We start from the raw sequence: 57,671 nt of genomic DNA, 5'->3' as shown, positions 1-57,671 counted from the left end.
CGAATTATGTAAAATTTGAAAAAAGAGGATTTAAGGTTGTGGGAATTTTTGACATCAATCCGGTGTTGAAAGGAATTTCCATTCGGGGAAATGAAATTCGTATGATGGATGAGCTTCCGGAGTTTTTAAGAGAGAATGATGTTCAAATTGCAACGCTTACTCTGCCGAAAGCTTATGCGGAAGAGACTGCAAACCTTCTTGTGGAGAATGGAATTAAGGCAATTTGGAATTTCGCACATTTGGATTTGGCAGTTCCGGAAGATGTCATTGTGGAAAATGTGCATCTGTCCGAAAGTCTGATGCGTCTGTCTTATAATCTGAATCGGTATAATACAGAACATAAAAAAGAATGATAGAAGAACTGCTGCGAAAAAATATTTCGTAGCAGTTTTTTGATATTTTTAAAACAAAAATTGGGGGTGACTTTATGAGAGAATTCGTATCCGGAACACAGATGAAGCAATTAGATAGATATACGATACAGGAAATAGGAATTCCATCACTGGTGTTAATGGAGCGTGCCGCAAGAAGTGTGTATGATACAATGATAAAAGAAAGACTTCCGCTTAAAAAAGTACTTGTTTTATGCGGAAGTGGCAACAATGGAGCAGACGGTGTGGCGCTTGCAAGAATGCTGCATCTTTCAAATATTTCGGTTGATGTGGAAATTTTAGGAGACCCATCGCATTTTACGACGGAGATGAAACAGCAAATTGAGATTGCAAAAAAATATCAGGTTGCGTTTGTCAAGAATAAAAGCCTGTCTGAATATACTACTATAGTAGATGCCATCTTTGGGGTTGGATTAGACCGAGAAGTAGGTGGAGGTTACAAAGAAAAAATAAAAGAAATTAATCAGGCAGATGCCAAAGTAGTGGCAGTGGACATTCCATCAGGGATTGATTCGGCGACAGGAAAGGTACTTGGATGTGCCGTTTGTGCAGACTGGACGGTCAGTTTTGCTTATGAAAAGCTGGGAACTGTTTTTTATGAAGGAGCAGAGTATGCAGGAAATGTAAGAGTGGCAGATATTGGAATTGTAAAAATGCCTGAAATTTGTTTTCCGATTTCAACTTATACGTTTGAAGAAAAAGATTTGAAAGAAAAATTATTTCGCAGAGAAAGCGGAAATAAAGGAACGTTTGGAAAAGTATTACTAATAGCCGGAAATGAGATGACCAGTGGAGCTGCTCTTTTAAGTGCCTCTTCGGCTCTGCATACGGGAGTTGGAATGGTAAAAGTGCATACTCGAAAAGAGAACAGGGCAATTCTTCCGGTACAGCTTCCGGAAGCTATGTATTGCTTTTATGGCAAAAAAGAGATAAAATCAGAAGCGTTGGCAGAAAGTCTGGAATGGGCAGATGTAGTAGGGATTGGTCCGGGTCTTGGAACAAACAAACAGGCAGAAGAACTGTTAGAATTTGTTTTAAAACGTTCTAAACGACCATTGGTGATTGATGCAGATGGATTAAATTTATTAAAAAGTAAACTTGATTTGCTTGAAAAATACGAGTATCCTGTAATTATGACTCCGCATCTGGGAGAATTTTCACGCTTAAGTGGACTTTCGATTAAAGAATGGAAACAACAGCCGATAGAACTTACAAATAAACTGGCACATTTTTATAACGTAACTTTGGTTTGCAAAGATGCACGTACCGTAATTGCAGATGGCGGTCAAAATGTCTATGTGAATACAACAGGAAATAGTGGGATGGCAACTGCAGGAAGTGGCGATGTGCTGACGGGAATTTTACTCGGATTGCTGGCTCAAGGCTATGCTCCTTTGGATGCAGCTGTGATGGGAGTATGTGTTCATGGTCTGGCTGGCGATGAAGCTGCAAAAGAAAAAGGGAAATATGCAATGGTGGCAGGAGACCTGATTACTTATACAGGAGATGTGCTTAAGAAAAGAGGATAAGAGATTATGAATAGACCAAGTAGAATTTATGCAACAATCGATTTAGATGCCGTTACATGGAATTTGGAAAATATGAAAAAAAATATAAGTAAAGATACAAAGATTATTGCAGTGTTAAAAGCGGATGCCTATGGTCATGGAGCTGTTCCTATCGCACAGCATATTGAATCTTTGTCTTATATTTGGGGAATCGCAGTTGCCTGTGTGGAAGAAGGGATGGAACTTCGTGAGGCAGGAATTAAAAAACCAATTCTTATTTTGGGTTACACTTTTGCAGAGGATTATCCGACGATTATTGAGCATGATATGAGACCGGCGGTTTTTACGTTTGAGATGGCACAGCATTTATCTGATGCTGCGGTAAAAATGAATCAAACTGCAAAAATACATATAAAAGTTGATACAGGAATGGGTCGAATTGGCTATCGGGATATCAACGAGGCAGTTCCTGAAATTTTAAAAATTTCAAAACTTCCGCATATTGAAATCGAGGGAATTTTTACCCATTTTGCAAGAGCGGACGAAGCAGAAACAACACCGGCTTATGTGCAATTAGAAAAGTTTCAGCAGTTTATTTCAAGACTGGAAGAAGAAGGACTTTCAATTCCGATGAAGCATTGCTCTAATAGTGCTGGAATTATCCGTATGAAAGAGGCAAATATGGATGCCGTCCGTGCTGGAATTATTTTATATGGCTTATATCCATCTGACGAAGTGGAAAAAGAACCGGTTGCTTTAAGACCGGTTATGGAGTTGAAAACACATATTTCTTATGTGAAAACAGTTGAAAAAGGAACCGCAATCAGTTATGGGGGAACATTTATAACAGAAAAAGAAACAAAAGTGGCAACCATTCCGGTTGGTTATGCAGATGGATACTGTCGTGGATTATCCAATAAAGGATATGTACTGATACATGGAAAGAGGGCGCCGATTCTTGGAAGAGTCTGTATGGACCAGTTTATGGTAGACGTAACAGAGATTCAGGATGCAAAAATTTTAGATGAAGTCACTCTGCTTGGAAGAGATGGAAAAGAGAAAATTACATTAGAGGAATTAGGTGACTTAAGTGGAAGATTTAATTATGAGTTTGCTTGCTGTATCAGTAAAAGAGTTCCAAGAGTCTATCTGGTAAGCCGTTAGAATCTTCTTTGAGATTTATGGCAAAAAGCCAGTATTTCCATAGAAAATATAAAAACCATAGAATACACACGAAAGAATTGGGAAAAATGATAAAAAGGTGTTTGAATGCAGATAAGCATTCCCCCGCTTTAAGTGCGCGCAGTACTAAGCGGCGGCTGAGGGGGGATGCTTATGTCAGTGGGAGTTGAAAACTCTCACTGACAGATTGCGAAGCGACTGCGTTCATGAGCAAGTAGCGAAGCGGATTGCGAATGTCCGCTTTACTAGAAGCAGGAGTCTTATTGACTGAGATAGAAAACACAGAAAAAAATCGGAGAGTGAAAACGTGTGGTAATTAAACGTGGTGATATTTTTTATGCAGATTTAAGGCCCGTGGTGGGAAGTGAACAGGGTGGTGTCCGCCCTGTATTGATTATACAAAACGATGTGGGAAATAAGCATAGTCCGACTGTGATTTGTGCTGCTATTACATCAAAAATGAATAAGGCAAAACTGCCGACGCATATTGAGATTGATGCTTCTTCCTATGCGATAGTAAAAGATTCGGTAATTTTGCTGGAGCAGCTTCGTACAATCGATAAAAGAAGATTAAAAGACAAGGTTTGTCATTTGGATGCAGAGATTTTACAGAAAGTCAACCATGCCCTGTGTGTGAGTCTGGAGCTGCCTACATAGTGAAAAAATCTTGACGTGAGAAAAGGAAAATGGTATCTTATTGTAGAATAGCTCTGTGAAAAAAGGGCAATCTGAGACAAGAAAGAGGGAATAGAGAAATTTTATGGACGACGGGAGTAGTCCTTTATGGACAGGAATCGTTTTGATTTTATTTGTTATCATAAACGGAATTTTGTATGGATTTGGTTCCGCCATACAGAAGGTAAGTGAAAGTGAAATTGAAAAAAAGGCACAGGAAGGTGATGAAAAATCACAGTGGCTTTTAAGTGTGATTGATTCACCGGCACGAGTGATTAATACAACCTTAATATCGAGTGTTTTTTTTGCTGTATTATCCGGTTATGTTGGAATTCACAAAATTGTGCCGGCACTTGAAGATGTGCTGAGAAATATTGATTTTTTTGCTTCTATGTCAAAGAAGGTACAGGCTGTTTTGTGTGCGGCTTTCGTATTATTTGTTATGGTGGGGATACTAGTGGCAATTGGAATGATTTCTTTTAAGAAAGTTTCCGTAAAAGAGCCTATGAAGTGGGTTTATCGAACAGAGAAAACAGTTAAACTGCTTATTACATTATTTACACCACTTACGTTTTTTACGATTAAACTGTCAAATGGGTGCGTCCGATTATTTGGAATTGACCCACATAAATCAGAAGAAGATGTGACAGAAGAAGAAATTATTTCGATTGTGGATGATGCGCATGAACAGGGTGTGATTGAAGAAAGTGAAGCAGAAATGATTCAAAATATCATAGAGTTTTCTGATAAAGAGGCGCAGGATATTATGACACATCGAAAGAACATTAATGCGATTGATGAAAAAACGCCGTTAAAAGAGGCATTGACGCTTATGTTAAACGGCAGTAATTCAAGATATCCGGTTTATCGGGATGATATTGATGATATTATTGGAATTTTGCATTTGAAAGATGCAATGAAAGAGATGATGTTTGAGAATCATGCCGAAGAAACAGTTGGAAGAATTCCGAACCTGATTCGGGATGCTTCTTACATTCCGGAAACTCGAAGTATTAATGATTTATTTAAGCGCATGCAGGCAAAGAAACTTCACATGGCAATCGTTGTAGATGAATATGGCCAAACATCCGGTATTGTAACAATGGAAGATATCTTAGAAGAAATTGTAGGAAATATTTTAGATGAATATGATGAAGATGACCATTTTATTATTGAGCAGTTAGATAATACATATCTTATGAAAGGTTTAACTCCACTTGAAGATGTAGAAGAAACACTTTCGATTGATTTACAGGAAGAAGAGTATGAAACATTAAATGGTTATCTGACCTCTCTTTTGGGACACATTCCGAATATCGATGAAGATAAAGAAATTCGGGCAAACGGTTATCTGTTCACCATTCTTGCGGTGGAAAATAATACAATTCAAAGAGTAAGGGTAGAAAAACTACCTGAAGAAAAAGGAGAAGAGAAATGTCAGGACATTCAAAATTCGCAAACATAAAGCATAAGAAAGAAAAAAATGATGCCAAAAAAGGTAAAATTTTTACTGTAATTGGTCGTGAAATTGTAATCGCTGTAAAAGAGGGTGGTCCAGACCCGAATAACAACAGTAAACTTCGTGATGTAATTGCAAAGGCAAAAGCAAATAACATGCCGAATGATACAATCGACAGAGGAATTAAAAAAGCAGCAGGCGACAGTAACGCAGATAATTACGAAAGAATTACTTACGAAGGATATGGTCCAAGCGGAGTTGCAATTATCGTAGAAACTTTAACAGATAATAAAAACCGTACAGCGGGTAATGTAAGAAGTCATTTCACAAAAGGAAGCGGAAGTATTGGAACACCGGGATGTGTTTCTTTCATGTTCGATAGAAAAGGTCAGATTATCATTGATAAAGAAGAATGTGAAATGGATGCAGATGATTTAATGATGATTGCACTGGATGCCGGAGCTGAAGATTTCTCAGAAGAAGAGGACAGCTTTGAAGTATTGACAGACCCAGATGAATTCAGTGCAGTGCGTGAAGCATTAGAAAAAGAAGGAATCCCGATGATGGAAGCAGAAGTTGCCATGATTCCTCAGACTTATGTAGAGCTGACTGATGAGCAGGATATCAAAAACTTACAGAGAACATTAGATTTATTGGATGATGATGATGATGTTCAGTATGTATGGCACAACTGGGATGAATAATTTTATCTAAAAAAATTACATGATACTAAAATAAAATGCGCATAATACCTCCAGAAATTTAATTTTTGGAGGTATTTTTTTATGTCGGAAACAGAAAAAAAACAAATATCAGAAAAAGAAGAAAATCAAAATGAACAGATAAGAGAGATGGGGCAGATACTGCTTGAAGAAAACAAACAGAATTATCGGATTCATCTGCTAAGTATCATTGGAGAAGTAGAGGGGCATGAGGTATTGTCTGCAAACAGTAAAACGACAAAGTATGAACATGTACTTCCAAAACTTGCTGAAATAGAGAATAGCAGCGAGGTAGATGGAGTTTTAATTCTACTTAATACCGTAGGAGGTGACGTGGAGGCGGGTCTGGCAATTGCCGAGATGGTTGCCTCTATGAGCAAACCAAGTGTTTCTCTGGTTTTAGGAGGTGGTCATTCAATTGGAGTTCCGATGGCAGTTTCAGCAGATTATTCATATATTGTTCCTTCTGCTACTATGATGATTCATCCGGTCAGAAGTAATGGAATGTTTATCGGAGTAATGCAGTCTTATAAAAATATTGAGAAAATTCAGGAACGCATTACGGAATTTGTGGCATCCCATTCTAATATGGGAAAAAATCGAATGGAAGAACTGATGCTGGATACCACACAGCTGGTAAAAGATGTCGGAACAATGCTGGATGGGAAAGAGGCAGTAAAAGAGGGATTGATTGATGAAGTTGGAGGGATTTCGCAGGCATTTTACAAGTTATATGAGCTGATTGAAAAATCGTTGGAGATAAAGTAAGAAAAATAAAAATTATAGAGAGTTTTACATTGTGCGAAAGTAGATTTTATGATAAAATAAATGTTCGATAAAAGAATGTTCCCATTTGTTCAAAAAGAACAGAATGGGAAAATACATAAGATATGAGGTTGTTTTTATGTCATATATACAGGCATTTTTATTGGGAATTGTACAGGGAATTACTGAATTTTTTCCAGTGAGCAGTTCCGGACATTTAGTGATTTTAGAAAATCTTTTTGGAATGAAAATACAGCCATCGGTGTTTTTTCATGTAATTTTACACGTCGGAACGCTGGTGGCGGTTATGTTGGCATTTAATTCTGATATAAAAAGACTGATTCTGGAACTCCTTCGATTGGTCTATGATATTTACTATAACATCAGAACAGGAATTCATAATGGATGGAAACAGAGTGGAAAACGCTATCGAAAGTTAGTTCCCAATAATTACAGGAAGTTTATGCTTTTATTGATTGTGTCTAGTGTTCCGACTTTTATTATTGGAATGCTGTTAGAAGAGTCAGTAAGAGTAGCGTCAGCAAATTTGCTTGCACCGGGAATCGGACTCTTGATTACGGGAGTTTTGTTGTTTATTGCGGATTTCTTTCCAACAGGAAATAAAGTGCCAAAAGAAGTCACTTATCTGGTTGCAGTTATTATAGGTGTTTTTCAGGGGTTCGCAGTGTTACCTGGAATTTCACGTGCAGGGGTGACGATTGTGGCTTGTCTGTTATGTGGCTTGAATCGAAAATTTGCAATCCGTTATTCGTTTTTACTGTCTATACCGGCTGTGATTGGCGCATTGGTGCTTGAAATTGTAAAGCTCAATCCAGGTGAATTCTCAGCAGGAATGGTAGGAATGGGTGTACTGGGCTTCATTGCAGCGGCTGTGACAGGGTGCTTTTGTATTAAAATGATGTTAAAAATTGTAAAAAGAAAGCCATTTCGCCGTTTTAGTGTATATTGTTTCTTTATGGCAGTTCTGACAATTATCTGCAGCTTTGCTTTATAAGAAAAGGCAGTGTAAAAAGGGAGTAATGTAGATGGCAGCATCAAAAAAAGCAAATTTAGGTAAAACAAATTTAGAAAAAACGAATCGAAATAAAACAAGTAAAGCCAATACCGGTACAAATTCAGGCAGAACCAATACACATAAAGGGAATACAGATAAAAGTAGTTTAACAAATAAGAATAAAACGAGGGCAAATAAAACAAGTACGAATAAAGTTCAAAGCGAAAAAAACGGAACAGGCGAGACAAAAAGAGCAGAAAAAAAAGGCATGCCGGTCAGAAAAAACAGAAAAAGTTCTGCAGTTTCCGAGAAAAAAACAGAAACAAAAACGGAATCTCAACTTTATACAGAGATTTTTCTTTGGATTTTAGTTGCAGTTTCTATTTTGTTAATGTTAAGTAATTTTGGAGCTGGAGGCATAATTGGAAGTTACATCAGTAATTTATTTTTTGGATTATTTGGAATTGTAACTTATGTTTTTCCGGTGTTCTTATTCTTTGTGACTGCTTTTATGATTTCAAACAGCAAAAATCCAAGAGCATATCGAAAGATGGTTGGATTTTTGTTGATGTTTGTAGCGGTTTGCGCTTTTATGCAGCTATTGACAGATGGATATTATGAGGGAACGACATTAGAAGAATATTATCGGATATCCGCCTTGTCACAAAGTGGTGGCGGAGTATTGGGCGGAGCGATCTGCAATGTAACGGCGAAAGCATTTGGAGTAGCCGGTACTTATGTGATTTTAGTTGCCTCTGGAATCATTTCTGTGGTACTTGTAACGCAGCAATCTATGTTTGAACTGATGAAAAAAAGCGGAACAAAAATGTACGCAAAGGTAAAATTGGAGCAGGAAAGATGGGAAAAACAAAAGGCAGCTCAGGAGACAGAAAATTCAGATGAACTCCAGCTTCAGCAGCACAAACAGGGAGCGAAGCACTCAAAAATTGCCGATGGAATTACAAAGATGGCAGCACTTTCAAAATCAGCTTTAAAGAAAAAAGAAGAGGAAGAAAAAGAGCCAATAAATTTTGACGATTTACATGAAACAGAAGAAACTGAGTACATTAAAAATATAGAACAAGAAGAAAAAGAGGGATTTACTCCTCAAAATGCATTTCCAATCCACAGAGCCGAGGAAGTGGCATTGTGGGATTTAGAAGAATTGACGATACCAAAGAAAACAGAAAAGAAACAACAGAAAGATAAGGAAAAAGAACCTGAAAAGAAAAAGCTTTCATCTGTAAAAGAAAATCAGCAGATAAAAGTACAACAAAAAGAAGCACCGCCGGCCGTATATGAATTTCCGCCGATTACGTTATTGAAAAAAGGAGTGGGAAATGGTGGTGACTCAGATGACCATTTACGAAATACCGCAAAAAAATTGCAGGAAACTCTGCACACATTTGGTGTAAATGTAACCATTACCAATATCAGCTGTGGACCTACAGTTACGCGTTACGAGGTACAGCCGGAGCTGGGGGTAAAAGTAAGTAAGATTGTAAGCCTTGCAGATGATATCAAGTTAAATCTTGCTGCTACCGATATCCGAATTGAAGCACCGATTCCAGGAAAAGCCGCAATTGGGATTGAAGTACCGAATAAACAAAACAGTGTAGTGATGCTTAGAGACTTAATTCAGTCAGAGGCGTTTGTAAAATCAAAATCCAAGCTGGCATTTGCGGCTGGAAAAGATATTGCAGGAAAACCGGTGATTGCAGATATTGCAAAGATGCCGCATCTTTTGATTGCCGGTGCAACTGGTTCAGGTAAGTCCGTCTGTATTAATACATTAATTATGAGTCTTTTGTATAAAGCTTCTCCGGAAGAAGTAAAACTCATTATGATAGACCCGAAAGTGGTAGAGTTAAGCGTCTATAACGGAATTCCACATCTTTTGATTCCGGTAGTAACAGAGCCGAAGAAAGCAGCAGGTGCGTTAAATTGGGCTGTCGCTCAGATGACGGAACGTTATAATCAATTTGCAGAATACAATGTACGTGACATTAAAGGATATAATGAAAAAATAGAAGTATTAAATGCAAAGAAAATAAATCAGGAGACGGAAAAACTCTTGAAAAAGATGCCGCAAATTGTGGTAATTGTAGACGAGCTGGCTGACCTTATGATGGTTGCCCCGGGAGAGGTGGAAGATGCAATATGCCGTCTGGCACAACTTGCACGTGCAGCAGGGATTCATTTGATTATTGCGACGCAAAGACCATCGGTTAATGTAATTACTGGTTTGATTAAAGCTAACATGCCATCTCGAATTGCATTTTCGGTTTCTTCAGGCGTAGATTCCCGAACGATCATCGACATGAATGGGGCAGAAAAACTGCTTGGTAAGGGTGATATGTTGTTTTACCCTCAGGGATATCAGAAACCGGCACGTGTACAGGGCGCATTTATCAGTGATAAAGAAGTATCAGCAGTTGTAAAATTTCTTTCAGAGCAGACAAATGGACAGTATGACCATGAAATTGAGAAACAGATTAATACTTTGAAAGGAACAAAACAGGAAGAAGCTTCTTTAGAGGCTAATGAGAGAGATGTTTATTTTGCAGATGCAGGTAAATTTATTATAGAAAAGGATAAGGCATCGATAGGAATGCTTCAGCGTGTGTTTAAGATAGGATTTAACCGTGCAGCAAGAATTATGGATCAGTTATGTGAGGCAGGAGTGGTTGGTCAGGAAGAAGGTACAAAGCCAAGAAAGGTTCTTATGTCCATGGAACAATTTGAACAATATATAGAGGAATATCTATAATGGATTTTGGTCTGCATGATTTTATTTTAGTTGAAGATTGAGATAAAATCATGCAGGGCGAGAAAGAAAAGAGGTTGTCTTACATGAAATGTGCAAATTGTGGCACGGAACTAAAAGATGGAACATTATTTTGTCCGGTATGTAAAAGTGAAATACAATGGGTGCCGGAATATCATACATTGGAGACGATTCTGCTTCAAAAACAAATGCGGGAGAAAAATTTGAAAGAAAAAAAACAAAAAAAGGAAGAAGAACTGCGCCAGAAAAAACGTCAGGAAGAAATTCGGAAGAAAAAACGGAGAAAATATCAAATATTCGGAGGGAGTATTGCTGCCTTGATTTTATTGGCAGGTGTGGCAGGTTTTGCAATTAAGCGGAAAGAATATAATTCGTTTGACATGCAGATGGCACAGGCGGAGTCAGAAGTGACAAATAAAAATTATGAATCTGCTTTAAGCTATCTGGAGCGGGCATTGGAATTACAGCCGGACAGTACATCAGCAAAAATTCTGCAGGCAAAAATTTATACAGTAAACGGAGAGGAAGAAAAAGCACTTCCTATTCTTTCATCTGTAATAGAAAAAGAACAGGATAATGTAAGTGCCTATGGAGAACTGTTGAGACTTTATGAAAAACAGAAAGATTATGATTCGATTAAGTCACTTTTAGATGAGTGTGATAATGAAAAAGTGAAATCACGTTACGAAGATTATGTATGTGAAGTACCGGTAATTTCTTTAAATGGTGGAACTTACGAGAAAGAACAGAGGATTGATTTTACTGCCATGAAATATGGAACAAAGGTTTATTATACTTTGGATGGTAGTGAACCAGATAAGACAAATGGAACACGTTATGATTCAGACTATGGAATTGTTTTATCAGAAGAAGGAGAATACACGTTAAAGTATATTGCCTATAATGCTAAGGGAATCCCAAGCGAAAATAAAGAAGAAGTTTATAAGATTGAATTTAAAGCTCCGGATGCACCTAAAATCACACCGGATTCCGGGCAATATGAAAAGGCGACAAAAATTCGAATTGCAGTGCCGAGTGGCTGTACTGCTTATTATGCATTTGATGATACTGTGACGACAGAAAGTACAAGGTACACAGGACCGGTTGAAATGCCAGAGGGTGAACATATTTTTTCCGCAATTTTGGTGAATAAAAATGGAAAAATTAGTTTGACTGCAAGTGAAACGTATGTCTTTTACCAGTGAGAAACTAGTTTTTTTTGTATGTTTGAGGAAAAGTACGATTTTTTAATTGAATTTTGATGAAAATTGGATTATACTGGTTGATAGCAATCATAGCAATAAAATATTCCCTTTTGGGAATTATGAGGAGGACAATATGTACAAGATTCTGAAAGCAGAAAAGCTGAATGAGGTTATTTATCTCATGGTTGTAGAAGCACCACGTGTTGCGCAGCACTGCCAGCCTGGTCAGTTCATTATCGTAAAAAAAGATGATGAGGGTGAAAGAATTCCGCTGACAATCTGTGACTATGACAGAGAAGCAGGAACCATTACAATCGTATTCCAGCCGATTGGAGCTTCTACTACAAAATTTGCACAGATGAAAGAGGGAGATTTCTTTGAAGATTTTGTTGGACCATTAGGATGTCCGTCAGAATTAGTAGAGGAAGATTTAGAAGACCTGAAAAAAGAAAAAATTTTATTTGTTGCCGGCGGTGTAGGAACCGCTCCGGTTTATCCACAGGTAAAATGGCTGCATGAACATGGTATCGATGCCGATGTTATCGTTGGTGCAAAAACAAAAGATTTAATTATTCTTGAAGAAGAAATGAAAGCTGTTGCAGGTAATTTATATATTACAACGGATGATGGTTCTTATGGACGTCATGGTATGGTTACAAAAGTTATTGAAGATTTAGTAGCTGAAGGAAAAACCTATACAAAATGTGTTTCCATCGGACCGATGATTATGATGAAATTCTGTTGCCTTACAACACAGAAGCTTGGAATTCCGACAATCGTATCCATGAACCCGATTATGGTAGATGGTACTGGTATGTGTGGAGCATGTCGTGTAATTGTTGGAGATGAAGTGAAATTCGCATGTGTAGACGGACCGGAATTTGATGGACATCTGATTGACTGGAATCTTGCTATGCAGAGACAGCAGATGTACAAGACAGAAGAAGGACGTGCATTATTAAAACAGCGTGAAGGAGATACTCATCACGGTGGATGCGGAAACTGTGGAGGTGACAAATAATGGGTGACGTATTAAAGAAAGTTCCGGTTAGAGAACAGGACGCAAAAGTAAGAGCAACGAACTTTGAAGAAGTATGTTTAGGATATAATAAGGAAGAAGCAGTAGAAGAAGCAAATCGCTGTCTGACTTGTAAAAATGCAAAATGTGTACAGGGATGTCCTGTAAATATTGATATTCCTGGCTTTGTAAAAGAAGTAAAAGAAGGAAATTTTGAAGAAGCTTATAAAGTAATCGGAAAATCAAGTTCTCTTCCGGCAGTTTGTGGGCGTGTATGTCCGCAGGAAAGCCAGTGTGAAGGAAAATGTATCCGTGGAATCAAAGGTGAAGCAGTTTCCATCGGTAAATTGGAACGTTTTGTTGCTGACTGGGCAAAAGAAAATGGCATCAAACCAGAAGCAGCAGAAGTAAAAAATGGACATAAAATTGCTGTTATCGGTTCCGGTCCTGCTGGTCTTACCTGTGCTGGTGACCTGGCAAAACTTGGCTATGATGTAACAATCTTTGAAGCACTTCATCAGCCGGGCGGAGTTTTAGTTTATGGTATTCCGGAATTTCGTCTTCCAAAAGATAAAGTTGTAAAAGAAGAGATTGAAAACGTAAAATCTCTTGGCGTAAAAATTGAAACAAACGTTATTATCGGTAAATCTACTACAATCGATGAGCTTCTTGAAAAAGAAGGATTTGAAGCTGTATTTATCGGTTCTGGAGCAGGTCTTCCGATGTTTATGGGAATCCCGGGTGAAGTAAGCAACGGTGTATTCTCTGCTAATGAATATCTGACAAGAAGTAACCTGATGAAAGCGTTTCGTGATGACCATGATACACCGATTAAAACTGGTAAGAAAGTTGCTGTTATCGGTGGTGGTAATGTTGCAATGGATGCTGCAAGAACTGCACTTCGTCTGGGTGCAGAAGTACATATTGTATACAGAAGAAGTGAGTCTGAGCTTCCTGCAAGAGCAGAAGAAGTACATCACGCAAAAGAAGAAGGAATCATTTTTGACCTGTTAACAAATCCGGTTGAAATTGTTGCAGACGAAAACGGCTGGGTAAAAGGTATGAAATGTGTTCGCATGGAGCTTGGTGAAGCGGATGCTTCTGGAAGAAGACGTCCGGTTGTAATTCCGGATTCCGAATTTGAAATGGATGTAGACACAGTTATTATGTCTCTGGGAACTTCTCCAAATCCATTGATTTCTTCTACTACAATTGGTCTTGACACAAACAAGAGAAAATGTATTATTGCAGATGAAGAAACAGGAAAAACCACAAAAGAAGGCGTATATGCCGGTGGTGATGCTGTAACAGGTGCAGCTACAGTTATCCTTGCTATGGGTGCAGGTAAAGCAGCTGCGAAAGGCATTGATGAATTCATCAAAGGAAAAGAAAACTAATCAAAAGATGCTAAAAAACCCTTCTGCTGCTTTGGCGGCAGTAGGGTCTTTTTGACTTTATTCAAAACAGATGGAGCAAATATGAAGATTACGCTGATTACAGTTGGAAAGATAAAAGAAAAATATTTAAGAGATGCAATTGGAGAGTACAGTAAACGCTTAAGTAAATATTGTAAATTAGAAATTATTGAAGTGGCAGATGAAAAAACACCGGAACGTGCCAGTGAAGTGGTAGAAGAGTCCATTCGTTCAAAAGAGGGAGAACGGATTTTAAAATATATAAAAGAAGATGCTTATGTAATAACACTTGAAATTGGAGGGAAACAGCTGGCTTCAGAGGAACTGGCTGATAAGATAGAACAGCTTGGAATACAGGGAAAAAGTCAAATTGTTTTTATCATCGGGGGTTCGATTGGGCTTGGAAAAGAGGTATTAAAAAAATCTAATTATGCCTTAAGTTTTTCTAAAATGACTTTTCCCCATCAGTTAATGCGTGTTATTTTGCTCGAACAGATATATCGGAGTTACCGTATTATCAATCGAGAACCCTATCATAAATAATTCTGCTGGCATTTTACGCATTTTGAATCACGACTGCAATGAAAATTAAGAACCAAATCATCTACGCGGGTGCAGGTGGACTTTTTATAAAGCACAGTATGGGTGACATCACTTGCATCGGTAAGACACTTGGTATGATAGATTTTCGTATATTCATTTGAGGTATCTGCAGTGTCTGACATCGTGGGCATCTCCTTTCAAGGTAAGTGATAAATTTATACTTTTATTATAACGGAAAAGAAGCAAAAAGAAAAGAAAGTTGAGGAAAGAAAATGGTAACACACGAACAAATTGAAGAATTTATCTGTCAGTATCCGGTGTATCAGTATGCTTTTTTTAAACCTGAAGAGATTGAATTTTCTTATCGGGTGAGATGGATTTGTGAACAGGAATGTGAGCGTTATAATTCTACCTGGGCATGCCCGCCGGCAGTCGGAAGTGTAGAAGAATGTAAACACAGATGTCTCAAGTATAAAGAATGTTTTTTGTTTTCTACGATTGCAGAAGTATCCGATGTAATTAATTTTGAAGAAACACTTGCAACCAGAGCGGAACACGAAGAGGTAACAGCTGCAATTGAAGCATTTATAAAGTCACAGGGAAGCGAGTGTATGGCATTGTCCACAGAATCCTGCGACATTTGTGATACTTGCGCATATCCAGACGGTCCGTGTCGCTTTCCGGAGAAAATGCATCCTTGTGTGGAAAGTCATGGAATTATTGTAAGTGAGCTGGCTGAAAAGTTTGATATGGAATTTACGTTAAGTCCGAATCAGATTTTGTGGTTTGGGATTTTATTTCTTACATAAAAAATCCGCATAAGAAATTGGTTTTTGCATATTTATATTAATAAGAAGTATGGGATAAACGGTTCATGCGAAAAAAAAGCGTCCCACAGAAACTGGCAGACAAGATGCAGATTCCAAAAGACTTGGCTTATCAGGAGCCAGTGTTAACGATGATTGGACAAAGGGAACTTTGTGTTGAAAATTATAAGTGTATCCGATATTATACGGATAGCTGTATTGTTTTGTTAACAAAGAATGGTAAATTGAAGTTAGAGGGAGACAGACTTTCCATTCAATCGTATGATAATGAAGAAATTAGAATTACCGGAATAATTTTCAGATTAGAATTTATTGGCTAAAAAGAGTTAGATTGCTAAATGGGGAGGACCAGGTGATTTTAGGAAAAAATTTCTGGAAAGGATATCTCAGGATTTGTTTTTGGGGACAAGAATCGGAACGATTTTTAAATTTGTGTGCACATCATAAGATTCAAATTTGTCAGATTGAAAAACACGAGGCGGTTTATTGGGGTTATGTATTGATTTCAGATTTTTATCGGATGGATGAAGTAAGAAGAAAAACAGGAACTAAAATTAAAATTAAAGGAAAATACGGAATACCTTTCTTTTTTTACAGAAATAAAAAAAGAAGGGTATTTTTTGTTGGATTTTTACTGGCACTGATAGCTGTATTTTTATTATCAGAAAGAGTATGGAATATTCATGTGGAGGGAAATGTTCATAATTCAACAGAATCGATTTTAAATTATCTTGAAACACAGGATGTATGGCATGGAATGAGAAGAGACCAGGTAGATTGTGGCTATATTGCAGGGAAGCTTAGAAAAGAATTTCCGGACATTACATGGGTATCAGCGAAATTGACAGGAACGAGACTCATGTTAGAAGTAAAAGAAAATGAAAGCTATCAAAAAGAAAAACAGTTACAAAAAAAAGAAATGCCCTGTGATTTACGTGCACAAAAAGATGGAATTATCTTATCTATGATTGTAAGAAAGGGAAAGGCAAAAAAGAAAATAGGAGAGAATTGTAGTAAGAATGAAATTTTAGTGTCGGGAAAAATTCCAATTATAAATGATAGTCAGGAAGTTATGGGATATCAAACGGTGCAGGCAGATGCAGATATCGAAATTCAATATAAAATGGAATATTATCAGGAGTTTTCGAGAACCTATCAAAAGATAATACCGAGTGGGGAAACAAGGCAGGGTTATATCATTCAGGCAGGAAATTATTATCTTGATACCAGTCGAAACTTAAAAAAGCAGGAATATAATCGGTTGCTGAAACTTCGACAGTTGAAGCTGACAGAAAATTTTAAGCTACCCGTGTTCTATGGAAAAAGTATAGATTATGCAATAGAGAAAAAAGAGAGGATTTATACGAAGAAAGAGGCAGAAAAAAAGGCAGAGCAGACAATTTTACGTGTGCTAGAAACTTTATCACAAAAAGGTATTCAAATATCTGAAAATCATGTTAGAATAGAGGTAAACAAGAACAGCTGTGTGACAAAAGGAAGTTTGATTTTAATTGAAAAGGCGACTTGTCAGACACCGCTGAAGACAGAAAGGAATAACAGCATAGATGAGCAATATAATTGAATCTCGGATGGATTTTCCGGCAGAACATGAAAAAAATGTGTTTGGACAATTCGACGAATATGTAAAAAAAATAGAGCGGGCATTAAATGTTACGATTATTTCAAGAGATGGAAAATTAAAGATTTTAGGAAATGAAACTTCTGCAAATCAAGCACAGAGGGTGATTTCACAGTTGTTAATGCTTTCTAAGAGGGGAAATACGATTACAGAACAGAATGTAGATTATACGCTTTCTCTTACCTTTGAAGAAAAAGAGGGACAGATGGCAGAGATGGACAGAGATTTTATCTGCCACACTATCAATGGTCGTCCGATCAAGCCAAAAACACTGGGACAAAAGTCTTATGTAGATGAAATCCGTAAGAAAATGATAGTATTTGGTGTCGGACCTGCCGGAACCGGAAAAACCTATCTGGCAATTGCAATGGCAGTAACTGCATTTAAAAATGATGAAGTTGGAAAAATTATTTTAACTCGTCCGGCAATTGAAGCAGGTGAAAAACTGGGATTTTTACCAGGGGATTTGCAAAGTAAAATTGATCCATATCTTCGTCCATTGTATGACGCACTGTATCAGATTATGGGACCGGAAAGTTTTGCAAAAAATATGGAAAAAGGTCTGATTGAGGTGGCACCACTTGCATATATGCGAGGTCGAACCTTAGATAATGCCTTTATTATTCTCGATGAAGCACAAAATACAACACCGGCGCAGATGAAAATGTTTTTAACTCGTATTGGTTTTGGTTCAAAAGTAATTGTAACCGGAGATAAGACTCAGAAAGATTTACCGGCAGGGGTACGCTCTGGATTGGATATCGCAATGCAGGTATTGAAAAAGGTAGATGGAATTTCATTTTGCCAGTTGACTAATAAAGACGTGGTACGTCATCCGCTGGTACAAAAGATTGTAGAAGCTTATGATGAGTATGAGAAAAAACAGAAACCTCAAAAAGAAACAAAAGAGATGAAAAGAAAGAGGGAGTGGAAATGACTTTAAATATTGATAAAGAATATTTGGGAGAACTGGGATTTGATTATGAAAAAATTGCAAAAGAAGTAGTGGAAGCAGCACTGGATTTTGAAAAATGCCCTTATGAAGCGGAAGTCAGTCTTGTACTTACGACGGATGAAGAAATACGAAAAACAAATGCTGAGTTTCGTAAAATTGACCGTGTGACAGATGTCCTTTCTTTTCCAATGCTTGACTTTGATACTCCTGGAGATTTTTCCTTTTTGGAAGAAGAGGAAGATGCATTTCATCCGGATACCGGAGAATTGATTTTAGGAGATATTATGATTGCAGTCGGAAGAATGAGAGAACAGGCAGAAACTTATGGACATGGGGAAGTAAGAGAGTATGCTTTCTTAATTGCACACAGTATGCTGCATCTAATGGGATATGACCATATGGAGCCAAATGAAGCGGCTGTTATGGAAAAGAAACAGGAAGAAATCTTAGAAGAACTTGGAATTCTCCGTAAATAAAAAGTTTTTGAATCAAAGATTGAATAAATAAAAAAATAAAGTCGATACTAGTTTCATAAAAACAATTTACGCTCGGAATCTGGTGGCATTTGATTTAACCAAATCAAGTAAGTCTTCGAGGGTAATGAACAATAGTAAGGAGTGTCTTTTATGAAAAAAATAATTTCTGGTATCGGCTTTTTTTTGTCTGCTCTTGTAATAGGAAATGGTATTGTTTCTTATTGTGAAGTATCTGGCTTAAAAGAGAGGATACAGGATTTGGAGACAGAAAGTGACTGGATTGGAAAGCAGGTATCAGCTGTTCCATTTAACCAGAATAAAAAATATGTATTTGAATCTTATGATGAGAAGAGTGGAAGTGTAAAACAACAAGTATACCGGATTCACTCTTATGGAGAAAACCAGATTGTGCTTCAAAAAGAAGAACCGGACAATCAGGAGGTTTTTTTGATAAAGGTAAAAGATGATTATCTTGCCGTATACAAAAAAGCAGACAGGCAGTTGTTTGAAACGACCAATATTCCAATAGAGGCGCTGCCTTCAGACGAACAGGTACAAGTGCTGGCAGGCAAGGAAGTAACAGGAACAGAAGCACTTTACAGTTTTTTGGAGAATTATTCTTCTTAAATCCTACTTTACGAAAGAAAAAAAATGTAGTAAGATAAAAAAACATGAAACAAAGCCAGAAATCCTTAGCTTTTAATATAGAAAAAGTATAAAAAGGCGATACAGGAGAGGAGAATACATGAAAGTACGAGACCGATTAAAAGAGAAAAAAAGAATCGTAGTAAAGATAGGCTCTTCATCATTGACGCATGAAGAAACCGGTCGTTTGAATTTGATGAAAATGGAAATTCTTGTAAGAGAGCTTGCAGATTTACATAATCAGGGAAAAGAAGTGATTGTGGTTTCTTCAGGAGCGATTGCAGTAGGAAGAAGTGCGATGGGAATTGACCATAAACCGAAGGAACTTGCGAAAAGACAGGCATGTGCAGCAATCGGACAGGCACGCCTGATGATGATTTATCAAAAATTGTTTGCAGAATACAATCAGACAGCAGCACAGATTTTGATGACAAAATATACGATGATTAACCGTGCAACAAGAATTAATGCAAAAAATACTTTCGATACTCTGCTTGAGATGGGCACAATTCCGATTGTAAACGAAAATGATACCATTTCTACAGATGAAATTGAATTTGGCGATAATGATACACTTTCTGCACTGGTTGCGGCGCTGACAGGGGCAGATATGTTAATTTTGCTATCCGATATTGATGGACTTTTTACGGATGACCCAAATCAGAATCCAAATGCAGAATTTATTGACCTGGTAGAAAAACTGGATTCTCATCTGGATGCCATGGCAAAAGATACCTCAAAAAGTTCTGTAGGAACTGGCGGAATGGCAACGAAATTAAAGGCTGCACATATAGCAACTAGTGCAGGTGCTGATATGGTCATTGCAAATGGAAATGATTTCCATGTCATACATAAAATTATGCAGGGAAGAAATCATGGAACTTTATTTTTAGCAGATAAGAAAGAAGAGTTTTATCTGGATGACATTATTGATAAATTGGGATAGAATGAAATAAATGTACTAACAGAAAAATTTGGAGAGTACAGATATAAAGAAGCGGAGGAATTTTCATGAAACAGGAACAGATTGAGCGAATTAACGAGCTGGCAAGAAAATCAAAGACAACAGGTCTGACACCAGAAGAAAAAGAAGAACAAAAAAAATTACGTGCAGAATATATTGCATCTGTCCGTATGAATTTGAGAACCCAGTTAGATAACATTAACATTCAGGAAAAAGATGGAAGTATTGTCAATTTGGGTGAGAAGTATGGAAAAAAGAAAAAGACACATTAAAAAATAAGCTAAGAAAGAAATAGAAAGGGTATCCGCTGTCGGGATGCTCTTTTTGTTTCTTAATGAAAATTATAGAATGTGAAATAAAAACACTCTGTATTGAAAAATAAAAAAGATTAGGATATAATAGAAAAATTGATAACAGATAAATTAGAATGGAGAAATACATGTTAAAAAATAAAGAACTGGAAGAAATTTTAGAAAAGATTGACTTAAATGAAGCACCGCCGGCAGAAGAGCCGATGCGTCAGTATTATTTTATGAAGAAAGCACGTATGCTTGTAAAGCAGAAAAGCAAAGAACTCGGCAGACCTCTTACCTCGTGTACCAAAACCTTTGGGTGTCAGATGAATGCGCGCGACTCTGAAAAATTAGTGGGTATTTTAGATGAAGTGGGTTATACAGAAGTAGAAGATGAAAATGCGGATTTTGTTATCTATAATACTTGTACGGTCCGTGAAAATGCGAATCAGAGAGTGTACGGTCGTTTGGGGTATCTTCACAGTATCAAAAAGAAGAAGCCGCACATGATGATTGCTCTTTGTGGCTGTATGATGCAGGAAGCACAGGTAGTAGAAAAATTAAAGAAGAGTTATTCTTTTGTTAATCTGATTTTTGGTACACATAATATTTATAAGTTTTCAGAATTGATTGTAACAGCGTTAGAATCGGACCGTATGGTCATTGATATCTGGAAAGATACTGATAAAATAGTAGAGGATTTGCCAAGTGAACGTAAGTATGCCTTTAAATCCGGTGTCAACATTATGTTTGGTTGTAATAATTTCTGTAGCTATTGTATTGTACCTTATGTAAGGGGAAGAGAAAGAAGCCGAAATCTAAAAGATATTGTCCGTGAAATTGAAAAGTTAGTAGAAGATGGAGTAAAAGAAGTCATGCTTCTTGGACAAAATGTCAATTCCTATGGAAAAAATTTAGAAGAGCCGGTTACCTTTGCACAGTTGTTAAAAGAAATCGAAAAAATCGAAGGCTTAGAGAGAATTCGTTTTATGACTTCTCACCCGAAGGATTTATCGGATGAATTAATTGAAGTGATGAAAGACAGCAAGAAAATCTGCCGTCACCTGCATCTACCACTTCAGTCAGGGAGCAGCAGAATCTTAAAGATTATGAATCGTCATTATGATAAAGAGCGTTATCTTACCTTAGTAAAGAAAATTAAAACGGCTATGCCGGATATTTCTCTGACGACAGATATTATTGTTGGATTTCCGGGTGAGACAGAAGAAGATTTCTTAGAAACAATGGATGTGGTAAAAAAAGTTCGTTTTGACAGTGCATTTACTTTCCTTTATTCTAAACGAACCGGAACACCGGCTGCTGTAATGGAAAATCAGATTTCAGAAGATGTAATGAAAGACCGTTTTGACCGTTTGTTAGAAGAAGTACAGACGATTGGAAGGGAAATGTCATCCAGAGATACAGGAAGTGTACAGGAAGTACTGGTAGAAGAGGTGAATGAGCATGACCCTTCTTTAGTAACCGGAAGGATGTCTAATAATTTACTGGTACATTTTCCTGGAGATGCTTCATTAATTGGAAATATTGTTTCCGTTCACCTTGATGAATGTCGCGGATTTTATTATATGGGAACAAAGGTAGGCTAAAAGAAATGGGATTGAAGATAAAAGACGTAGAGGTATCATCCTTATCACCGATGATGCAGCATTATGTAAAGACAAAAAACGAAAATAAGGATTGTATTTTGTTTTATCGTCTGGGAGACTTTTATGAGATGTTTTTTGAGGATGCAGAAGCTGTTTCAAAAGAATTAGAGTTGACGCTGACGGGAAAAGACTGTGGATTAAAGGAAAGAGCCCCGATGTGCGGAGTTCCATTTCATGCAGCAGATACTTATATTAATCGTCTGGTTGAAAGAGGGTATAAAGTTGCTATCTGTGAACAGGTAGAAGATCCGAAAACGGCAAAAGGCATGGTAAAAAGAGAAGTTGTCCGTGTCGTAACACCAGGAACAAATTTAAATACACAGGCTTTGGATGAAACCAAGAACAACTATATTATGGCGATTGTCTATCTTTCCAATCGTTACGGAATTGCAATTGCAGATGTGACTACCGGTGATTTCATGGTGACGGAAGTAGAAAAATCAAGAACACTTTTGGATGAAATATATAAATTTTCACCGGCTGAAATTATCTGTAATGAGTCCTTTTATATGAGCGGAGTGGATTTGGAGGAATTGAAGAATCGTCTGCACATCTGCATGAATCCACTGGAGGGCTGGTATTTTGATGATGAATTATGCGTAAGAACTATAAAAGAACATTTTCATGTCAGTGCATTAGAAGGGCTTGGATTAAAAGATTTTGCCTGTGCAACGATTGCAGCAGGTGCGCTTTTGACCTATCTTTTAGAAACCCAGAAAACTCCGCTTGACCATCTGCGTGCGATTATGCCTTATGCAACGGAACGTTATATGATTATTGATAGTTCAACCAGAAGAAACCTGGAGCTGACAGAAGCACTCAGAGAAAAAGTAAAAAGGGGTTCTCTTTTGTGGGTGTTAGACAAAACGAAAACCGCAATGGGAGCCAGAATGTTACGTTCCTTTATTGAACAGCCTTTAATTGATGAGCATGCGATTAATGACCGTCTTGATGCGATTGAAGAGATTAATAAGCGGGAAATGGACCGCGAAGAAATAAGAGAATACTTAAACCCGATTTATGACTTGGAACGTCTGGTAGGAAAAATCAGTTATCAGTCGGCAAATCCAAGAGATTTGATTGCATTTAAGTCTTCGATTTCCATGCTTCCTTACATAAAAGGACTGATAAAAGAATTTAAAAGCGAAGAGATGCAGTCTATTTATGAAAATATGGATGATTTGCAGGATTTATTTGAACTTTTAAATGCATCGATTATAGAAGAACCACCGCTTGCCATGAAAGAGGGTGGCATCATTAAAGATGGCTATCATGAACAGGTGGACAATTTTAGACAGGCAAAGACAAAGGGAAAGACGTGGCTGGCAGAACTGGAAGCTTCCGAGCGTGAAAAAACAGGAATCCGTACCTTAAAAATCAAATATAACAAAGTCTTTGGATATTATCTTGAAGTAACCAATTCGTTTAAAGATATGGTGCCGGATTATTATACGAGAAAACAGACCTTGACAAATGCCGAGCGTTATATCACTCCACGGTTAAAAGAACTGGAAGATATGATTTTAGGAGCAGAAGATAAGCTGTATGCGTTGGAATATGAAATTTTTTCCAGTATCAGAAATAAAATTTTCCAGGAAGTGGAACGGGTACAGAGAACCGCAAAAGCGATTGCAAGATTAGACAGTTATCTTTCTTTGGCACTTGTGGCATCGAGAAATAATTATGTTCGTCCAAAAATCAATACAAGAGGAATCATTGATATTAAAAACGGACGTCATCCAGTTGTCGAACAGATGATTCCGAATGATATGTTTATTCCAAATGATACTTACCTGGATAATGCAAAAAACCGTGTCTCAGTTATCACAGGACCAAATATGGCAGGAAAATCAACCTATATGCGTCAAACGGCATTAATTGTACTGATGGCTCAGATTGGTTCTTTTGTGCCGGCAGAAAAAGCAAATATCGGTATTGCAGACCGTATTTTTACAAGAGTAGGAGCGTCAGATGATTTGGCAAGCGGACAAAGTACCTTTATGGTGGAAATGACGGAAGTTGCCAATATTTTGCGAAATGCAACTTCAAAGAGTCTTTTGATTTTAGATGAAATCGGAAGGGGAACAAGTACTTTTGATGGGCTTTCGATTGCCTGGGCAGTTATTGAATATATCAGTAACACAAAAGTATTAGGAGCAAAAACGCTGTTTGCGACGCATTATCATGAACTGACTGAGTTAGAAGGAAAACTTTCCGGAGTAAATAATTACTGCATTGCGGTAAAAGAGCGGGGAGATGATATCGTATTTTTGCGTAAAATCGTAAAAGGCGGTGCAGATAAAAGTTATGGAATCCAGGTGGCAAAACTGGCAGGAGTGCCGGATGTGGTCATCGAACGAGCAAAAGAACTGGTAGAAGAACTTTCCGATGCAGACATCACAGCAACAGTAAAAGATATTGCTTTGGAGCGCAAAAAAGGAAAAACGAAAGCAAAATCTCAGGTGCATTTAGATGAGGTGGATTTAGAACAGATTTCTCTATTTGATACGGTAAAAGATGGTGACGTGTTAGAGGAACTAAAAAATATTGATGTCTCAAATCTGACACCAATTGATGCGTTAAATACAATCTATAAGCTTCAGAATAAACTTAAAAATCGGTGGTGAATCAATTGAGAAAAATTGCAGTATTAGACCAGAGTACAATTGATAAAATTGCAGCAGGAGAAGTCGTAGAACGTCCGACCTCCGTGGTAAAAGAGTTAGTGGAAAATGCAATTGATGCAGGCTCTACTGCAATTACTGTAGAAATTAAAGAGGGCGGAATTTCATTTATTCGAGTAACGGACAATGGAAGCGGAATGGAAAAATCACAGGTCAAACTTGCGTTTTTAAGGCATGCGACCAGCAAAATTGAAAAAGTGGAAGATTTGCTGGAAATAGAATCGCTTGGATTTCGAGGAGAAGCTCTTTCGAGTATTTCAGCGGTGGCACAGGTTGAAATGATTACAAAAACAGCGCAGTCTTTAACTGGGATTCGTTATCTGATAGAAGGCGGAATGGAAAAGGGGTTAGAAGAAATCGGAGCTCCTTGTGGTACGACAATTCTGGTACGGAATCTGTTTTTTAATACACCTGCCCGAGCAAAATTTTTGAAAACTCCAGTTACGGAAGCCGGCTATGTCAGCACCTATATGGAACAGCTTGCCCTGTCTCATGCACATATTTCATTTAAATATATGGTAAATGGACAGACAAAGCTTCATACTTCGGGAAATGCGAATTTAAGAGATGTGATTTACAGCATTTATGGACGTGAGATTACAAGAGAATTGATTCCAATCCAGTGGGAACAAAATGGAATTAAATTAGATGGATTTGCAGGAAAACCAGTGATTGCAAGAGGAAACCGCGCCTTTGAAAATTATTATATTAACGGACGGTATGTAAAGAGCAAAATTATTATGAAGGCAATTGAAGATGCCTATAAGCCCTATATGATGCAGCATAAATATCCGTTTGTGTGTCTGAAGTTTGAAGTTCCGGGAGATGAAGTGGACATCAATGTGCATCCAACGAAAATGGAAGTACGATTTCAAAAACAAAAGGAGATTTATGAGTCGGTTTATGAAGCTCTGCTTTTTGCAATTGGAGGAAAAGAGCTGATTCCGGAAGTAAAATTTGAAGAAAAAGAATCAGAATTAAAAAAAGTGGAGTTTGATAAGAAAGTCCACAAAAAAGAAAATGGTCCAGAGCCATTTGAAGTAAAACGAAAAGAGAGCTTTTTGGAAGCACTTTCTTTTGGACAAAAAAGAGAACCACAAAATCAAATTCGGGAAGACAGACCAGAATGGAAAGCAAAAAAAGAACCACAGTCAAATAATGTGAGTGTTCAACCGGATAAAGTCAAAGATACAGAAGTTGGAGTTTCTCAGGTAATTGAAAAAAAAGAGAATCAAAGAAAAGAAACTATTTTGGAGACAGTTTCAGAAGAGGGTTTAGAAAAACAGGCAGAAGCTGTAAAACTGGAAACAAAAACACAAGAAATCAGACAACCCAAATTGGAGCAGCGGGAAGAAACAAAACAGATGGAGCTGTTTGATGACAGGTTGTTATCAAAGAGGTCAAGGAAACATCATCGTATTATCGGGCAGTTATTTGAAACTTACTGGTTAGTAGAGTATAACGAAAAATTTTATATTATCGACCAGCATGCTGCACATGAAAAGGTATTGTATGAACGATTTATGAAAGAATATGAAAGTAAAAATATTCTTTCTCAGATTATCAGTCCTCCACAGATTATCAGTTTAAGCCTTCAGGAAGCAGAACTTCTAAAGGTAAATCAGAAGCTGTTTGAAGAATTTGGTTTTGAAATTTCTTCATTTGGAGGAAAAGAGTACAGTATCAGTGCAGTGCCGTCGAATTTATATGGAGTCGATGTAGAAGAACTCTTTCTTGAAATTTTAGGCAGTCTTGATTTAGAAGGCAGTCATAAAACACCGGATTTAATCCGACATCGGATCGCAACTTCTGCCTGTAAAGCGGCGGTAAAAGGAAATCAGACACTTTCTGTTTTAGAAGCAGATAAACTCATTGATGAATTGCTTGGGCTTGAAAATCCTTATCATTGTCCACATGGAAGACCAACGATAGTTTCAATGACGAAATATGAGTTAGAAAAGAAATTTAAAAGGATTGTGTAGGTGAAAAAAGTGCAGAAACCTCTGATTATATTAACAGGTCCTACAGCAGTAGGGAAAACAAAACTCTCGATTTCTCTGGCAAAAGCGGTAAATGGAGAGATTATTTCCGCAGATTCCATGCAGGTATACCGCCACATGGATATTGGTTCGGCAAAGATTAGACCGGAAGAAATGCAGGGAGTGAAGCATTATCTGATTGACGAATTAGAACCGGAAAATTCTTTTCACGTGGTAGAATTTCAGAAAATGGCAAAAAAAGCAATGGAAGAAATTTATGCAAAAGGGAAAATTCCGATTTTAGCAGGAGGAACCGGATTTTATATTCAGGCAATTGTAAAAGATATTGATTTTTCAGAAAATACAGAAGCAGGAAGTTATCGGAAAGAATTAGAAGCGATGGCAAAAGAAAAAGGAGCACATTACCTGCATGAAATGCTTGAAAAGATAGATGAAGTTTCAGCACAGGCAATTCATGAAAATAATGTGAAACGTGTGATTCGTGCATTGGAATACTATCATTTGACAGGAGAAAAAATTTCTGTTCATAATGAAAGAGAAACCAAAAAAGAATCGCCTTATTGCTTTGCCTACTTTGTATTGAATGATGAACGGGAAAAACTGTATCAGAGAATTGAACAGCGGATTGATGAGATGCTTGAAAATGGTTTAATCGAAGAAGTAAAAGCATTAAAGAGAAGAGGCTGTACAAAAGATATGGTTTCTATGCAGGGACTGGGATATAAAGAGATTTTGTCGTATTTAGATGGAGAGTATTCGCTGGAAGAGGCTGTTTATATTTTAAAACGTGATACCAGACATTTTGCAAAACGACAAATTACCTGGTTTAAGAGAGAACACGATGTAATCTGGCTGGAAAAGCCGGAATTTGAGTATGATGAAACAAAAATATTAAATTATATGCTTAAGATATGTAAGGAGAAAGGAATACTATAATGCAGGAACTTAGTTCAATGTACAGTGAACTTGGAATTTCAAAAGAAGTGCTGGAGTACGGAAAAAAAATAGAAGAAAAATTAAAAGAACGATTTGAAAAAATTGATGAGACAGCAGAGTATAACCAGTTAAAGGTGATTCATGCTATGCAGAAACATAAAGTAAGCGAAGCATGTTTGTATTCTTCCAGTGGTTATGGATATAATGATTTGGGAAGAGATACTTTAGAAGAGGTTTATGCAGAAGCGTTTCATGCAGAAGCAGCTCTGGTGCGCCCTCAGATTGCGTGTGGAACGCATGCGCTTGCAGTTGCCTTATCTGGAAATTTGCGCCCTGGAGATGAACTGCTTTCTCCGGTTGGAAAACCGTATGATACATTAGAAGAAGTAATTGGAATCCGTCCATCAAAAGGTTCACTGGCAGAATACGGAGTCACTTACCGTCAGGTAGAATTATTAGAAGATGGAACATTTGATTATGAAGCAATTAAAAATGCAATCAATGAAAGAACAAAACTAGTAGAGATTCAGCGTTCCAAAGGATATTTAACTCGTCCTACGTTTTCTGTAAAACAGATTGGAGAGTTGATTCATTTTATTAAAGAAATTAAGCCAGATGTAATCTGTATGGTAGACAACTGTTATGGCGAATTTGTAGAACGGATAGAGCCGAGTGATGTTGGTGCAGATATGGTAGTTGGTTCTCTGATTAAAAATCCAGGAGGCGGATTGGCGCCAATTGGTGGTTACATTGTAGGAACAAAAGAATGTGTGGAAAATGCAGCCTATCGTCTGACCTCTCCGGGACTTGGAAAAGAAGTGGGAGCAACTTTAGGTGTAAACTCAGCGTTTTATCAGGGATTTTTCCTTGCTCCGACTGTTGTAGCAGGTGCATTAAAGGGAGCTATTTTTGCGGCAAATATTTATGAGACATTAGGATTTGATGTCAGTCCGAATGGAAGCGAAAGTCGTCATGATATTATTCAGGCTGTAACCTTCCATGTGCCGGAAGGAGTCATTGAGTTTTGTAAAGGAATCCAGGCGGCAGCACCGGTTGACAGCTTTGTAGAGCCGGAACCGTGGGCGATGCCGGGATATGACAGTGAAGTCATTATGGCAGCGGGAGCTTTCGTTCAGGGTTCTTCAATTGAACTTTCAGCAGATGGACCGATTAAACCACCGTATACCGTATATTTTCAAGGGGGTCTTACTTGGGCGCACGCAAAATTTGGAATTTTAATGTCACTTCAGAAGTTAGTAGAGAAAGAGATTGCAGTGCTTCCAAAATAGGAGAACAAACAAAATGAAACAGATAAGAGTATGCGTAATTGGGGGAGGCGCTTCCGGTCTGATTGCATCTATTTTTGCTGCAAAAGAAGGCGCAGCAGTTACTCTTTTGGAAAAAAACGAAAAACCCGCAAAAAAACTTTTGATGACCGGAAATGGTCGGTGTAATTTTACAAATGAATATCAGAAATTGGAATGTTATCACAGTTATCACGAAAAAGAGTCACAATTTATTCGTGAAGTGTTTGAGCAATTTTCGATGGAAGAGACGGTAGAGTTTTTTAAAAGGATTGGAATTTATCCGAAAAGCCGAAATGGCTATCTTTATCCAGCCAGTAATCAGGCATCAAGTGTGGCAGAAGTCTTAGAAGCAGAGGCACGTTTTCGAAAGGTAAAAATAAAATTGAACGAACAGGTGCTTGCAATTGAAAAAAACGAACAAAGTGATACGTGGCTGGTAAAAACAAAAGGCTGGCAGTATGAAGCAGAGCGAATTATTATTACTTGTGGTTCTCCTGCTTCTCTTTTAGAAGAGGATGGCTGGGATGGATATACGTTTGCAAAAAGCTTAGGGCATCAGATTGTGCCGGTACTTCCCGCACTTGTTCCATTAACCTGTAAGGTCGGATTTTTAAAGCAATGGGCTGGTGTGAGAGTAGAAGGTCAGGTTTCTTTTATACAGAAAGAGGAATGTCTTGCCCGTGAAAGAGGAGAATTGCAGCTCACAGAATATGGGATTTCAGGAATTCCGGTTTTTCAAATCAGTGCGTGTGTAGCAAGAAATTTATCAGAGAATGGTCAGGGAAGCGTTGTGCTGGATTTTATGCCAGATTTTACGATAGAAGAAGTAGAAGCATTATTAAGGGAACGTCAGGAAAACTGTAGCTACAAAAACTTAAAAGAATTGTTGATTGGTTTATTTCCTGCAAAACTGATTCCGATACTGGTGACCAAAAAGATAACAGAAAAAGAACTGGCATTCCGAATAAAAAATTTGGAACTTCCGTTAAAGGGAACAAAATCCATTCGTCAGGCACAGGTATGTCAGGGCGGAGTCAGTGTTTCTGAGATAAATGAAAAAACAATGGAGTCAAAGCGTTGTCCTGGTATTTATTTTGCAGGTGAGGTCATTGACGTGGATGGAATCTGTGGGGGATATAATCTGCAATGGGCCTGGTCAAGTGGTGCGATAGCCGGAATGTATGCCGGAAAGGAGAATACATGATTACACTACAGCAAGTAAAACTTCCAATTTCTCATACAAAAGAAGAATTGGAAAAAAAGATTTTAAAGACATTGCGAATCAAAAAAGAAGAACTGCTTGGGTATGAAATCAGAAAACAGTCTTTGGATGCAAGAAAGAAACCAGAATTGTTCTTTGTCTATACCATTGATGCAAGTGTAAAAAAAGAAGAGACCGTAATAAAAAAAGTAAAAGAAAAAACCGTATCAATTACAAATCGGAAAAAATTTGAATATCCAACTGTAATAGAATGGTCAAAAGCTTCACGTCCGGTTATCACAGGGAGTGGTCCGGCAGGATTGTTCTGTGCGTATTATCTTGCAAAAGCAGGACTTGCTCCGCTTGTGATTGAGCGTGGTGACCCGGTTGAGACAAGAATGGAAAAAGTAGAGACATTCTGGAAAGAAGGGATTCTTGATACAGAATCGAATGTACAGTTTGGAGAAGGCGGTGCCGGTACATTTTCAGATGGAAAGTTAAATACGTTAGTGAAAGATGCGATGGGAAGAAATCACGAAGTTCTTCGTCTGTTTGTAGAATGTGGAGCACCCAAAGAAATTTTATATGTACAAAAACCGCATCTTGGAACAGATTTACTGGTTACGATTGTAAAAAATCTTCGCCATAAGATAGAAGAATTGGGAGGAGAAATTCGTTTCCGCACAAAGCTGACACAAATTTGGCAGGAAAATGGCAAATTAAAGTCCATTATTGTAAATGGAGATGAAGAAATTGCGACAGATTTTCTGGTGCTTGCAATTGGGCACAGCGCCAGAGATACATTTGAAATGTTAGAGCGAGAAAAATTTCTCATGCAGGCAAAATCATTTGCAGTGGGGCTTCGGATAGAACATCCACAGTCCATGATTGATGAATATCAGTATGGTACAAAGAAACATGCAGGAAAACTTGGAGCTGCCAGTTATAAACTGACCCATCGAGCAGAAGAGGGACGAGGCGTTTATAGTTTTTGTATGTGCCCGGGAGGATATGTGGTCAATGCTTCCTCAGAAGAGGGCAGGCTGGCAGTCAATGGAATGAGCTATCAGGATAGAAGTGCGAAAAATGCGAATAGCGCAATGATCGTCAGTGTAAATCCGAATGATTTTTGTTCTCAGGATGCACTTGCCGGTGTTGCTTTTCAAAGGCAGTTAGAAGAAAAAGCCTATCAGTTAGGAAAGGGAAAAGTGCCAGTTCAGCTCTTTGGTGATTTTATGAACCATAGAAAAAGCAGTGGATTTGGCATGATTGATACTTGTATGAAGGGAGCTTATGAATTTGCAGACCTAAATGAATTACTTCCAGAATTTTTAAGCCGTCCAATGAAGGAAAGCATTTCTTATTTTGGGCGGATTATCGCTGGGTTTTCAAGGGAAGATGCCGTGTTATCAGGAATTGAAAGTCGAACATCTTCTCCCGTAAGGATTGTGAGAAAAGAAGACTTTCAGAGCAATGTTGAGGGAGTCTATCCTTGTGGAGAGGGTGCAGGATATGCTGGTGGCATTACATCGGCAGCAATGGATGGCTTGAAAGTAGCAGAGGCAATTGTGAAAAATACAATAAATTTTTGAGATTCCATATACATCGTTTTTAATCTGTGATAAAATAAAGTTTGCTGAATTGATACCCTGTATTTGGCTGAAGAGAGTATATGGTATCTTATGTACAATGCAAGAAAAATGAAAGAAATTCCCGAAGAAAACCGACCTTATGAAAAATGTCTTAAGTTTGGGGTCGAAGCGCTGACGGATGAGGAACTTCTGGCAATTTTACTGCGCAGTGGTTCGAAAGAACATTCTGCATTAGAACTTGCATATCAAGTCCTGCATTTATCAAAAGAAAATCAGGGACTGCAAAGTATTTATCATTTAAGTGTACAGCAGTTGAAAAGCATTCATGGAATTGGCGCAGTAAAAGCCATTCAATTAAAGTGTATGGGAGAAATTTCCAAGAGGATTGCAGTAAATGTTGCAGCGAAGGGAATCTCATTTGACTGTCCGGCTTCTATTGCGAAATACTATATGGAACAACTGCGTCATGAAGAACAAGAACATTTGCTGTGTATGATGCTGGACTGCAAGAACCATCGTCTTGGAGAAGAGCTTATTTTTAAGGGAACAGTAAATGCATCTTATGTCAGTCCGAGAGAGATTTTCTTAAGTGCGATGTCGTACCATGCAGTCGGGATTCTGCTGGTACATAACCATCCAAGTGGAGACCCGTCTCCAAGTCAGGCAGATATCCAAGTGACGAAGAAGATACAGACAGCTGGAATCCTGCTTGATATACCTCTGATAGACCATATTATCATAGGGGATTGTCAGTATATCAGTTTCCGGGAAAGGGGACTTATCGAAACATAAAAAAGGGGAGCAGAATATGCCACTTTACAAAACATTTGGTGTAGATTTAGGAACCAGTATGATTAAAATCTATTCTGCACAGAATGATTCAATTCTAAAAGAAAAGAATATGATTGCAATTCGCAATGAAAATCAAATTCTGGCTTCCGGTAATGAAGCATACAAAATCTACGAAAAAAACCCATCGAATGTATCCGTTATTGAGCCTATGGCATTTGGAAAAATTGCAGATATCAACCGTACAGAAATTGTACTGCAGTCCCTGCTTAAAAGAGCAGGTTCTCAGCAATTTTTTGGGAATTCGGTATATCTTGCAGTTCCGACAGATTTGTCTGAGATTGAAAAAAGGGCTTATTATACAATCGGAAATTCCAAGAGAAAAAATAAAGTTTATATGGTTGAAAAACCGATTGCCGATGCAGTATCACTTGGACTTCCAATTAATCATACAAGCGGAAGTATGATTGTAAATATCGGTGCACAAAGTACTGAAATTTCAATTATTGAAAAGGGAAGAGTTGTCATCAGTAAAATGGTTGAAGTTGGAGGAAAACAGCTTAATGAAGCCATTATCAGTATGGTAAGAAGAAATTGTAACCTGAATATAGGAGAACGTTCGGCAGCCAGACTGAAACTGTCGCTTTCCTATTTGAAAGATGACCCGCAGGAGGTAAGAAAAGTAGTGGGTGTTGATTGGATTACCGGTCTGCCACAGGTGGGGGTGGTTACTTCGGATATGGTGAATGAAGCGATTGAAGAACCGTTTTTGAAAATCTGTGAAGAAATCCGATTCTTTTTAGACCGCATTCCTCCACAAATCTATTCAAACATAGCAGATGAGGGTGTATTTTTAATTGGAGGAACAACAAAAATTCCAGGAGTTGGCTGGTTTATCAGTCAGGAGGTAAGAATACGGGTTCGTCTTTCTAAGTATCATGATTTATGTACGATATACGGAATTAAAGAAATTATAGGAAACAAAACACTCTGGAAATGGGTAAAATAGGAACTGAGGTTGTACAATGAAAAAAAAACGCAATTGGAATTTGAAAAGTAAACACATTCTCATAATTATGGTCGTTGTCTGTGTTGGATTAATGCTGCTTACATTTGCTGCGAAATTTCCAGTACAGTCAGTCCGGACAACAGCAGGTTATACAATTATACCTTTTCAAAATGGATTGAATAAGGTAGGGAATGCTTTGGATGGATTTACGGAAGGATTCCGAAGCAAGAAAAAACTGATTGAAGAAAATAAAGCATTACAAAGTAAAGTAGATGACCTTACTGCGGAAAACAGCAGGCTGACACAAAATGTAAGTGAACTTGCCAGACTGCAGGAGTTGTATCAATTAGACCAGCAGTATAATGAATATGATAAAATCGCAGCAGAAGTCATTGCAAAAAATTCCGGAAACTGGTATTCTACGTTTACCATTAATCGTGGAAGTGAAGACGGAATTTTAGTAGACCAGAATGTAATAGCTGGAAGTGGTTTGGTAGGAATCGTAACAGAAGTCGGAGCACATTGGGCTACCGTCCGTTCGATTATTGATGATTCAAGTAATGTAAGTGCAATGACAGTAAGTACATCTGCAAACTGTGTGGTGTGTGGTGATTTAAGACTGATGGATGAGGGAAAACTGCAGTTTATTCATTTAAAGGATGATGAAGATAAGGTTCAGGAAGGAGAAAAAATCGTGACTTCTGCAGTCAGCGATAAATTCTTAAAAGGAATCTTAATTGGCTATGTTAGTGAAATTGAAGAAGATCCAAATAATTTAACAAAAACCGGAACATTAACACCGGCGGTAGACTTTGAGCATTTACAGGAAGTACTGGTGATTAAAGAGTTAAAACAGCAGAAGGAGGAAGATAAATGAGAATACGCAGAAAAATAGTACTGTTTCTTCTGCTTCTGGTTTGTTTTATTGTTCAGGGAACATTCTTGAAAGTAATTGCAATTGGCTCGATTTCTCCAAATTTGATTCTGATTTTTGTAGTTTCTTTTGGATTTATGAGAGGAAAAAGAACAGGAATCTGGACAGGATTTGTATGTGGCTTATGTTGTGATTTGCTGGGAGATGGAATCCTGGGATATTATGCACTGATTTATTTATTAATCGGGTTTGGAGCAGGATGCTGTTGTAAACTGTTCTATGATGATGAACTTCGAGTACCGGTGCTTATTGTTGCCGTGTGCGACCTGGTTTATGGAGGAATGGTATATGTGTTGGGATTTCTGCTTCATGGACGAATCCAGTTCTTTTACTATTTCTCTCGAATGATGATACCGGAAATGATTTATACAGTACTGTTAACTGCAATTTTGTATAAAGTCTTTTTAAAGATAAATAAGAAGCTGACAGAGCTGGAGATGAAGGAGCGAGATTCCATTTGGTTAAGAAAATAAAAAAAATACTTAATAAATTATGCATAAAAAGAACAACGGTATTATTTATTGTTTTTGCAGTCATGTTTTTTATTTTACTGCAGCGTCTGTTTGTTCTTCAGATTATCAAGGGCGAAGAATATGCGACAAATTTTAATCTGACAACAACAAAGACAAGAACAATTAAGAGTACAAGAGGAAATATCCGTGACCGAAACGGTGAACTGCTTGCACATAATCAGCTGGCCTATTCCGTTATTATCGAGGATAATGGAACGTATGATTCTACTCGAGAAAAAAATCTTACACTGAATCATGTGGCTTATGAGATTTTAAAAATTTTGAAAGAAAATGGAGAATCTGTGGATGTTACCTTCCATATTACACTAGATGAAAATGGAGAGTATGCATTTGATACCACTGACTTTACCTTAGATCGTTTTAAGGCGGATGTTTATGGACAGGCTAAAATTGATGACTTGTCTAAAGAGGAAGCAAAAGCATCCGCAGCCAGGATGATAGAAGATTTGTCTCAGGCAGACCGTTATGGACTTGTAAATAAAAAGAAGCCATATACGGAAGAAGAACGGAAAGAGTATGGACTGCCGGAAAGTTTTACAAAAGAAGAAGCTTTGGATATCATCAAAATTCGTTATGCACTTGCAGCAAACAGTTTCCAGAAATACATGCCGGCGACAATTGCTACAAATGTAAGCGAAACAACAATGGCAGCAATTATGGAGGAAAAGGATCAGCTTCAGGGAGTGGATATTCAGGAAGACTCCATTCGGGTTTATGAGGATAGTGAGACATTTGCGCCGGTCATTGGTTATACCGGAAAGGCTTCATCCGAAGAACTGGATGAACTTAAAAAAGAAAATTCGAATTATTCTTCGGATGCAGTAATTGGTAAGACTGGTATGGAACAGTATATGGAATTACAGCTGCAGGGAACGGATGGAGAAGAAAAGTTAAGTGTAGATAATCTTGGAAAAGTATTGAAGATTGATGAATCTTCTAAAAAAGACCCTATATCGGGAAACGACGTTTATCTTACAATTGATAAGAATCTTCAAAAAGCAGCTTATCAGATTTTGGAACAGAAAATTGCCGGTATTCTGGCAAGCAATATTATATCTGGAAAGACATTTGATAAAACGGGGCTGGATTCAAGTGAAATCCGGATTCCGATTTATGACGTCTATAATGCGTTGATTGAAAACAGTGTGATTGATATCAGCCATTTTAAGGAAGAGGATGCTTCTGAAACGGAGAAAGCGATTTACAGTGTCTTTTCACAAAAACAGAGTGAAGTGTTTGACTCTGTAAAAGCAGAGCTTACTGTCTCAAATCCGGAGGCATTTGATAAACTGCCACAGGAGATGCAGGATTATCAGAGTTATATTGTAAATGATTTTCTGATTAATAAAAAGGGAATCCTGTCGTTAGATGCAATCGATGCTTCTGATGCAACTTATATTGCATGGAGTAAAGACCATTCTATTAGTTTAAAGGAATTTCTTACTTATGCGGCCAGTCAGAACTGGATTGATATTTCACAATTCTATGCAGAAGAAGAATATCTGGATTCCTCTGAGGTTTACGATGCGCTGTCCGATTATCTGACAGAATCTTTGGCGACAGACAGTGGATTTTCAAAAATTATTTACAAATATATGTTACAAAGTGATTTGATTTCCGGCACACAGCTTTGTCTGGTCTTGTACGATCAGGGAGTATTAGAAGCAGATGAGGCAACCTATTCGGCGCTCCAGGCAGGACAAAAAAGTTCTTATGATTTTATGTTAGATAAAATTAACAGTCTGGAGATTACACCGGCACAGCTTGCTTTAGACCCATGCTCCGGTTCTATGGTAGTGACAAACGTAAAAACCGGAGAGATACTAGCCTGCGTTACTTATCCGGGTTATGATAACAATCGTCTGGCAAACCAGATGGATACGGATTATTATTCGAAATTGTCTTCTGATTTATCAAGACCGTTTTATAATAAAGCAACGCAGCAGAAAACAGCACCTGGTTCTACCTTTAAACTTGTAACGGCTCTTGCCGGAATGGAAGAAGGTATTGCCACAAGTGATTATTATGTCAATTGTACGGGGGCTTTTACAAGAATTTCACCGGCAATCAACTGTTGGTATCATGCAGGACATGGAACCCTTGGAGTTCAGGGGGCAATTAAAAATTCCTGTAATGTATTTTTTAATCAGCTTACTTATGATATGGGAAAAGACAAAAATGGAGAATTTTCGGATTCAATTGGTCTTAGCAAGCTGCAAAAATATGCAAAAATGTTCCAGTTAGATAAGGAATCCGGAATTGAACTTCCAGAAGCAGAGCCGGAGGTAACAGATGAAGCAGCAATCGCTTCTTCCATCGGTCAGGGAACTAATAACTATACAACTTCTCAACTTGCCCGTTATGCAACCACAATCGCAAGTCGTGGAACAAGCTATTCTATCTCACTGCTTGATAAAGTGACAGATTCTCAAGGAAATTTGGTTAAAGATTATACACCGGAAATTATTAATCAGATGGATATTTCTGATTCTGAGTGGGATATCATTCATAATGGAATGAGAGAAGTAGTAGAAAATAATGCGGCGTTTGATGACCTGGATTATGCAGTATCCGGAAAGACAGGTACTGCCGAAAATACAGGACATCCAAGTCATGGTTTATTTATTGGATTTACTCCATCGGATGACCCTGAAATTGCAATGGCAGTGCGTATTGCAAATGGATATAGTTCAACAAATGCGGCAGCAGTTGCAAAAGATGTCATCAAGTACGAATATAATCTTGCAGATGAATCACAGTTGTTAAGCGGAACCGCTACTTCTGGAGAAAGCACAGCGCAGACAGACTAAACAATTCTATTGGGAGGATGGAACATGTGTGAAATTATTGTAATTACTTCCGGAAAAGGCGGTGTGGGAAAAACAACCGTGACTGCAAATATTGGACTTGGGTTGGCGAACTTAAATAAAAAAGTGGTTGTTATAGATACAGATATTGGGTTAAGAAATCTGGATGTTGTATTAGGTCTGGAAAACAGAATTGTTTATAACCTGATTGATGTCATTGAAGGCAGTTGTCGAATGAAGCAGGCATTAATAAGAGATAAGCATTGTGAAAACTTATACCTGCTTCCATCAGCCCAGACAAGAGATAAAACTTCTGTCAAACCGGAACAGATGGTAAAGCTGACAAAAGATTTGGCGGAAGAGTTTGACTATATTTTACTGGACTGTCCGGCAGGAATCGAGCAAGGGTTTAAAAATGCAATTGCAGGTGCAAATCGGGCGGTGGTCGTTACCACTCCCGAAGTATCTGCAATTCGTGATGCAGATCGAATTATTGGTCTGCTTCAAGCAAATCAGATGCCAAAGATAGAATTAATCATCAACCGGCTTCGTATGGATATGATTCAAAAAGGAGAAATGATGTCGGTAGAAGATGTGTCAGAAATATTGGCCGTAGATTTATTAGGTGCAGTTCCGGATGATGAGGCTGTTGTGATTGCAACGAATCAGGGAGAACCTCTTTGTGGAAAACAGTCTTTGGCAGGACAGGCCTTTTGGAATATCTGTCGGAGAATTTGCGGAGAAGCCGTTCCCCTGCTTGATTTTGAAGTGAAAAAAGGGTTATGGAAGAGATTCTCAGAACTGTTTAGAAGATAGTCAATTTTATAAAGGGGGCACCGGCATTGATTCATTTTAGGAAGAAACGCTCAGGTCATATAGCAAAAGACCGGCTTAAGCTTCTTTTGGTTTCAGAAAGGCTTAGTTGTTCTCCACAGATGATGACCATGCTTCAGAATGATGTTGTATCAGCTGTTGAACGGTATTTTACCATTTCAGAGGAACAAGTTGAAATACGGTATATAAAAGAGAATATGACATTTCTGATAAAGATACCTTTAAAAATTGATATACAAGAGTCCTATCCAGGATTCTGAAACAGTCGCCTTGTGTGAGACTGTAAGTAAAAAATGAATTGAGAAACTGATAAAAAGACAGAAAAAAGAACAAGGTGTTTTTATGATAAAACAATATAGATTACGAGATTATAATTTTAGACTGGTTATTTTCCTGATTGGACTTACTTTTACTGGAGTGCTTTTAGTTGGCAGTGCAGAGCCGGCACTTAGAAATAAGCAGTTTTTTGGAATGATGCTTGGAGTTGCCATCATGCTGATTGTTTCTCTGATGGATTTTAGCTGGATTCTTAACTTTTACTGGATATTATACGGATGTAATATTATATTGCTGTTGTCTGTCTGGATTTTTGGTACGGAATCAAATGGTGCTTCAAGATGGCTTAGAATTGGAGGATTTCAGTTTCAGCCGACGGAGCTTTCAAAAATATTGATTGTCATGTTTTTTGCACGGTTTTTTATGGAACATGAAGAGAATTTAAATACACTGCGGACTTTAGTTCAGACAGCTATTCTGGCTGCTATTCCGTTAATGTTGATTTTCAGCCAGCCGGACTTGAAAAATACAATCACAGTTGTTATACTGATTTGTATCATGTTATATCTTGCAGGCCTCAGCTATAAAATTATAGGTGGTGCAATTTTAATTATCGTACCGCTTGTGGTTGTATTTTTGTTTATTGTTGTTCAGCCAAATCAAAAATTAATTAAGGACTATCAAAGAGACCGAATTATGACATTTCTTCATTCAGAGGAAGAAGAATATTCAGATGATGTTATTCAACAGAATAATTCAGTGATGGCAATCGGTTCTGGTCAGTTGACAGGAAAAGGGTTAAATAACAATGAGGTTGCATCTGCAAATAAAGGAAACTTTGTTTCAGAAAGCCAGACAGATTTTATCTTTTCTGTTGCAGGAGAAGAGTTAGGCTTTATTGGAAGCGCAGCGATATTAATTGTTTTATTCCTGATTATCTGTGAATGTATTCGGACAGGATGGAAAGCGAAAGATTTGTCAGGAAAGTTAATTTGTTGTGGAGTCGCTTCGATTATTGCAGTTCAGGGATTCATTAATATTTGTGTGGCGACTGGAATTGCACCAAATACGGGAACTCCGCTTCCTTTTGTGAGCTATGGACTTTCTTCTATGGTATCACTTTATACAGGAATGGGACTGGTTTTAAATGTTGGTCTGCAGAAAAACAGAGATTACAGGGAGGTTGGTAAATTATGAATATTGGACTTATCGCACACAATTCCAAAAAGAAACTGATGCAGAATTTATGCATCGCGTATAGAGGGATTCTTTCAAAGAATACACTTTATGCAACAGGGACGACAGGCCGCTTAATTGAAGAGGTAACAAATTTAAATATTCATAAATTTCTTGCCGGTCATCTTGGTGGAGAACAGCAGATGGGGGCATTAATTGAACAGAATCAGATGGATTTAGTGATTTATCTTCGAGAGCCATTAGCACCGCAGAAGCATGACCCTGATGTAAAACGTATTTTTCATCTGTGTGATACACATAATATCCCGCTGGCTACAAATCTTGCTACGGCGGAGATGGTGATAAAATCCCTGGATAGAGGAGAGTTAGACTGGCGTGAAATGTACAAGTAAAAGTGAAAGACGAAGACAGAGAAACAAAAATCTGCTTATGGGGATGGGTGTTGTTATTGTTGTACTTCTGATTGTTCTGGCAGTTGTTTTAATCAAGAAGAAAGATGCCTCTATGCCGGTTTCTTTTGACTTGACAACAGAAGTATTTGGGCAGACAGTAGAGGAAGAAGCTCTGACAGCAGACGGATTGGCAGCGGATTTATGTGTAGGAGCTGGAGATACGGCACTCGATGGTGTGGAAACGCAGGGAGATGAGAGAGCTGCTTTATTTGATATCCAGAATAAAACACTGCTGTTTTCTAAATCTTTATATGAAAAATCCTATCCGGCAAGTATCACAAAAATTATGACGGCACTTGTGGCAATGGAACATGCAGATATGGATGAAGTCGTGACGATTACAGCGTCGGATGTTGCTCTTAGTGCTGATTCACAGGTGTGTGGACTTGCAGAAGGCGACCAGATTCAGATGAGTGAGCTGTTTCATGCGTTGTTAGTGTATTCGGCAAATGATGCAGCAATGGCAATTGCAAGGACGGTTGGAGATGGAAGTGTAGATACTTTTGTACAGATGATGAATGAGACTGCGCAGAGCCTTGGAATGACAGGAACTCATTTTGTAAATCCACATGGACTTCACAACGATGACCATTATACAACCGTTTATGATATCTATCTGATGTTAAATGAAGCAATGAAACATCAGGAATTTACAGATATTACACAATTATCAAATTATACGATTACGTATACTTCAGCAGATGGAACACAGCGCCAGAAATGGCTTGATGCCACAGATCAATATCTGACAGGAGAGTCAAGTGCTCCAAAAGGGGTTACTATTTTAGGCGGAAAAACAGGAACAACAGATAAAGCAGGCGCATGTCTGGCATTAATGGTTCAGAATAATTATGGTGAACCTTATGTCTCAATTGTGTTAGATGCGTCAAATAAACCGGAACTTTATGAAAGAATGAATCAATTACTGGAGAAAGTAAACCACTCTTAACGAAAAATGCGAAAAAATTCACAGAAAAATGAAATTAACCATTGTATTCTTGAACGAAATGCACTATAATTGATTTCAAGATAACCACGTTTTTAGTAAAAATACATATTACGTGCGGCTAAGGAGGAAAATGCGATGGTTCAGTTAATTGTAGGTGAAAAAGGTAAAGGAAAAACAAAAGTACTTCTGGACAAGGCGAATAATGGTGTCAAAGAAGCAAAGGGCTCAGTTGTATATCTGGACAAGAGCACAAAACACATGTACGAGTTAAATAACAAAGTTCGTCTAATTAATGTGACAGAATATGAAGTGGAAAATGCCAGTGAATTTGTAGGATTTATCAGAGGAATTCTTTCTCAGGATAATGACTTAGAGCAGGTTTATCTGGACAGCTTTTTAAAAATCGCAAAATTAGAGGCTGAAGATGCCCCGCTTACAGAAGTACTTCAGGAATTAGAAAAGCTTAGTGAAAGATTTGGATTATCTTTTATCATCAGCGTTTCCAGAAATGAAGAAGACCTTCCGGAAGCAGTAAAGGGAATGATTGAAACTTCACTGTAAAAAAACAAAGTAAAAACAGTCACTGTACATCAAGAGAGAATTGAGTGTACAGTGGCTGTTTTTTTATTTCATAGTAAGTTTGCTCTATGAAATAGAAAGTGAGTAAAAATTTGTTTTTACGAGCTGGCACTTATATCTCGAATTCGACCAAACAGGCTGAAAAGATAAAGTCCGCAGATGCCTACAAGAACATAGACAATTCTTGAAAGCCAGGATAAATTACCAAAAAGAAATGCAACCAAATCAAAACGAAACAGGCCAATCAGCCCCCAGTTGACAGCTCCGATAATGGTAATGACCAATGCTGTGTAATCTAAACCATTTGACTTCATATGTTTGCCTCCTTTGTTTGGTTCTATTTTCTGCCTTTTTGATAAGTTTTATGCAAAAAAATTAAGTATTGCCCTAAAATGCTGAAAATGATAAAATGAAAAACGGTACGAAAGGAGACGAAAGATTGTTTATTATAAAAAAGCTATGGAATAAAATAAAAAAACTGCCAAGAAAGGCAGAAAGGCTGTTGGGGATTCTTGGAGAAATACTCTGGATATTATTTCAAAAAGCAGGAAGAATCTTGAAAAAAGGTCTTCAAAAGATACCTCGTAATCCGATTGTAGTTGTAATCGGTGTTATTATCATTTATCTGATAGTGACAGCAGGTCTGTATTTTTCTTCTGAACAGATTGAATCGTATCAAGTGACATCAGGAACGCTTGAAAAAAACCCAGTTTATACAGCACTGGCAATTCGAGAAGAAAAAGTAGTGAATGCAAGTCAGGATGGATATTTAAGATATCTGAGAAAAGAAGGTTCAAATGTTGAGAAAAATGGAAACGTTTATGCAGTTGGGGACAGCGAGATTCAAATTGCGAAATATGCGTTAGATGAAACACAAAAAAGTAAAATAAAGAATGCGGCAGAAGCTTTCTCTGGAACGTTTGATTCCTCTGATTTTGCTGATACATACAGCTTGAAGTATGAATTAAATGGAATGATACTTCAGACAGATAAAGCAGAACAGACGGAGGATACTTCGGACGAAGAAGAGTGTGATGAAAATGGATTTTTAGTGGTAAAAGGAAATACTTCGATTATGTTAGGAAATCAAACCGTGGTTACTTCACCGGATGCTGGAATTGTAATGTATACGATGGATGGATATGAAGGAAAAACGGTGGATAATCTAAAAAAAAGCGATTTCGCGCAGAAATCTTATACAGAAAAAAGTTTGATTTCAACAGAAGCAAAAGAAGATACACCCGTTTATAAATTGATTACAGATGAAACGTGGAATCTGATGATCCCAGTTTCCAAAAAAGAAGCGTCAAAACTTTCAGAAGGAACGATTCAGGTAAAATTTTTAAAAGATAAAAAAACGCAGAACGGACAGCTTTCTATTGTGGATATAGACGGACAGAAAGTGGCAAAAATTACTTTGAAAAATGGAATGGTTCGTTATGCATCGGAGCGTTTTCTGAAAGTGGAACTGGTAATTCATACAAAAACTGGCTTAAAAATTCCTCTTAGTTCCATTGTAGACAAGAAATTTTATATTATTCCGTCCGACTATCTTGCGAAAGAAGTTCAGGATGGTGTAGAAAGAGAGGGATTTTATAGAATTACGAAAGATGACAAAGGAAAAGAAAAAAAGACTTTTGTGGTTCCGGCTATTTATAAAAATACGGCAGATTCATCGGATAAAAGTACAAGTACGGTAATTAAAAAGATAGATTACTGTTATGTTGATATGCAAACCTTTCAAGAAGGTGATGTTGTACAGAAGCCAGATTCTTCCGAGACATTTACAGTGGGAGAACCGGAATATCTTTCTGGCGCATACTGCATTAATCGTGGCTATGCAATGTTCCGTTGTATTGAGCAGATATCAGGAGAACAAAATGAAGAATCTTGTCTGATTAAGAAAAATACAGCTTATGGTCTTTCGGAATATGACAGAATTGTAAAAAATGGTTCTTCTGTAAAAGAAGATGAAATACTAACAGGAAAACAAGGAGAGTAAAGAATGAGTGTTTATGAAAATTACTTAGAAGTAGAAAAAAAAGTACAGGAAGCATGTAAAAGAGCAGGAAGAAACAGAGAAGAAGTAACCTTAATTGCGGTTAGTAAGACAAAACCAGTTTCTATGATTGAAGAACTTCTTCCTCATGGAGTAGTGGACTTTGGAGAAAATAAAGTACAGGAACTGACTGCAAAATACGAAGTGCTTCCGAAAGATTTAAACTGGCATCTCATCGGTCATCTTCAGAGAAATAAGGTAAAATATATTATTGATAAAGCTTGCCTGATTCATTCTGTAGATTCTATTCGTCTGGCCGAAACAATCAGTCAGGAAGCTGTGAAAAAGAATGTGACAGCATCCATTTTAGTAGAAGTCAATGTTGCAGAAGAAGAAAGTAAATTTGGAGTTACTTCTGAGGAGACAGAAAAATTGGTAGAGGAAATTTCAAAACTGCCAAATATCGAAGTCAAGGGGCTTATGACAATTGCACCATTTGTAGAAAATTCAGAAGAAAATCGATTAGTTTTTAGAAATTTAAGAAATTTAAGTGTTGACATAGCCGCTAAAAAATTTAATAATGTTACTATGAATGTCTTAAGCATGGGCATGACTGGCGATTATGAGGTCGCTATCGAAGAAGGTGCAACAATGGTAAGAGTTGGTACCGGAATCTTCGGAGAAAGAGATTACAGCAAATAGAGATTGGAGATTTTAACATGAGTGTTTTTAATAAGCTTTTAGATGCAGTAAAAATGAGTGATGATTTTGAACAAGATGGATTTTTAGATGATGATTTTGATGAAGATGAGGATGAAATCAAAGAAGAAAAACCGAGAAAGCGTTTTTTAAAGAAATTAGAAGAAGAGGATGAGGCAGAAGAATTAGAAGAAGAACCGGTAGTGGAAAGACGAACACAGAAAAAGAAAGCAGAAAAGAAACAGCCGGAGAAGAAAACAACGGAGAAACCCTCTTTCTATTCAAGAAATACCAAAAATACAAAGATAACCGAAAGCTCTTCTAAAGTAACACCAATGCGCACTGCAAAGAGAAATCCAGCTCCGGCTGCAATGGAGGTCTGCGTGATTAAACCAAATAATATGGAAGAAACCAGAGAAATTGCAGATACTTTAATTGCAGGATGTACCGTTGTCCTTAATCTGGAAGGAATTGATGTCAGTGTGGCACAAAGAGTAATTGATTTTTCATCAGGAACCTGCTATGCAATGGGAGGAAGTCTTCAGAAAGTATCCGACTACATATTTATTCTGACTCCATCAAGTGTAGGAATTACAGGTGATTATCAGGAGATTATAGATGGTGCGTTCATGTCCTCTATCCAGACAGAATATTAATTCGGAAAGAGCATAAAAATGGAGAAAGAACAGTTATTTGAAAAACGTATGATAGAGTTAAGTAAGAATGCCTATTACAGAGGTATTCTTACTTTCTCTGATTTTTTAGATTTAAATGAATTACATAAGTTGCATAGTCTTCCTCTTAAACAGTATGGTGTAAAAGTGGAAACTTTTGGAGGACATGCGTTTGCAGAGCGTCAGATGGCAGCATTTATCCCTGATGCTTTTTTCTTTAGTCAGGAATATCCGATTTCCTGTATTTGTATTCGTCCGTCTATGGAAAAATTTGCAGAAAATCTGACTCATCGGGATTATTTGGGAGCAATTTTAAATCTTGGAATTGAGAGAAGTAAAATCGGAGATATTTTGGTAGAAGATAAAAAAGCATACATCTTTTGCCATAATTCGCTGTGTGAGTTTTTGATGAATGAAATCTGCCGTGTCCGGCATACCACAGTCGTTCCATCTATCATTGAGAATAAAGAAGAGTTTCCGAGTGTAAAACTTCAAAAAGTCACAGGAACGGTATCTTCTGTGAGACTTGACAGCGTTACGGCGTTGGCATTTTCGACTTCGAGAAGCAGTATTTTACCATTAATCGAAGGGAAAAAGTTATTTGTAAATGGGAAAAATATTGTTTCAAATGCCTATCATTTAAAAGAAGGAGATATTGTATCCGTCAGAGGAAAAGGAAAATATCGTTTTGATGGAACAACAAATTTAACGAAGAAAAACCGGTATCATGTAGAAGTTTCGCGTTATTGCTAAAGTCAAAAGAGACAGAAAGGAACGAAAAAATGACAGAAAATATATTACAGGTAAAAAGAAATGATGAATTTTATTATCCGATTGTATTTCGGAAAAACTTTGAAGATTTATCGAATCAGTTAAAAGCATTAAAATTACAAGAACGAAAATGCTGCATTGTAACGGACAGTAATGTGGCACCGATTTATTTAGAGACAGTAAAAAAAGAACTGGAAAAAGTTTCGGATACCATTATATCCATTATTTTACCGGCAGGAGAGGAAAATAAAACGCTTGCACAGATTCAAAATATTTATGAGAATTTAATCAAAGCACATTTCGACAGAAAAGATTTACTTTTTGCATTGGGCGGAGGAGTTGTTGGAGATATGACCGGTTTTGCAGCAGCAACTTATCTTCGAGGAATTGATTTTATACAGATTCCGACCACACTTCTGGCACAGGTAGACAGCAGTATTGGAGGAAAAACAGGTGTCGACTTCTTGCAGTATAAAAATATGGTTGGAGCATTTCATCAGCCACGTCTGGTTTATATGAATGTGCATACCTTAGATACCCTTTCAGATGAACTATTTTCCTGTGGAATGGGAGAGGTTTTAAAGCATGGATTAATTCGTGACCTGGATTACTTTGAATGGTTAAAAGAAAACAGAGAAAAGGTTCTTAATTTGGACGAGGATGTTTTGACAGAAATGATTTATAAAAGCTGTGTCATTAAGAAAACAGTTGTAGAAAACGATCCGACAGAAAAAGGAGAACGTGCAGTTTTAAATATGGGGCATACAGTAGGTCATGCGGTAGAAAAATTGAAAAATTTCAAACTGCTTCATGGACAGTGTGTTTCTATTGGGACAGTCTGCGCATGTTATTTGTCCTTAAAGAGAGGACTCATTACAAAAGAAGAATATGAATCCGCATTAGAAGCATTAAGAGCATATCGTCTGCCGATTTCGGTTCAGGGATTAAATGTAGATGAGATTTTAACAGCAACAAAGTCTGATAAAAAGATGGAGCAAGGAAAGATTAAGTTTGTTTTACTTGAAAAAATGGGATATGCCTATATCGACAAGACGGTAACAGATGAAGAAATGAAAGAGGCAATTGAAGTGGTTTTAGAAGAATCAGGAGAAGAAAAGTCATGAAAATGAAAAAGACAAGAGGTATCATTTATTTGCAGTTGATTTTGTCAACTTTCTTCTTAACTGTGTTAGACCAGTGGACAAAGCATCTTGCAGTCACGCATTTGCAAAACCAATCAGATATTTCGTTGATTGATGGAGTATTGTCTCTGCATTATCTGGAAAATCGTGGTGCTGCGTTTGGAGTGTTTCAGAACCGGCAGGGTGCTTTTTTTATTCTGACGGTTGTTATTCTTGCTTTTATTTTATATGTGTTATGGAGAATGCCAGTTACAAAGAAATATTTGCCGGTTCGTATTCTTTGTTTTTTCCTGACGTCAGGAGCTCTTGGAAATTTAATAGACCGAATCCGTTTTAAATATGTGATAGATTTTATTTATTTTTCCCTGATAGATTTTCCGGTATTTAATGTTGCAGATATTTATGTAACTGTTTCAATGATTGTGTTATTATTATTGGTGCTTTTTTATTATAAAGATGAGGATGATTTTGCATTTTTAAGTCCAAAAAAGAGGGGAAAATGATAAATGAAAAAACTTTGTTTACAGGCAGATGCATCAGCAGAAGGACAACGAATTGATAAATATCTGGCAGTGGAACTTTCAGACTATTCACGCTCATTTTTGCAGAAACAATTAAAAGAGGGAAATGTGACAATCGGTGAAAAAGCAGTGAAAAGCAGTTATCAGCTTTCGGAAGAAGAAGAAATTACCGTGTTAATTCCAGATAACAAAGAACCAGATATTGAGCCGGAGAATATCCCGTTATCAATCCTGTATGAAGATGAGCAGCTTTTAGTGGTAGATAAACCAAAAGGGATGGTGGTACATCCGAGCGCGGGTCATTACAGTGGAACATTAGTAAATGCGTTGTTGTACCATTGTAAGGGGAACCTTTCCGGAATTAACGGGGTATTAAGACCAGGAATCGTTCATCGAATTGATAAGGATACAACAGGAGCATTATTGGTGTGTAAAACAGATTTGGCACACAGAGATTTAGCACAGCAGTTAAAAGAACATAGTATCACAAGAAGGTATCGTGCAATTGTACATGGAAATTTAAAAGAAGAAGAGGGAACAATTGAGGGGGCAATTGGACGTCATCCGACCGAACGAAAAAAGATGGCGATTAATCTGAAAAACGGAAAACCAGCGGTAACACATTACAAAGTGTTAGAGCATTATAAAAATTACAGTTATATTGAGTGTCGGCTGGAAACAGGAAGGACGCATCAGATTCGTGTTCACATGAGCAGTATTGGACATCCTTTGGTGGGAGATTTTGTATATGGTCCGAAAAAATGTCCATTTCCAAATCTGGAGGGTCAGACTCTACATGCAATGGTACTTGGATTTGTACATCCTGTCACAAAGGAATATCTGGAATTTACAGCACCGCTTCCACAATATTTTGAAAAATTACAAAAAAAACTCATATAATTTATGCAAATTTTATATACAAAATAAAAAAAATAGATTATAATAAATATAATCAGAAACATCAATGGAGAGGAGTGCATGAATATGACGAATCATACAGTTATTACAATCGGAAGACAGCTCGGAAGTGGTGGTAAGGAAGTAGGATTGCAGTTGGCAGAAGAACTTGGAATTAAATGCTATGATAAAGAACTTTTGGAACGTGCAGCAAAAGACAGTGGATTATGTCAGGAATTATTTGAAAACAATGATGAAAAACCTACAAATAGTTTCCTGTATTCTCTGGTGATGGATACATACTCTTTTGGATATTCTTCAGCGGCATTTGCAGATATGCCAATTAATCATAAGGTGTTTTTAGCTCAGTTCGATACAATTAAAAATATTGCAAAAGAAGGACCTTGTGTTATTGTAGGAAGATGTGCGGATTATGCATTATCAGAATTTGATAATATGTTAAGTGTGTTTGTTCATGCTGATTTAGAAAAAAGAATCCGTCGTGTGGCACGAAAAAATGAATTAACAGATGCGACTGCAAAGGACCGCATTCAGAAAACAGATAAACGCCGTGCAAGCTATTATAACTATTATACAAGTAAAAAATGGGGCGATGCTGCAAGTTATAATCTAAGTTTAGATAGTGGAGTATTAGGAATTGACGGCTGTGTTCAAATGATTAAAAAAGCAATTGAAATTAAAGAAGAGCGGCTGGCAAAAAATAATCGTGAAGTAAAATAAAAATTGGGCAGAGGGAAATCTTTTTCTCTCTGCCTTTTTACGTGACGATTTATTTTTTTAGAAATGTTTCCCAGCCATCTAAGTTTCCATTTAAAATTGCAGTAAACATCCGTTCTTTTACACCAGGATGTTCATGGTTTAAAGTACGAATCAATTCTTTTACATATTGGCGTTTGGTATAACCATCCACTGGACAAGGACTTTTTTCCACTGGAAGGTGATATTTATTTTTAAAACCAATTACATCCGCTTCATTTACAAAGAGTAAGGGGCGGATTACAGTAAGATCTGTTCGGTCAAGATGGGTTTTCGGAGAAAATGTGTGAAAACGCCCCTCAAAAAGCAGAGATAGTAACATTGTTTCGATAACATCATCTTTATGATGGGCATAAGCAATTTTATTACAGCCCGCTTTTTTTGCGGCATCGTTTAAGGCACCTTTTCTCATTTTTGCGCATAAAGAACAAGGATTGGGTTCTTTTCGTTCATTAAAAATAATCTGAGCAATTTCTGTCTGTACAATCGTATAAGGTACATTTAATTCACTACAGAGCGCTTTTATTTGTATGAGGTCAAATCCAGGATGACCTAAATCAACAGTAATGGCTTCTATTGTAAAGGAATTTGGATAAAAACGTTTTAAGCCATTTAAGGCATAAAGAAGGGTAAGACTGTCTTTTCCTCCTGAAATTCCAACTGCTATTTTATCTCCGGATTCAATTAGATTAAAGGTATCAACTGCCTTTCTGGTAAGACTCAATAATCTTTGCAGGGTCATTTATTTCCTCCTTAGCTATATTTTTTCTGTAAAAGACTATAACACATTGGAAAAAGAAAAGAAATATTTTTTACGAAATTATGACACAAATAATAAATTTCATGCTATAATATAAACATTAAGCATTTGCAAAGAGAATAAATGGAGGAAATATATGAAGTTTCGTTGGGATAAAAAGTATTTATATTGGGGGGTGACAGGCTTTGCAGTCATTTGTGCCAGTCTGCTTTTTTATTTTGGACTGTTTCACATGGATGTGCTATGGGGAAAAGTTCATAATCTGTTTACTGTTTTAATGCCGGTTGTCTGGGGTGTAATTATTGCATATTTATTAACACCGATTGTAAATATATTGGAAAAAAAGGTATTTTTTTCGTTATTAGAACATTTTCATGTTGAACTTACAAAAAAGAAACGTGTGTTAATTCGCTATCTGGGAATTTTTATTTCCCTTATATTGGCATGTCTGGCTATTTATTCTTTATTTGCAATGATTGTGCCGTCTATTGTAGAAAGTATTATCAGTATTGTAAATGATTCACCAAGATACATTCAGAATATTATGAATTGGCTGAGTTCCATTTTAAGAGATAATGAAGAACTTCAGACGACCGTGTTTAATTTTATTGATAATTATTCATTTAAAGTAGAAAATTGGATGAATCAGCAGCTGCTTCCTCAGCTTCGTCAGATTTTACAGCAGATGACAACAGGAATTTTTGGCGCAGTTTTGTTTGTAAAAAATATTTTAATCGGAGCGATTATTTCGATTTACCTGATGGCATCAAAAGAGACTTATCTTTCAGAGGGAAAGATGTTTATCTATGCTATTTTTGATACAGAGAGAGCGAATTCTATTATCAAAGCATGTCGTTATACGAATCGTGTATTTATGGGTTTTATCAGCGGAAAAATTATTGATTCTGCAATCATTGGTGTTTTATGTTATATTATTACTTCTATTTTGGGAACACCTTATGCAGTGCTTGTCAGTGTAATTGTGGGTGTCACAAATGTTATTCCGTTTTTTGGACCATATTTGGGAGCTATTCCAAGTGCATTTATTATCTTGCTGGTAAATCCGATGCAGTGTTTATATTTCCTGATTGCAATCTTATTGTTGCAACAGTTTGATGGAAACATATTAGGACCAAAGATTTTAGGGGAATCGACAGGTTTGTCCAGTTTTATGGTTATTGTTGCAATTCTTTTATTTGGTGGATTTATGGGAATCCCGGGCATGATTATCGGAGTTCCGGTATGGGCAGTTATCTGTACAGGAATCCGTCAGCTTCGAGAACATTTCCTGAAAGAGAAACATCTACCGGTTGAAGATGAACTTTACATGGATATTGAGTCCATTGACCCTGAAAGCCATACAATTATTAAATTAAAAAAAGAAGATTTAAAGGAACAACAAAAAGAAAGCAAAGAACATACGAAAGAGAAAAATATAGAGAAGGGAAACGAGCAGTAAATGAAATTTGTAATCCAGAAAGTAAGTCAGGCCTCTGTTTCTGTGGAGGGGAATTGCGTTGGAAAAATCCAAAAGGGATTTCTGGTATTTGTAGGAATTGGAAAAGAAGATACAAAGGAAATTGCAGATCAATACATTAAGAAAATGGTACAACTGCGAATTTTTCAGGATGAAAATGGAAAAACGAATTTATCTTTGACGGATGTCGGGGGTGAAGTACTGATTATTTCTCAGTTTACACTATATGCGAACTGTAGAAAGGGAAATCGGCCAAGTTTTTTTGATGCCGGAGAACCTCAAATGGCAGAAGAACTATATGAGTATATTATCAAAAAAACAAAGGAAACGATTTCGGTGGTGGAGTCAGGAGAATTTGGAGCAATGATGCAGGTATCTCTGGTAAATGAAGGTCCATTTACAATTGTTTTTGATGAGAATACATTTCGCTGACAGAGGGGAATTCATTCGTGAAAAATAAGAGATTATTACAAAGTAAATTATTGGCAGTAACTTTGAGTGCAGCTGTTCTTTTAGGACAGTCAACGGTTATGGCGGCAGAGCTTCCATCTGTTGAGGACATGGAAGCAACAAAAGAGTTCAAACAGGAATCGGATTTATCTTTGGGAAAAGATAAGTCCGATAGTTCTGTAGAGAATAGAGAGAAAAAAGAAAATTCTGAAGAAGAACAAGAACCAGAAAAAAAAGAATTTGATGGAGGACAAGATGGTATTAATTTGGACTCCAAAGATGGTTCGGAAAATGATTCAGAAAATAATTCCGAAGATAATTCCGAAGATAATTCAGGGGATAGCGCAGAGAGTAATCCGGAAGAGAAAGAACGGGATGCAGATGATGATAAGGAAAATGAAACTTCAGATGATACAAGTGCGGCTGATTCAGCACAAAATAAAGATATAGAAGAAGAACCAAAAGAAACAAAAGAAACAGAAGAAATTCAATCAGAAGAACAGACAGAGCAAGATCTGCAGGTACAGGCAGCTTCTTATGGATGGAATAAACAGGGCAATAATTGGTATTATATAAATCCTCAGACGAAAAACAAAGTTTCTGGCTGGCAGAAGATATCTGGAAAATGGTTTTATTTCTCTTCGGCTGGATGGATGCAGATTGGCTGGCAAAAAGTTCAAGGAAAATGGTATTACCTTGGAAATGCCAATGATGGGGCAATGAAAAAAGGATTGCAAAAAATACATGGCAAGTGGTATTATTTTTCAGATGATGGAGCAATGCAGAGCGGATGGCAAAAAATATCTGGAAAATGGTATTATTTTGGAGACGCAGAAGATGGCTCTATGAAAACTTATTGGCAGAAAGTGTCCGGAAGATACTACTGGCTTGGTCATGGAAATGATGGAGCCATGAAAACAGGCTGGCAGAAAGTCTGGGGCAAGTGGTATTACCTTGCAGAGAATGGAGAAATGCAGACGGGATGGAAAAAGCTGTCTGGAAAGTGGTACTATCTTGGCGGATCTAATGATGGGGCAATGAAATATGATTGGCAAAAGATTTTAGGTCGGTGGTATTATCTGGGTGGGGTAGATGATGGAGTCATGCGTACATACTGGCATCAGGTAAGAGGAAAATATTATTGGCTTGGAAGAAATGGTGCTATGAGAGATGGTTGGCAGAGAGTCTGGGGGAAATGGTATTACCTTGGAAGTTCTGGTGATGGCTCGATGAAGAGTGGCTGGCAGAGAGTGTCTGGAAAATGGTATTATCTTGGAACGTCCAGTGATGGAGTCATGAAAACAGGTTGGCAGACGATTAATAAAAAGAAATATTATTTTTATTCGGATGGCAGTATGGCAAGCAACTGTACAATAGATGGTTATTACATTAATAGTAACGGTGAAAAGAGTGACTCAAACAGTACGTTAAATACCTGGGTATTTCCGTGTCCGTCTATTACTTATGTATCAAGTGAATTTGGATATCGGGAAAGCCCTGGAGGAATCGGCTCTACGAATCACAGGGGAGTAGATATGGCAGCACCGGCAAATTCACGCGTTTTGGCTGTTGCAGCAGGTACAGTGATTGCTTCTGGTTACGGATTTAATGGAGAGGGAAATTACGTAGAAATAGACCATGGAAATGGGATTCATACAATTTATATGCATTTAATAGCAAGTCCGGTTGTAAAAAAAGGAAATACAGTAAAAGCCGGACAGGTGATTGGTTATGTAGGGATGACTGGAGCAGCGACGGGATATCATTTACATTTTGGGGTGAAGGTAAATGGAACTTATGTTAATCCGTGGAATTATTTAAAACGTCCAAGCGGAATGTAATTGAAAAGAAGAAAGGTTTTTGATTTATGAAAAATAGAGGAAAAATAGTTACAAAGTTGTGTGGATTTGTTATGAGTGCATCATTGTTGATGAATCAGGCAGTTTATGCTTCTGGAGAGATAGCAGGTGAAACACTTTCAGGAGAAGTACAGAGTGCAGAAGTTCAAGAAGAAATAATAAATTCAAGTGAAACCTTACCGAAGATATCCCAAGATTTATCCGAAGCTGAAAATGAAGCTGAAACAGAGGGAGCTGAAACTGAAACAGAAACTACAGATTCAGAGGCAGAATCAAAAGAAGAAGTAAGTCAGAAAGAAGAAGAGAGTCGGGATGAAAGGAATCAAGATGAAACTTCTGATGAAAATTCTAAAGAAGAGGCATTAGGAGAATCACAAGAGACAGGAAATACTATTCAAGGCGAGCAGCAGGCAACACTGGCCGGACCCAAAAAGACGGGCTGGGTTACAGAAAATGGGAAAGAATATTATTATGACGAAGAGGGTAAACCTTATACAAAAAGCCGTATTTTAGATTTAAATGGAACTCTTTACTATATAAATTCCAATGGTGAACTGCGGACACAGGTGGGCTGGGTAAAAGATGGTGCAAACTGGTATTATGTAACATCTCAAAAAGCACTTGCAAAAAATGGCTGGATAAAATCTGGAAGCAATTGGTTTTATTTAAACAGCGATGGTGTAATGCAGACCGGAATGATTACGGTATATGGAAAGAAATACATCCTTCAAGAGTCTGGAGCAATGTTAAAGAAAACAGGCTGGGTGCAATATCAAGGGAACCGGTATTACATGTATAGCGACGGACATGTGTTTCATGGAGGATGGTTAAAGGTTTCTAATAAGTGGTATTACATGGATACAGAAACCGGAATGATGAAAAAAGGCTGGCTTAAAACTTCTGGAAAATATTATTATTTAAATAGTTCAGGAGTGATGCAGACCGGCTGGGTAAAATCCGGAAGTTGCTGGTATTATATGAATACTTCTGGTATCATGCAGACCGGCTGGCTTAAGTCTGGAAAAAGCTGGTATTACTTAAGTGCATCCTCTGGAGCAATGCAGACCGGAATGATTACAGTATATGGAAAGAACTATATTCTTCAGGATTCCGGAGTCATGTTAAGCAAAACAGGTTGGGTGCAATATCAGGGAAATTGGTATTATATGTATAGCGACGGACATGTGTTTCATGGAGGATGGTTAAAGGTCTCTAATAAGTGGTATTACATGGATACAGAAACCGGAATGATGAAAAAAGGCTGGCTTAAAACTTCTGGAAAATACTATTATTTAAACAGTTCGGGAGTGATGCAGACCGGCTGGGTAAAATCCGGAAATTACTGGTACTATATGAATACTTCTGGTATCATGCAGACCGGTCCGATTAAAGTAGGTGGTAGCTGGTATTACTTAAATCCGTCATCAGGAGCAATGCAGACCGGATGGATGGAAGCGGATGGAAAGAAATACTATGTAAAACCATCCGGTCAAATTAGCATTGGCTGGGTGGGGATTAATAATGTTTGGTATTATTTTAATTCAACCGGAGAAATGCAGACTGGATGGCAGAAGGTAAAAGAAGAAGAAGAATGGTACTATCTGGACAAGACAACAGGAGCAATGAAAAAAGGCTGGTTTGAAGACGGTGATAGCTGGTATTATTTAAATGCTTCTGGAAAAATGGTAACCGGCTGGCAGACAGTTGGTGGAGAACGTTATTACATGAATAGTGATGGAGTGATGCAGACAGGCTGGTTGGAAATGGGAGATAAGAGCTATTATCTGCAGAGCAGTGGTGCAATGGCAACTGGAATCCTAACAATTGACGGAGTAAAATTCAAATTCAGCGATAATGGTGAGCTGATTGGTTCTATCAGCGAAGAGGGAGTAGGCGCAGATATTGTGGCTTATGCACGTCAGTTTGTTGGGAATCCTTATGTATATGGCGGTACAAGCCTGACAAATGGAGCAGACTGCTCCGGATTTGTTCAGAGTATCTATAAGAAATTTGGAATTACAGTAAGACGTACCAGTTATGAGCAGGAGAGAGATGGAAGACCGATTACAAGACAGGAATTACAGCCGGGAGATTTGGTGTTTTATTATAGCGACTATTCTCATGTAGCAATTTATATAGGAGATGACCAGATTATTCATGCTGCAAATCGTTCAAAAGGTATCACAATTTCTCGGATTAATTATAATGGAAATCCGACAGCATATAGAAGATACTGGTAAATAAAAAAAGAATCCCTTTTATCCGTTTCGCTATATCTATAGTTGAAATTTAAGATAAAAGGGATATGTTATTAAAAAATATAATGTTATAGTATGAATATTATATATAACAAAAACAAACCCCTTTACACACAAAAAAGAAAGGAGCTTCCACATGGATAACAAAAACGATAAAAATCACTTCTTTGACCCCGAAATGCAAAGTATTTGGAAACATTTTGTTTCTCACTTCAGAAACCAAAACAGTGCAGCATCTTATCGAAGTGATACCATCGAATTTTTGGAATTTACCGAAAAAAGTTTTCTTGAAACAACAGCTTCTGACGTGGAAAATTACTACGCCATTCAGCAAAAAAAAATAAACGAAAAAGAATTACAGCCTAGTACAGTTGCCAAAAAGATAAGAGAATTAAATTCATTATCAGCATATATCGAAGAAAATAAAGAATATTATCATATAAAAGACAATTACCAAAATCATTTTGCGGCGTATCTGCCTCATATTGAAAAAATGAGTAAATTTGCTCATTCCGTTCCGATAGAAGATATTGATAAGCTGTTAATTGCAGCTCAACCCGATTATATGGTTTACTGTATTATTACATTGTTATATCGAATGGGATTATCGTCAACGGAGATAGTAGAGCTTATGCCAGAACATTTTACGATTTATGATAATGGTGTATATCTAAGGATACCAAAACGACGAGAAACCTGTTTTGTACCGGAAGATGTCTATAAAATTATAGAAAAATACTTATCACAGAGAATAGAAAATAAATACCTTTTCTATAACAGCAGAGGAACAAAATTAAATACAATGTATATCAGTCGTATGATGAAAAAATATACGACACTGGCTGGAATTCCATCGTACAGTGCAGAAAGTCTTAGAAATTCATGCGCTTACACAATGTTTGCTTATGATGCGAAACCAGAACAGGTAGCAAGAGAAATGGGAGTTACAGAAAGCCAGATTCGTCGTTATAAGAATATGAATTATATGGATACTACTTCAAGAGCAATTCGTGGACTGGTAAAATTAAAAGCAGAACCACCAGAATAACATAAAATTATATTATGTAAACTGTAAAACACCGAATCCCAGATAATCAGATATTAACAATCGAAACCCCTGCTGCCAATAACAACAATAATAAAAAAGACCCGAAG

55 protein-coding genes (1 of these 55 running past the window's edge) are annotated in these 57,671 nt (G+C 37.4%); 52 read left to right on the top strand and 3 right to left on the bottom strand.

What is annotated here, in order from left to right; translation table 11 throughout:
- From ACYQ2D_RS01765 to rlmH, 13 genes are all read left to right on the top strand, one after another.
- On the top strand, nucleotides 1-353 hold the 3' portion of the coding sequence (locus tag ACYQ2D_RS01765) for a redox-sensing transcriptional repressor Rex (protein ID WP_022304549.1). It extends 295 nt beyond the left edge of the window; 353 of the gene's 648 nt are visible here — the last part of the coding sequence; the start codon falls outside the window, past its left edge; the stop codon is at nucleotides 351-353.
- Between the two features lie 74 nt (nucleotides 354-427).
- Nucleotides 428-1,921 carry an NAD(P)H-hydrate dehydratase gene (locus tag ACYQ2D_RS01760; protein ID WP_459784476.1) on the top strand — a complete coding sequence of 498 codons (1,494 nt, stop codon included), beginning with the start codon at nucleotides 428-430 and terminating at the stop codon, nucleotides 1,919-1,921.
- Between the two features lie 6 nt (nucleotides 1,922-1,927).
- Nucleotides 1,928-3,064 (top strand): alanine racemase, encoded by a 1,137-nt coding sequence (gene alr / locus ACYQ2D_RS01755; RefSeq protein ID WP_117455631.1) that lies wholly within the window; start codon nucleotides 1,928-1,930, stop codon nucleotides 3,062-3,064.
- A 327-nt stretch (nucleotides 3,065-3,391) separates the two neighbouring features.
- Nucleotides 3,392-3,739 (top strand): type II toxin-antitoxin system PemK/MazF family toxin, encoded by a 348-nt coding sequence (locus ACYQ2D_RS01750; protein ID WP_022304395.1) that lies wholly within the window; start codon nucleotides 3,392-3,394, stop codon nucleotides 3,737-3,739.
- A 103-nt stretch (nucleotides 3,740-3,842) separates the two neighbouring features.
- Nucleotides 3,843-5,222, top strand: a complete 1,380-nt coding sequence (locus ACYQ2D_RS01745) for a hemolysin family protein (RefSeq protein WP_372554438.1) — start codon at nucleotides 3,843-3,845, stop codon at nucleotides 5,220-5,222.
- Complete coding sequence (locus ACYQ2D_RS01740) at nucleotides 5,192-5,920, top strand: YebC/PmpR family DNA-binding transcriptional regulator (protein WP_022304393.1); 729 nt, start codon at nucleotides 5,192-5,194, stop codon at nucleotides 5,918-5,920. Before ACYQ2D_RS01745 ends, ACYQ2D_RS01740 begins: the two co-directional genes overlap by 31 nt.
- 81 nt (nucleotides 5,921-6,001) lie before the next feature.
- Nucleotides 6,002-6,706: a ClpP family protease gene (locus ACYQ2D_RS01735; protein WP_459784475.1), complete on the top strand. Its 705-nt coding sequence runs from the start codon at nucleotides 6,002-6,004 to the stop codon at nucleotides 6,704-6,706.
- Nucleotides 6,707-6,842: 136 nt separating this feature from the next.
- Nucleotides 6,843-7,718 carry an undecaprenyl-diphosphate phosphatase gene (locus tag ACYQ2D_RS01730; protein WP_117455635.1) on the top strand — a complete coding sequence of 292 codons (876 nt, stop codon included), beginning with the start codon at nucleotides 6,843-6,845 and terminating at the stop codon, nucleotides 7,716-7,718.
- Nucleotides 7,719-7,986: 268 nt separating this feature from the next.
- The gene (locus tag ACYQ2D_RS01725; RefSeq protein ID WP_459785294.1) at nucleotides 7,987-10,488 is read left to right on the top strand and encodes a DNA translocase FtsK; all 2,502 of its coding nucleotides are present in this window, start codon (nucleotides 7,987-7,989) and stop codon (nucleotides 10,486-10,488) included.
- Nucleotides 10,489-10,571: 83 nt separating this feature from the next.
- Nucleotides 10,572-11,711, top strand: a complete 1,140-nt coding sequence (locus ACYQ2D_RS01720; RefSeq protein ID WP_117455637.1) for a chitobiase/beta-hexosaminidase C-terminal domain-containing protein — start codon at nucleotides 10,572-10,574, stop codon at nucleotides 11,709-11,711.
- 133 nt (nucleotides 11,712-11,844) lie between these two features.
- Complete coding sequence (locus ACYQ2D_RS01715) at nucleotides 11,845-12,732, top strand: sulfide/dihydroorotate dehydrogenase-like FAD/NAD-binding protein (protein WP_022304388.1); 888 nt, start codon at nucleotides 11,845-11,847, stop codon at nucleotides 12,730-12,732.
- Nucleotides 12,732-14,126 carry an NADPH-dependent glutamate synthase gene (gene gltA, locus ACYQ2D_RS01710; RefSeq protein ID WP_459784474.1) on the top strand — a complete coding sequence of 465 codons (1,395 nt, stop codon included), beginning with the start codon at nucleotides 12,732-12,734 and terminating at the stop codon, nucleotides 14,124-14,126. The genes ACYQ2D_RS01715 and gltA overlap by 1 nt, the downstream gene beginning before the upstream one ends.
- An 81-nt stretch (nucleotides 14,127-14,207) precedes the next feature.
- The gene (gene rlmH, locus ACYQ2D_RS01705) at nucleotides 14,208-14,687 is read left to right on the top strand and encodes a 23S rRNA (pseudouridine(1915)-N(3))-methyltransferase RlmH (RefSeq protein WP_022304386.1); all 480 of its coding nucleotides are present in this window, start codon (nucleotides 14,208-14,210) and stop codon (nucleotides 14,685-14,687) included.
- Here the strand turns inward: rlmH and ACYQ2D_RS01700 are convergent.
- Nucleotides 14,678-14,869: a hypothetical protein gene (locus ACYQ2D_RS01700; protein WP_117455641.1), complete on the bottom strand. Its 192-nt coding sequence runs from the start codon at nucleotides 14,867-14,869 to the stop codon at nucleotides 14,678-14,680. The two genes, rlmH and ACYQ2D_RS01700, sit on opposite strands and share 10 nt — an antisense overlap.
- A gap of 90 nt (nucleotides 14,870-14,959) precedes the next feature.
- Here ACYQ2D_RS01700 and ACYQ2D_RS01695 point away from each other — a divergent pair, with 90 nt between their 5' ends.
- The 26 genes from ACYQ2D_RS01695 to ACYQ2D_RS01570 all read left to right on the top strand — a co-directional run bounded on the left by ACYQ2D_RS01695 (nucleotide 14,960) and on the right by ACYQ2D_RS01570 (nucleotide 42,214).
- Nucleotides 14,960-15,496 (top strand): DUF2284 domain-containing protein, encoded by a 537-nt coding sequence (locus tag ACYQ2D_RS01695; RefSeq protein ID WP_459784473.1) that lies wholly within the window; start codon nucleotides 14,960-14,962, stop codon nucleotides 15,494-15,496.
- Nucleotides 15,497-15,561: 65 nt separating this feature from the next.
- A complete protein-coding gene (locus ACYQ2D_RS01690) occupies nucleotides 15,562-15,834 on the top strand; it encodes a YabP/YqfC family sporulation protein (RefSeq protein WP_022304383.1) in 273 nt (90 codons plus the stop codon).
- A 32-nt stretch (nucleotides 15,835-15,866) separates the two neighbouring features.
- Nucleotides 15,867-17,096, top strand: coding sequence for a sporulation protein YqfD (locus ACYQ2D_RS01685; protein WP_459784472.1), 1,230 nt, complete (start codon nucleotides 15,867-15,869; stop codon nucleotides 17,094-17,096).
- Nucleotides 17,080-18,090 carry a PhoH family protein gene (locus tag ACYQ2D_RS01680; protein ID WP_022304381.1) on the top strand — a complete coding sequence of 337 codons (1,011 nt, stop codon included), beginning with the start codon at nucleotides 17,080-17,082 and terminating at the stop codon, nucleotides 18,088-18,090. The genes ACYQ2D_RS01685 and ACYQ2D_RS01680 overlap by 17 nt, the downstream gene beginning before the upstream one ends.
- Nucleotides 18,087-18,584 carry an rRNA maturation RNase YbeY gene (gene ybeY, locus ACYQ2D_RS01675; RefSeq protein WP_022304380.1) on the top strand — a complete coding sequence of 166 codons (498 nt, stop codon included), beginning with the start codon at nucleotides 18,087-18,089 and terminating at the stop codon, nucleotides 18,582-18,584. Before ACYQ2D_RS01680 ends, ybeY begins: the two co-directional genes overlap by 4 nt.
- Before the next feature lie 150 nt (nucleotides 18,585-18,734).
- Nucleotides 18,735-19,211, top strand: coding sequence for a hypothetical protein (locus ACYQ2D_RS01670; protein WP_459784471.1), 477 nt, complete (start codon nucleotides 18,735-18,737; stop codon nucleotides 19,209-19,211).
- Nucleotides 19,212-19,329: 118 nt separating this feature from the next.
- Complete coding sequence (gene proB, locus ACYQ2D_RS01665) at nucleotides 19,330-20,175, top strand: glutamate 5-kinase (protein WP_117455647.1); 846 nt, start codon at nucleotides 19,330-19,332, stop codon at nucleotides 20,173-20,175.
- 65 nt (nucleotides 20,176-20,240) lie between these two features.
- Nucleotides 20,241-20,465 (top strand): DUF896 domain-containing protein, encoded by a 225-nt coding sequence (locus ACYQ2D_RS01660; protein WP_022304377.1) that lies wholly within the window; start codon nucleotides 20,241-20,243, stop codon nucleotides 20,463-20,465.
- Between the two features lie 167 nt (nucleotides 20,466-20,632).
- Nucleotides 20,633-22,093, top strand: coding sequence for a tRNA (N6-isopentenyl adenosine(37)-C2)-methylthiotransferase MiaB (gene miaB, locus ACYQ2D_RS01655; RefSeq protein WP_459784469.1), 1,461 nt, complete (start codon nucleotides 20,633-20,635; stop codon nucleotides 22,091-22,093).
- A 5-nt stretch (nucleotides 22,094-22,098) separates the two neighbouring features.
- Nucleotides 22,099-24,780, top strand: coding sequence for a DNA mismatch repair protein MutS (gene mutS / locus ACYQ2D_RS01650; RefSeq protein ID WP_459784468.1), 2,682 nt, complete (start codon nucleotides 22,099-22,101; stop codon nucleotides 24,778-24,780).
- 5 nt (nucleotides 24,781-24,785) lie between these two features.
- On the top strand, nucleotides 24,786-26,819 hold the full coding sequence (mutL, locus tag ACYQ2D_RS01645; RefSeq protein ID WP_459784467.1) for a DNA mismatch repair endonuclease MutL: 2,034 nt from the start codon (nucleotides 24,786-24,788) through the stop codon (nucleotides 26,817-26,819).
- Nucleotides 26,820-26,828: 9 nt separating this feature from the next.
- Entirely contained in the window at nucleotides 26,829-27,773 is a 945-nt protein-coding gene (miaA, locus tag ACYQ2D_RS01640) for a tRNA (adenosine(37)-N6)-dimethylallyltransferase MiaA (protein ID WP_022304373.1), read from the top strand.
- Nucleotides 27,773-29,062, top strand: a complete 1,290-nt coding sequence (locus ACYQ2D_RS01635) for a methionine gamma-lyase family protein (RefSeq protein WP_459784466.1) — start codon at nucleotides 27,773-27,775, stop codon at nucleotides 29,060-29,062. The genes miaA and ACYQ2D_RS01635 overlap by 1 nt, the downstream gene beginning before the upstream one ends.
- A 13-nt stretch (nucleotides 29,063-29,075) precedes the next feature.
- On the top strand, nucleotides 29,076-30,284 hold the full coding sequence (locus ACYQ2D_RS01630) for a BaiN/RdsA family NAD(P)/FAD-dependent oxidoreductase (RefSeq protein ID WP_022304371.1): 1,209 nt from the start codon (nucleotides 29,076-29,078) through the stop codon (nucleotides 30,282-30,284).
- The gene (locus tag ACYQ2D_RS01625; RefSeq protein ID WP_187558493.1) at nucleotides 30,281-31,873 is read left to right on the top strand and encodes an NAD(P)/FAD-dependent oxidoreductase; all 1,593 of its coding nucleotides are present in this window, start codon (nucleotides 30,281-30,283) and stop codon (nucleotides 31,871-31,873) included. Before ACYQ2D_RS01630 ends, ACYQ2D_RS01625 begins: the two co-directional genes overlap by 4 nt.
- A gap of 90 nt (nucleotides 31,874-31,963) precedes the next feature.
- Entirely contained in the window at nucleotides 31,964-32,665 is a 702-nt protein-coding gene (gene radC, locus ACYQ2D_RS01620) for a RadC family protein (RefSeq protein WP_022304369.1), read from the top strand.
- Nucleotides 32,666-32,681: 16 nt separating this feature from the next.
- Nucleotides 32,682-33,671: a rod shape-determining protein gene (locus tag ACYQ2D_RS01615; protein ID WP_022304368.1), complete on the top strand. Its 990-nt coding sequence runs from the start codon at nucleotides 32,682-32,684 to the stop codon at nucleotides 33,669-33,671.
- A gap of 16 nt (nucleotides 33,672-33,687) precedes the next feature.
- Nucleotides 33,688-34,548: a rod shape-determining protein MreC gene (mreC, locus tag ACYQ2D_RS01610; protein ID WP_459784465.1), complete on the top strand. Its 861-nt coding sequence runs from the start codon at nucleotides 33,688-33,690 to the stop codon at nucleotides 34,546-34,548.
- Nucleotides 34,545-35,078 carry a rod shape-determining protein MreD gene (gene mreD, locus ACYQ2D_RS01605; RefSeq protein WP_117455659.1) on the top strand — a complete coding sequence of 178 codons (534 nt, stop codon included), beginning with the start codon at nucleotides 34,545-34,547 and terminating at the stop codon, nucleotides 35,076-35,078. The genes mreC and mreD overlap by 4 nt, the downstream gene beginning before the upstream one ends.
- On the top strand, nucleotides 35,063-37,948 hold the full coding sequence (locus ACYQ2D_RS01600; protein WP_459784464.1) for a penicillin-binding transpeptidase domain-containing protein: 2,886 nt from the start codon (nucleotides 35,063-35,065) through the stop codon (nucleotides 37,946-37,948). Before mreD ends, ACYQ2D_RS01600 begins: the two co-directional genes overlap by 16 nt.
- A 24-nt stretch (nucleotides 37,949-37,972) precedes the next feature.
- On the top strand, nucleotides 37,973-38,761 hold the full coding sequence (gene minD, locus ACYQ2D_RS01595; RefSeq protein ID WP_459784463.1) for a septum site-determining protein MinD: 789 nt from the start codon (nucleotides 37,973-37,975) through the stop codon (nucleotides 38,759-38,761).
- 26 nt (nucleotides 38,762-38,787) lie between these two features.
- Nucleotides 38,788-39,039: a cell division topological specificity factor MinE gene (gene minE, locus ACYQ2D_RS01590; protein WP_444139841.1), complete on the top strand. Its 252-nt coding sequence runs from the start codon at nucleotides 38,788-38,790 to the stop codon at nucleotides 39,037-39,039.
- A gap of 82 nt (nucleotides 39,040-39,121) precedes the next feature.
- Nucleotides 39,122-40,252 carry an FtsW/RodA/SpoVE family cell cycle protein gene (locus tag ACYQ2D_RS01585; RefSeq protein ID WP_117455665.1) on the top strand — a complete coding sequence of 377 codons (1,131 nt, stop codon included), beginning with the start codon at nucleotides 39,122-39,124 and terminating at the stop codon, nucleotides 40,250-40,252.
- Nucleotides 40,249-40,644, top strand: a complete 396-nt coding sequence (locus ACYQ2D_RS01580; protein ID WP_022304362.1) for a methylglyoxal synthase — start codon at nucleotides 40,249-40,251, stop codon at nucleotides 40,642-40,644. Before ACYQ2D_RS01585 ends, ACYQ2D_RS01580 begins: the two co-directional genes overlap by 4 nt.
- Nucleotides 40,628-41,653, top strand: coding sequence for a D-alanyl-D-alanine carboxypeptidase family protein (locus ACYQ2D_RS01575; protein ID WP_459784462.1), 1,026 nt, complete (start codon nucleotides 40,628-40,630; stop codon nucleotides 41,651-41,653). Before ACYQ2D_RS01580 ends, ACYQ2D_RS01575 begins: the two co-directional genes overlap by 17 nt.
- Before the next feature lie 135 nt (nucleotides 41,654-41,788).
- On the top strand, nucleotides 41,789-42,214 hold the full coding sequence (locus tag ACYQ2D_RS01570) for a twitching motility protein PilT (protein WP_117455667.1): 426 nt from the start codon (nucleotides 41,789-41,791) through the stop codon (nucleotides 42,212-42,214).
- Nucleotides 42,215-42,330: 116 nt separating this feature from the next.
- Here the strand turns inward: ACYQ2D_RS01570 and ACYQ2D_RS01565 are convergent, their stop codons facing one another.
- Nucleotides 42,331-42,546 (bottom strand): DUF378 domain-containing protein, encoded by a 216-nt coding sequence (locus tag ACYQ2D_RS01565; protein ID WP_117455669.1) that lies wholly within the window; start codon nucleotides 42,544-42,546, stop codon nucleotides 42,331-42,333.
- 125 nt (nucleotides 42,547-42,671) lie between these two features.
- Between ACYQ2D_RS01565 and ACYQ2D_RS01560 the strand changes: the two genes are divergently transcribed.
- The 8 genes from ACYQ2D_RS01560 (at nucleotide 42,672) to ACYQ2D_RS01525 (ending at nucleotide 49,676) form a co-directional block, all read left to right on the top strand.
- Nucleotides 42,672-44,234 (top strand): biotin/lipoyl attachment domain-containing protein, encoded by a 1,563-nt coding sequence (locus ACYQ2D_RS01560; protein WP_459784461.1) that lies wholly within the window; start codon nucleotides 42,672-42,674, stop codon nucleotides 44,232-44,234.
- Between the two features lie 3 nt (nucleotides 44,235-44,237).
- Entirely contained in the window at nucleotides 44,238-44,933 is a 696-nt protein-coding gene (locus tag ACYQ2D_RS01555) for a YggS family pyridoxal phosphate-dependent enzyme (RefSeq protein WP_117455672.1), read from the top strand.
- A 17-nt stretch (nucleotides 44,934-44,950) separates the two neighbouring features.
- Entirely contained in the window at nucleotides 44,951-45,586 is a 636-nt protein-coding gene (locus tag ACYQ2D_RS01550; RefSeq protein WP_459784460.1) for a cell division protein SepF, read from the top strand.
- A gap of 18 nt (nucleotides 45,587-45,604) precedes the next feature.
- Entirely contained in the window at nucleotides 45,605-46,357 is a 753-nt protein-coding gene (locus ACYQ2D_RS01545) for a YlmH family RNA-binding protein (RefSeq protein ID WP_117455677.1), read from the top strand.
- 29 nt (nucleotides 46,358-46,386) lie between these two features.
- Complete coding sequence (gene aroB / locus ACYQ2D_RS01540) at nucleotides 46,387-47,499, top strand: 3-dehydroquinate synthase (RefSeq protein ID WP_459784459.1); 1,113 nt, start codon at nucleotides 46,387-46,389, stop codon at nucleotides 47,497-47,499.
- On the top strand, nucleotides 47,496-48,020 hold the full coding sequence (gene lspA, locus ACYQ2D_RS01535) for a signal peptidase II (protein WP_459784458.1): 525 nt from the start codon (nucleotides 47,496-47,498) through the stop codon (nucleotides 48,018-48,020). The genes aroB and lspA overlap by 4 nt, the downstream gene beginning before the upstream one ends.
- Nucleotides 48,021-48,023: 3 nt before the next feature.
- The gene (locus ACYQ2D_RS01530) at nucleotides 48,024-48,938 is read left to right on the top strand and encodes an RluA family pseudouridine synthase (RefSeq protein ID WP_187558488.1); all 915 of its coding nucleotides are present in this window, start codon (nucleotides 48,024-48,026) and stop codon (nucleotides 48,936-48,938) included.
- A gap of 84 nt (nucleotides 48,939-49,022) precedes the next feature.
- On the top strand, nucleotides 49,023-49,676 hold the full coding sequence (locus ACYQ2D_RS01525; protein WP_117456192.1) for a cytidylate kinase-like family protein: 654 nt from the start codon (nucleotides 49,023-49,025) through the stop codon (nucleotides 49,674-49,676).
- 49 nt (nucleotides 49,677-49,725) lie between these two features.
- On the opposite strand, the gene ACYQ2D_RS01520 is transcribed toward ACYQ2D_RS01525, so the two are convergent.
- A complete protein-coding gene (locus ACYQ2D_RS01520; protein WP_117455682.1) occupies nucleotides 49,726-50,454 on the bottom strand; it encodes a tRNA lysidine(34) synthetase in 729 nt (242 codons plus the stop codon).
- Between the two features lie 154 nt (nucleotides 50,455-50,608).
- On the opposite strand from ACYQ2D_RS01520, the gene ACYQ2D_RS01515 reads away from it, so the two are divergent.
- The 5 genes from ACYQ2D_RS01515 to ACYQ2D_RS01495 all read left to right on the top strand — a co-directional run bounded on the left by ACYQ2D_RS01515 (nucleotide 50,609) and on the right by ACYQ2D_RS01495 (nucleotide 57,564).
- Nucleotides 50,609-51,931, top strand: a complete 1,323-nt coding sequence (locus ACYQ2D_RS01515) for an AI-2E family transporter (protein ID WP_117455684.1) — start codon at nucleotides 50,609-50,611, stop codon at nucleotides 51,929-51,931.
- The gene (gene dtd, locus ACYQ2D_RS01510; RefSeq protein ID WP_117455686.1) at nucleotides 51,932-52,381 is read left to right on the top strand and encodes a D-aminoacyl-tRNA deacylase; all 450 of its coding nucleotides are present in this window, start codon (nucleotides 51,932-51,934) and stop codon (nucleotides 52,379-52,381) included.
- A gap of 17 nt (nucleotides 52,382-52,398) precedes the next feature.
- Nucleotides 52,399-54,240: a M23 family metallopeptidase gene (locus ACYQ2D_RS01505; RefSeq protein ID WP_459784457.1), complete on the top strand. Its 1,842-nt coding sequence runs from the start codon at nucleotides 52,399-52,401 to the stop codon at nucleotides 54,238-54,240.
- A gap of 26 nt (nucleotides 54,241-54,266) precedes the next feature.
- Nucleotides 54,267-56,498: an NlpC/P60 family protein gene (locus tag ACYQ2D_RS01500; RefSeq protein WP_459784455.1), complete on the top strand. Its 2,232-nt coding sequence runs from the start codon at nucleotides 54,267-54,269 to the stop codon at nucleotides 56,496-56,498.
- A 154-nt stretch (nucleotides 56,499-56,652) separates the two neighbouring features.
- Entirely contained in the window at nucleotides 56,653-57,564 is a 912-nt protein-coding gene (locus tag ACYQ2D_RS01495) for a tyrosine-type recombinase/integrase (protein ID WP_372554508.1), read from the top strand.
- The last annotated feature ends 107 nt before the right edge of the window (nucleotides 57,565-57,671 follow it).

The sequence above is a fragment of the Blautia stercoris genome, from assembly GCF_054657695.1.
This window is presented reverse-complemented; position numbering and strand designations above follow the sequence as displayed.

Bases quoted from the DNA above. Each gene is read 5' to 3' on its own strand.
- ACYQ2D_RS01760 (WP_459784476.1), top strand. From the start codon at position 428: ATGAGAGAATTCGTATCCGGAACACAGATGAAGCAATTAGATAGATAT.
- alr (WP_117455631.1), top strand. From the start codon at position 1,928: ATGAATAGACCAAGTAGAATTTATGCAACAATCGATTTAGATGCCGTT.
- ACYQ2D_RS01745 (WP_372554438.1), top strand. From the start codon at position 3,843: ATGGACGACGGGAGTAGTCCTTTATGGACAGGAATCGTTTTGATTTTA.
- ACYQ2D_RS01740 (WP_022304393.1), top strand. From the start codon at position 5,192: ATGTCAGGACATTCAAAATTCGCAAACATAAAGCATAAGAAAGAAAAA.
- ACYQ2D_RS01735 (WP_459784475.1), top strand. From the start codon at position 6,002: ATGTCGGAAACAGAAAAAAAACAAATATCAGAAAAAGAAGAAAATCAA.
- ACYQ2D_RS01730 (WP_117455635.1), top strand. From the start codon at position 6,843: ATGTCATATATACAGGCATTTTTATTGGGAATTGTACAGGGAATTACT.
- ACYQ2D_RS01725 (WP_459785294.1), top strand. From the start codon at position 7,987: ATGCCGGTCAGAAAAAACAGAAAAAGTTCTGCAGTTTCCGAGAAAAAA.
- ACYQ2D_RS01720 (WP_117455637.1), top strand. From the start codon at position 10,572: ATGAAATGTGCAAATTGTGGCACGGAACTAAAAGATGGAACATTATTT.
- ACYQ2D_RS01715 (WP_022304388.1), top strand. From the start codon at position 11,845: ATGTACAAGATTCTGAAAGCAGAAAAGCTGAATGAGGTTATTTATCTC.
- gltA (WP_459784474.1), top strand. From the start codon at position 12,732: ATGGGTGACGTATTAAAGAAAGTTCCGGTTAGAGAACAGGACGCAAAA.
- rlmH (WP_022304386.1), top strand. From the start codon at position 14,208: ATGAAGATTACGCTGATTACAGTTGGAAAGATAAAAGAAAAATATTTA.
- ACYQ2D_RS01700 (WP_117455641.1), bottom strand. From the start codon at position 14,869: ATGTCAGACACTGCAGATACCTCAAATGAATATACGAAAATCTATCAT.
- ACYQ2D_RS01695 (WP_459784473.1), top strand. From the start codon at position 14,960: ATGGTAACACACGAACAAATTGAAGAATTTATCTGTCAGTATCCGGTG.
- ACYQ2D_RS01690 (WP_022304383.1), top strand. From the start codon at position 15,562: ATGCGAAAAAAAAGCGTCCCACAGAAACTGGCAGACAAGATGCAGATT.
- ACYQ2D_RS01680 (WP_022304381.1), top strand. From the start codon at position 17,080: ATGAGCAATATAATTGAATCTCGGATGGATTTTCCGGCAGAACATGAA.
- ybeY (WP_022304380.1), top strand. From the start codon at position 18,087: ATGACTTTAAATATTGATAAAGAATATTTGGGAGAACTGGGATTTGAT.
- ACYQ2D_RS01670 (WP_459784471.1), top strand. From the start codon at position 18,735: ATGAAAAAAATAATTTCTGGTATCGGCTTTTTTTTGTCTGCTCTTGTA.
- proB (WP_117455647.1), top strand. From the start codon at position 19,330: ATGAAAGTACGAGACCGATTAAAAGAGAAAAAAAGAATCGTAGTAAAG.
- ACYQ2D_RS01660 (WP_022304377.1), top strand. From the start codon at position 20,241: ATGAAACAGGAACAGATTGAGCGAATTAACGAGCTGGCAAGAAAATCA.
- miaB (WP_459784469.1), top strand. From the start codon at position 20,633: ATGTTAAAAAATAAAGAACTGGAAGAAATTTTAGAAAAGATTGACTTA.
- mutS (WP_459784468.1), top strand. From the start codon at position 22,099: ATGGGATTGAAGATAAAAGACGTAGAGGTATCATCCTTATCACCGATG.
- ACYQ2D_RS01635 (WP_459784466.1), top strand. From the start codon at position 27,773: ATGCAGGAACTTAGTTCAATGTACAGTGAACTTGGAATTTCAAAAGAA.
- ACYQ2D_RS01630 (WP_022304371.1), top strand. From the start codon at position 29,076: ATGAAACAGATAAGAGTATGCGTAATTGGGGGAGGCGCTTCCGGTCTG.
- ACYQ2D_RS01625 (WP_187558493.1), top strand. From the start codon at position 30,281: ATGATTACACTACAGCAAGTAAAACTTCCAATTTCTCATACAAAAGAA.
- radC (WP_022304369.1), top strand. From the start codon at position 31,964: ATGTACAATGCAAGAAAAATGAAAGAAATTCCCGAAGAAAACCGACCT.
- ACYQ2D_RS01615 (WP_022304368.1), top strand. From the start codon at position 32,682: ATGCCACTTTACAAAACATTTGGTGTAGATTTAGGAACCAGTATGATT.
- mreC (WP_459784465.1), top strand. From the start codon at position 33,688: ATGAAAAAAAAACGCAATTGGAATTTGAAAAGTAAACACATTCTCATA.
- mreD (WP_117455659.1), top strand. From the start codon at position 34,545: ATGAGAATACGCAGAAAAATAGTACTGTTTCTTCTGCTTCTGGTTTGT.
- minD (WP_459784463.1), top strand. From the start codon at position 37,973: ATGTGTGAAATTATTGTAATTACTTCCGGAAAAGGCGGTGTGGGAAAA.
- ACYQ2D_RS01585 (WP_117455665.1), top strand. From the start codon at position 39,122: ATGATAAAACAATATAGATTACGAGATTATAATTTTAGACTGGTTATT.
- ACYQ2D_RS01580 (WP_022304362.1), top strand. From the start codon at position 40,249: ATGAATATTGGACTTATCGCACACAATTCCAAAAAGAAACTGATGCAG.
- ACYQ2D_RS01570 (WP_117455667.1), top strand. From the start codon at position 41,789: ATGGTTCAGTTAATTGTAGGTGAAAAAGGTAAAGGAAAAACAAAAGTA.
- ACYQ2D_RS01565 (WP_117455669.1), bottom strand. From the start codon at position 42,546: ATGAAGTCAAATGGTTTAGATTACACAGCATTGGTCATTACCATTATC.
- ACYQ2D_RS01555 (WP_117455672.1), top strand. From the start codon at position 44,238: ATGAGTGTTTATGAAAATTACTTAGAAGTAGAAAAAAAAGTACAGGAA.
- ACYQ2D_RS01550 (WP_459784460.1), top strand. From the start codon at position 44,951: ATGAGTGTTTTTAATAAGCTTTTAGATGCAGTAAAAATGAGTGATGAT.
- ACYQ2D_RS01545 (WP_117455677.1), top strand. From the start codon at position 45,605: ATGGAGAAAGAACAGTTATTTGAAAAACGTATGATAGAGTTAAGTAAG.
- aroB (WP_459784459.1), top strand. From the start codon at position 46,387: ATGACAGAAAATATATTACAGGTAAAAAGAAATGATGAATTTTATTAT.
- lspA (WP_459784458.1), top strand. From the start codon at position 47,496: ATGAAAATGAAAAAGACAAGAGGTATCATTTATTTGCAGTTGATTTTG.
- ACYQ2D_RS01530 (WP_187558488.1), top strand. From the start codon at position 48,024: ATGAAAAAACTTTGTTTACAGGCAGATGCATCAGCAGAAGGACAACGA.
- ACYQ2D_RS01525 (WP_117456192.1), top strand. From the start codon at position 49,023: ATGACGAATCATACAGTTATTACAATCGGAAGACAGCTCGGAAGTGGT.
- ACYQ2D_RS01520 (WP_117455682.1), bottom strand. From the start codon at position 50,454: ATGACCCTGCAAAGATTATTGAGTCTTACCAGAAAGGCAGTTGATACC.
- ACYQ2D_RS01515 (WP_117455684.1), top strand. From the start codon at position 50,609: ATGAAGTTTCGTTGGGATAAAAAGTATTTATATTGGGGGGTGACAGGC.
- dtd (WP_117455686.1), top strand. From the start codon at position 51,932: ATGAAATTTGTAATCCAGAAAGTAAGTCAGGCCTCTGTTTCTGTGGAG.
- ACYQ2D_RS01500 (WP_459784455.1), top strand. From the start codon at position 54,267: ATGAAAAATAGAGGAAAAATAGTTACAAAGTTGTGTGGATTTGTTATG.
- ACYQ2D_RS01495 (WP_372554508.1), top strand. From the start codon at position 56,653: ATGGATAACAAAAACGATAAAAATCACTTCTTTGACCCCGAAATGCAA.